The organism is Sphaerisporangium sp. NPDC049457, assembly GCF_055586705.1.
Genome location: NZ_JBVJHR010000024.1, coordinates 57,672 through 112,362, shown reverse-complemented (window position 1 = coordinate 112,362; position 54,691 = coordinate 57,672). Strand labels below are relative to the sequence as shown.

60 protein-coding genes, 1 tRNA gene and 1 pseudogene (2 of these 62 only partly in view) are annotated in these 54,691 nt (G+C 71.0%); 27 read left to right on the top strand and 35 right to left on the bottom strand.

The features are described from left to right. Positions 1-193, bottom strand: the 5' end (the start) of a protein-coding gene (gene ispF, locus ACZ6QO_RS32130; RefSeq protein WP_465856246.1) for a 2-C-methyl-D-erythritol 2,4-cyclodiphosphate synthase. Its footprint begins 272 nt before the window's first position; 193 of the gene's 465 nt are visible here — the first part of the coding sequence; the start codon lies at positions 191-193; the stop codon falls past the left edge of the window. Positions 194-210: 17 nt separating this feature from the next. Beyond that, entirely contained in the window at positions 211-693 is a 483-nt protein-coding gene (locus ACZ6QO_RS32125; protein WP_184978896.1) for a CarD family transcriptional regulator, read from the bottom strand. 263 nt (positions 694-956) lie between these two features. Between ACZ6QO_RS32125 and ACZ6QO_RS32120 the strand changes: the two genes are divergently transcribed. Then, on the top strand, positions 957-1,583 hold the full coding sequence (locus ACZ6QO_RS32120) for a copper chaperone PCu(A)C domain-containing protein (RefSeq protein WP_465856243.1): 627 nt from the start codon (positions 957-959) through the stop codon (positions 1,581-1,583). A gap of 102 nt (positions 1,584-1,685) precedes the next feature. On the opposite strand, the gene ACZ6QO_RS32115 is transcribed toward ACZ6QO_RS32120, so the two are convergent. Continuing rightward, the gene (locus ACZ6QO_RS32115) at positions 1,686-2,375 is read right to left on the bottom strand and encodes a response regulator (RefSeq protein WP_465856241.1); all 690 of its coding nucleotides are present in this window, start codon (positions 2,373-2,375) and stop codon (positions 1,686-1,688) included. Then, positions 2,372-3,535, bottom strand: coding sequence for a sensor histidine kinase (locus ACZ6QO_RS32110; RefSeq protein WP_465856316.1), 1,164 nt, complete (start codon positions 3,533-3,535; stop codon positions 2,372-2,374). Before ACZ6QO_RS32110 ends, ACZ6QO_RS32115 begins: the two co-directional genes overlap by 4 nt. A gap of 124 nt (positions 3,536-3,659) precedes the next feature. On the opposite strand from ACZ6QO_RS32110, the gene phoU reads away from it, so the two are divergent. Then, positions 3,660-4,319: a phosphate signaling complex protein PhoU gene (gene phoU / locus ACZ6QO_RS32105; protein ID WP_465856239.1), complete on the top strand. Its 660-nt coding sequence runs from the start codon at positions 3,660-3,662 to the stop codon at positions 4,317-4,319. Between the two features lie 108 nt (positions 4,320-4,427). Here the strand turns inward: phoU and ACZ6QO_RS32100 are convergent, their stop codons facing one another. The 3 genes from ACZ6QO_RS32100 to mshA all read right to left on the bottom strand — a co-directional run bounded on the left by ACZ6QO_RS32100 (position 4,428) and on the right by mshA (position 7,201). Next, positions 4,428-5,177, bottom strand: a complete 750-nt coding sequence (locus ACZ6QO_RS32100; RefSeq protein WP_465856237.1) for a phosphoglyceromutase — start codon at positions 5,175-5,177, stop codon at positions 4,428-4,430. A 112-nt stretch (positions 5,178-5,289) separates the two neighbouring features. Further along, positions 5,290-5,811 (bottom strand): type III secretion system chaperone family protein, encoded by a 522-nt coding sequence (locus tag ACZ6QO_RS32095; RefSeq protein ID WP_465856235.1) that lies wholly within the window; start codon positions 5,809-5,811, stop codon positions 5,290-5,292. 100 nt (positions 5,812-5,911) lie between these two features. Next, complete coding sequence (gene mshA / locus ACZ6QO_RS32090; RefSeq protein WP_465856233.1) at positions 5,912-7,201, bottom strand: D-inositol-3-phosphate glycosyltransferase; 1,290 nt, start codon at positions 7,199-7,201, stop codon at positions 5,912-5,914. A 233-nt stretch (positions 7,202-7,434) separates the two neighbouring features. Between mshA and ACZ6QO_RS32085 the strand changes: the two genes are divergently transcribed. Continuing rightward, entirely contained in the window at positions 7,435-8,175 is a 741-nt protein-coding gene (locus ACZ6QO_RS32085) for an SDR family oxidoreductase (protein ID WP_465856231.1), read from the top strand. Positions 8,176-8,562: 387 nt separating this feature from the next. After that, a complete protein-coding gene (locus ACZ6QO_RS32080) occupies positions 8,563-9,405 on the top strand; it encodes a class I SAM-dependent methyltransferase (protein WP_465856229.1) in 843 nt (280 codons plus the stop codon). Positions 9,406-9,434: 29 nt separating this feature from the next. On the opposite strand, the gene ACZ6QO_RS32075 is transcribed toward ACZ6QO_RS32080, so the two are convergent. Continuing rightward, entirely contained in the window at positions 9,435-9,953 is a 519-nt protein-coding gene (locus tag ACZ6QO_RS32075) for an O-acetyl-ADP-ribose deacetylase (RefSeq protein WP_465856227.1), read from the bottom strand. A gap of 144 nt (positions 9,954-10,097) precedes the next feature. On the opposite strand from ACZ6QO_RS32075, the gene ACZ6QO_RS32070 reads away from it, so the two are divergent. The 7 genes from ACZ6QO_RS32070 to ACZ6QO_RS32040 all read left to right on the top strand — a co-directional run bounded on the left by ACZ6QO_RS32070 (position 10,098) and on the right by ACZ6QO_RS32040 (position 17,024). After that, a complete protein-coding gene (locus tag ACZ6QO_RS32070; RefSeq protein WP_465856225.1) occupies positions 10,098-12,320 on the top strand; it encodes a transglycosylase domain-containing protein in 2,223 nt (740 codons plus the stop codon). Between the two features lie 75 nt (positions 12,321-12,395). Next, entirely contained in the window at positions 12,396-12,755 is a 360-nt protein-coding gene (locus tag ACZ6QO_RS32065; protein ID WP_465856223.1) for a BlaI/MecI/CopY family transcriptional regulator, read from the top strand. Next, positions 12,752-13,678: a M56 family metallopeptidase gene (locus tag ACZ6QO_RS32060; RefSeq protein WP_465856221.1), complete on the top strand. Its 927-nt coding sequence runs from the start codon at positions 12,752-12,754 to the stop codon at positions 13,676-13,678. The genes ACZ6QO_RS32065 and ACZ6QO_RS32060 overlap by 4 nt, the downstream gene beginning before the upstream one ends. A 70-nt stretch (positions 13,679-13,748) precedes the next feature. Next, a complete protein-coding gene (locus ACZ6QO_RS32055) occupies positions 13,749-14,234 on the top strand; it encodes a helix-turn-helix domain-containing protein (protein ID WP_465856219.1) in 486 nt (161 codons plus the stop codon). A gap of 3 nt (positions 14,235-14,237) precedes the next feature. After that, on the top strand, positions 14,238-14,681 hold the full coding sequence (locus ACZ6QO_RS32050; RefSeq protein WP_465856218.1) for a hypothetical protein: 444 nt from the start codon (positions 14,238-14,240) through the stop codon (positions 14,679-14,681). Between the two features lie 271 nt (positions 14,682-14,952). Next, positions 14,953-15,294: a DUF2516 family protein gene (locus ACZ6QO_RS32045; protein WP_465856216.1), complete on the top strand. Its 342-nt coding sequence runs from the start codon at positions 14,953-14,955 to the stop codon at positions 15,292-15,294. 101 nt (positions 15,295-15,395) lie between these two features. Then, the gene (locus tag ACZ6QO_RS32040) at positions 15,396-17,024 is read left to right on the top strand and encodes a DUF2207 domain-containing protein (protein ID WP_465856214.1); all 1,629 of its coding nucleotides are present in this window, start codon (positions 15,396-15,398) and stop codon (positions 17,022-17,024) included. Between the two features lie 95 nt (positions 17,025-17,119). Here the strand turns inward: ACZ6QO_RS32040 and ACZ6QO_RS32035 are convergent, their stop codons facing one another. Further along, the gene (locus tag ACZ6QO_RS32035) at positions 17,120-18,076 is read right to left on the bottom strand and encodes an asparaginase (protein ID WP_465856212.1); all 957 of its coding nucleotides are present in this window, start codon (positions 18,074-18,076) and stop codon (positions 17,120-17,122) included. Between the two features lie 105 nt (positions 18,077-18,181). Between ACZ6QO_RS32035 and dtd the strand changes: the two genes are divergently transcribed. Then, entirely contained in the window at positions 18,182-18,607 is a 426-nt protein-coding gene (gene dtd, locus ACZ6QO_RS32030; protein ID WP_465856210.1) for a D-aminoacyl-tRNA deacylase, read from the top strand. A 12-nt stretch (positions 18,608-18,619) separates the two neighbouring features. Here dtd and ygfZ read toward each other — a convergent pair whose 3' ends face one another. The 3 genes from ygfZ to ACZ6QO_RS32015 all read right to left on the bottom strand — a co-directional run bounded on the left by ygfZ (position 18,620) and on the right by ACZ6QO_RS32015 (position 21,032). Beyond that, positions 18,620-19,684, bottom strand: a complete 1,065-nt coding sequence (gene ygfZ, locus ACZ6QO_RS32025) for a CAF17-like 4Fe-4S cluster assembly/insertion protein YgfZ (RefSeq protein ID WP_465856208.1) — start codon at positions 19,682-19,684, stop codon at positions 18,620-18,622. Positions 19,685-19,734: 50 nt separating this feature from the next. Beyond that, positions 19,735-20,148, bottom strand: a complete 414-nt coding sequence (locus ACZ6QO_RS32020; RefSeq protein ID WP_465856206.1) for a Fur family transcriptional regulator — start codon at positions 20,146-20,148, stop codon at positions 19,735-19,737. 395 nt (positions 20,149-20,543) lie between these two features. After that, positions 20,544-21,032, bottom strand: coding sequence for a heme-binding beta-barrel domain-containing protein (locus ACZ6QO_RS32015; RefSeq protein WP_465856204.1), 489 nt, complete (start codon positions 21,030-21,032; stop codon positions 20,544-20,546). 99 nt (positions 21,033-21,131) lie between these two features. Between ACZ6QO_RS32015 and ACZ6QO_RS32010 the strand changes: the two genes are divergently transcribed. Further along, complete coding sequence (locus tag ACZ6QO_RS32010; protein ID WP_465856203.1) at positions 21,132-21,494, top strand: DsrE family protein; 363 nt, start codon at positions 21,132-21,134, stop codon at positions 21,492-21,494. A gap of 36 nt (positions 21,495-21,530) precedes the next feature. Here ACZ6QO_RS32010 and ACZ6QO_RS32005 read toward each other — a convergent pair whose 3' ends face one another. From ACZ6QO_RS32005 to ACZ6QO_RS31990, 4 genes are all read right to left on the bottom strand, one after another. Then, positions 21,531-22,244, bottom strand: a complete 714-nt coding sequence (locus ACZ6QO_RS32005) for a type 1 glutamine amidotransferase (RefSeq protein WP_465856201.1) — start codon at positions 22,242-22,244, stop codon at positions 21,531-21,533. After that, complete coding sequence (locus ACZ6QO_RS32000) at positions 22,234-23,463, bottom strand: DUF1727 domain-containing protein (protein ID WP_465856199.1); 1,230 nt, start codon at positions 23,461-23,463, stop codon at positions 22,234-22,236. Before ACZ6QO_RS32000 ends, ACZ6QO_RS32005 begins: the two co-directional genes overlap by 11 nt. A 72-nt stretch (positions 23,464-23,535) precedes the next feature. Next, a complete protein-coding gene (locus ACZ6QO_RS31995) occupies positions 23,536-26,679 on the bottom strand; it encodes an ATP-binding protein (RefSeq protein WP_465856197.1) in 3,144 nt (1,047 codons plus the stop codon). A gap of 205 nt (positions 26,680-26,884) precedes the next feature. Beyond that, positions 26,885-28,831, bottom strand: a complete 1,947-nt coding sequence (locus ACZ6QO_RS31990; RefSeq protein ID WP_465856195.1) for a hypothetical protein — start codon at positions 28,829-28,831, stop codon at positions 26,885-26,887. 206 nt (positions 28,832-29,037) lie between these two features. Between ACZ6QO_RS31990 and ACZ6QO_RS31985 the strand changes: the two genes are divergently transcribed. From ACZ6QO_RS31985 to ACZ6QO_RS31975, 3 genes are read left to right on the top strand one after another with little or no spacing between them, the layout of a single operon-like run. Continuing rightward, positions 29,038-29,706 carry a hypothetical protein gene (locus ACZ6QO_RS31985; RefSeq protein WP_465856193.1) on the top strand — a complete coding sequence of 223 codons (669 nt, stop codon included), beginning with the start codon at positions 29,038-29,040 and terminating at the stop codon, positions 29,704-29,706. Then, positions 29,706-30,494: a hypothetical protein gene (locus ACZ6QO_RS31980; RefSeq protein WP_465856191.1), complete on the top strand. Its 789-nt coding sequence runs from the start codon at positions 29,706-29,708 to the stop codon at positions 30,492-30,494. The genes ACZ6QO_RS31985 and ACZ6QO_RS31980 overlap by 1 nt, the downstream gene beginning before the upstream one ends. After that, a complete protein-coding gene (locus ACZ6QO_RS31975; protein ID WP_465856189.1) occupies positions 30,491-31,312 on the top strand; it encodes a hypothetical protein in 822 nt (273 codons plus the stop codon). Before ACZ6QO_RS31980 ends, ACZ6QO_RS31975 begins: the two co-directional genes overlap by 4 nt. Here ACZ6QO_RS31975 and ACZ6QO_RS31970 read toward each other — a convergent pair. Continuing rightward, on the bottom strand, positions 31,276-32,634 hold the full coding sequence (locus ACZ6QO_RS31970; protein ID WP_465856187.1) for a hypothetical protein: 1,359 nt from the start codon (positions 32,632-32,634) through the stop codon (positions 31,276-31,278). The two genes, ACZ6QO_RS31975 and ACZ6QO_RS31970, sit on opposite strands and share 37 nt — an antisense overlap. 218 nt (positions 32,635-32,852) lie before the next feature. Here ACZ6QO_RS31970 and ACZ6QO_RS31965 point away from each other — a divergent pair, with 218 nt between their 5' ends. The 3 genes from ACZ6QO_RS31965 to ACZ6QO_RS31955 all read left to right on the top strand — a co-directional run bounded on the left by ACZ6QO_RS31965 (position 32,853) and on the right by ACZ6QO_RS31955 (position 35,109). Then, positions 32,853-33,587 carry a hypothetical protein gene (locus tag ACZ6QO_RS31965; protein WP_465856185.1) on the top strand — a complete coding sequence of 245 codons (735 nt, stop codon included), beginning with the start codon at positions 32,853-32,855 and terminating at the stop codon, positions 33,585-33,587. Between the two features lie 95 nt (positions 33,588-33,682). Further along, positions 33,683-34,255 (top strand): hypothetical protein, encoded by a 573-nt coding sequence (locus ACZ6QO_RS31960; protein WP_465856183.1) that lies wholly within the window; start codon positions 33,683-33,685, stop codon positions 34,253-34,255. After that, entirely contained in the window at positions 34,252-35,109 is an 858-nt protein-coding gene (locus ACZ6QO_RS31955; RefSeq protein ID WP_465856181.1) for a hypothetical protein, read from the top strand. The genes ACZ6QO_RS31960 and ACZ6QO_RS31955 overlap by 4 nt, the downstream gene beginning before the upstream one ends. On the opposite strand, the gene ACZ6QO_RS31950 is transcribed toward ACZ6QO_RS31955, so the two are convergent. The 10 genes from ACZ6QO_RS31950 to ACZ6QO_RS31905 all read right to left on the bottom strand — a co-directional run bounded on the left by ACZ6QO_RS31950 (position 35,054) and on the right by ACZ6QO_RS31905 (position 41,782). After that, complete coding sequence (locus ACZ6QO_RS31950; RefSeq protein ID WP_465856179.1) at positions 35,054-36,457, bottom strand: hypothetical protein; 1,404 nt, start codon at positions 36,455-36,457, stop codon at positions 35,054-35,056. The genes ACZ6QO_RS31955 and ACZ6QO_RS31950 overlap by 56 nt on opposite strands. A 198-nt stretch (positions 36,458-36,655) precedes the next feature. Then, a complete protein-coding gene (locus ACZ6QO_RS31945; RefSeq protein WP_465856177.1) occupies positions 36,656-36,958 on the bottom strand; it encodes a DUF1416 domain-containing protein in 303 nt (100 codons plus the stop codon). Further along, a complete protein-coding gene (locus ACZ6QO_RS31940) occupies positions 36,955-37,794 on the bottom strand; it encodes a sulfurtransferase (protein WP_465856175.1) in 840 nt (279 codons plus the stop codon). The genes ACZ6QO_RS31945 and ACZ6QO_RS31940 overlap by 4 nt, the downstream gene beginning before the upstream one ends. Positions 37,795-37,809: 15 nt before the next feature. Then, complete coding sequence (locus ACZ6QO_RS31935) at positions 37,810-38,220, bottom strand: DUF4395 domain-containing protein (protein ID WP_465856173.1); 411 nt, start codon at positions 38,218-38,220, stop codon at positions 37,810-37,812. A gap of 85 nt (positions 38,221-38,305) precedes the next feature. Then, on the bottom strand, positions 38,306-38,389 hold the full coding sequence (locus ACZ6QO_RS31930; RefSeq protein WP_358546035.1) for a putative leader peptide: 84 nt from the start codon (positions 38,387-38,389) through the stop codon (positions 38,306-38,308). A 32-nt stretch (positions 38,390-38,421) separates the two neighbouring features. After that, positions 38,422-38,751: a thioredoxin family protein gene (locus ACZ6QO_RS31925; RefSeq protein WP_465856314.1), complete on the bottom strand. Its 330-nt coding sequence runs from the start codon at positions 38,749-38,751 to the stop codon at positions 38,422-38,424. A gap of 538 nt (positions 38,752-39,289) precedes the next feature. After that, entirely contained in the window at positions 39,290-40,129 is an 840-nt protein-coding gene (locus ACZ6QO_RS31920) for an anti-sigma factor family protein (RefSeq protein WP_465856171.1), read from the bottom strand. After that, a complete protein-coding gene (locus ACZ6QO_RS31915) occupies positions 40,126-40,638 on the bottom strand; it encodes a sigma-70 family RNA polymerase sigma factor (RefSeq protein ID WP_465856169.1) in 513 nt (170 codons plus the stop codon). Before ACZ6QO_RS31915 ends, ACZ6QO_RS31920 begins: the two co-directional genes overlap by 4 nt. A 31-nt stretch (positions 40,639-40,669) precedes the next feature. Continuing rightward, the gene (locus ACZ6QO_RS31910; protein ID WP_465856167.1) at positions 40,670-41,347 is read right to left on the bottom strand and encodes an LmeA family phospholipid-binding protein; all 678 of its coding nucleotides are present in this window, start codon (positions 41,345-41,347) and stop codon (positions 40,670-40,672) included. A 177-nt stretch (positions 41,348-41,524) separates the two neighbouring features. Continuing rightward, on the bottom strand, positions 41,525-41,782 hold the full coding sequence (locus ACZ6QO_RS31905; protein WP_465856165.1) for a MoaD/ThiS family protein: 258 nt from the start codon (positions 41,780-41,782) through the stop codon (positions 41,525-41,527). A gap of 294 nt (positions 41,783-42,076) precedes the next feature. Here ACZ6QO_RS31905 and ACZ6QO_RS31900 point away from each other — a divergent pair, with 294 nt between their 5' ends. Then, positions 42,077-42,796, top strand: a complete 720-nt coding sequence (locus tag ACZ6QO_RS31900; RefSeq protein WP_465856163.1) for a response regulator transcription factor — start codon at positions 42,077-42,079, stop codon at positions 42,794-42,796. 264 nt (positions 42,797-43,060) lie between these two features. On the opposite strand, the gene ACZ6QO_RS31895 is transcribed toward ACZ6QO_RS31900, so the two are convergent. Further along, positions 43,061-44,782: a bifunctional metallophosphatase/5'-nucleotidase gene (locus ACZ6QO_RS31895; protein WP_465856161.1), complete on the bottom strand. Its 1,722-nt coding sequence runs from the start codon at positions 44,780-44,782 to the stop codon at positions 43,061-43,063. A gap of 100 nt (positions 44,783-44,882) precedes the next feature. On the opposite strand from ACZ6QO_RS31895, the pseudogene mshD reads away from it, so the two are divergent. After that, positions 44,883-45,503: pseudogene (gene mshD / locus ACZ6QO_RS31890) on the top strand (mycothiol synthase); the annotation flags it as partial. Then, positions 45,498-45,908, top strand: a complete 411-nt coding sequence (locus ACZ6QO_RS31885; protein WP_465856312.1) for a GNAT family N-acetyltransferase — start codon at positions 45,498-45,500, stop codon at positions 45,906-45,908. The pseudogene mshD and the gene ACZ6QO_RS31885, both read left to right, overlap by 6 nt. A 111-nt stretch (positions 45,909-46,019) precedes the next feature. Here the strand turns inward: ACZ6QO_RS31885 and ACZ6QO_RS31880 are convergent, their stop codons facing one another. The 3 genes from ACZ6QO_RS31880 to dcd all read right to left on the bottom strand — a co-directional run bounded on the left by ACZ6QO_RS31880 (position 46,020) and on the right by dcd (position 48,807). Beyond that, complete coding sequence (locus ACZ6QO_RS31880) at positions 46,020-47,018, bottom strand: inorganic phosphate transporter (RefSeq protein WP_465856159.1); 999 nt, start codon at positions 47,016-47,018, stop codon at positions 46,020-46,022. Next, complete coding sequence (locus tag ACZ6QO_RS31875) at positions 47,019-47,636, bottom strand: DUF47 domain-containing protein (protein ID WP_465856158.1); 618 nt, start codon at positions 47,634-47,636, stop codon at positions 47,019-47,021. A gap of 595 nt (positions 47,637-48,231) precedes the next feature. Next, positions 48,232-48,807, bottom strand: coding sequence for a dCTP deaminase (dcd, locus tag ACZ6QO_RS31870; protein WP_465856156.1), 576 nt, complete (start codon positions 48,805-48,807; stop codon positions 48,232-48,234). A gap of 140 nt (positions 48,808-48,947) precedes the next feature. On the opposite strand from dcd, the gene ACZ6QO_RS31865 reads away from it, so the two are divergent. From ACZ6QO_RS31865 to ACZ6QO_RS31855, 3 genes are all read left to right on the top strand, one after another. Then, a tRNA-Gly gene (locus ACZ6QO_RS31865) sits at positions 48,948-49,021 on the top strand. A gap of 130 nt (positions 49,022-49,151) precedes the next feature. Then, positions 49,152-49,439 carry a DUF6247 family protein gene (locus ACZ6QO_RS31860; RefSeq protein WP_465856154.1) on the top strand — a complete coding sequence of 96 codons (288 nt, stop codon included), beginning with the start codon at positions 49,152-49,154 and terminating at the stop codon, positions 49,437-49,439. Next, the gene (locus tag ACZ6QO_RS31855; RefSeq protein ID WP_465856152.1) at positions 49,440-49,685 is read left to right on the top strand and encodes a hypothetical protein; all 246 of its coding nucleotides are present in this window, start codon (positions 49,440-49,442) and stop codon (positions 49,683-49,685) included. Between the two features lie 272 nt (positions 49,686-49,957). On the opposite strand, the gene ACZ6QO_RS31850 is transcribed toward ACZ6QO_RS31855, so the two are convergent. The 3 genes from ACZ6QO_RS31850 to ACZ6QO_RS31840 all read right to left on the bottom strand — a co-directional run bounded on the left by ACZ6QO_RS31850 (position 49,958) and on the right by ACZ6QO_RS31840 (position 52,556). Next, positions 49,958-50,875, bottom strand: a complete 918-nt coding sequence (locus ACZ6QO_RS31850) for a hypothetical protein (protein WP_465856150.1) — start codon at positions 50,873-50,875, stop codon at positions 49,958-49,960. Between the two features lie 3 nt (positions 50,876-50,878). Further along, the gene (locus tag ACZ6QO_RS31845; protein WP_465856148.1) at positions 50,879-51,685 is read right to left on the bottom strand and encodes a MerR family transcriptional regulator; all 807 of its coding nucleotides are present in this window, start codon (positions 51,683-51,685) and stop codon (positions 50,879-50,881) included. 427 nt (positions 51,686-52,112) lie between these two features. Continuing rightward, positions 52,113-52,556, bottom strand: coding sequence for an SCO4402 family protein (locus tag ACZ6QO_RS31840; RefSeq protein WP_465856146.1), 444 nt, complete (start codon positions 52,554-52,556; stop codon positions 52,113-52,115). A 44-nt stretch (positions 52,557-52,600) separates the two neighbouring features. On the opposite strand from ACZ6QO_RS31840, the gene ACZ6QO_RS31835 reads away from it, so the two are divergent. Then, on the top strand, positions 52,601-53,248 hold the full coding sequence (locus tag ACZ6QO_RS31835; protein ID WP_465856144.1) for an Imm21 family immunity protein: 648 nt from the start codon (positions 52,601-52,603) through the stop codon (positions 53,246-53,248). A gap of 668 nt (positions 53,249-53,916) precedes the next feature. After that, positions 53,917-54,462: a hypothetical protein gene (locus tag ACZ6QO_RS31830; protein WP_465856142.1), complete on the top strand. Its 546-nt coding sequence runs from the start codon at positions 53,917-53,919 to the stop codon at positions 54,460-54,462. 153 nt (positions 54,463-54,615) lie between these two features. On the opposite strand, the gene ACZ6QO_RS31825 is transcribed toward ACZ6QO_RS31830, so the two are convergent. Next, on the bottom strand, positions 54,616-54,691 hold the end of the coding sequence (locus ACZ6QO_RS31825) for a hypothetical protein (RefSeq protein ID WP_465856140.1). Its footprint extends 221 nt past the window's final position; only the last 76 of its 297 coding nucleotides appear in the window; the start codon falls outside the window, past its right edge; the stop codon is at positions 54,616-54,618.

The following is a 54,691-nucleotide window of genomic DNA, read 5'->3' as shown; positions in this document are numbered from 1 at the left end:
GTGGATCGGAGGTGCCGAACAGGCCGCCGAGATCACCGAGGCCCGCGGCGGACAGCAGTGCGTCGCAGCAGGCGTGCGCGGCGGCGTCGCCGTCGGAGTGACCCGCGAGACCGGTCTCGCCAGGCCAGTGAAGGCCGGCCAGATGCAGCTCGCGACCGGATGCGAAAGGGTGGACGTCGACTCCGACGCCCACCCTTGGCCGTGTCGTGTTCAGGAGTTGAGAACCTCGTCGAGAAGCGCCTCGGCCTTGTCCTCGTTGGTCTTCTCAGCGAGCGCGAGTTCGCTGACCAGTATCTGCCTGGCCTTCGCGAGCATGCGCTTCTCGCCTGCGGACAGACCACGCTCCTTGTCGCGCCGCCATAGGTCTCGCACCACTTCGGCGACCTTGTTGACGTCGCCGGACGCCAGCTTCTCAAGGTTGGCCTTGTAGCGGCGCGACCAGTTGGTGGGCTCTTCTGTGTGCGGCATGCGCAGGACGTCGAAGACACGCTCTAGGCCTTCTTGGCCCACGACGTCACGCACACCGACGAGCTCGGCGTTGTCCGCCGGCACCTGTACGGTAAGGTCGCCCTTGTCGACCTTCAGCACCAGATAGGTTCTGTCCTCGCCCTTAATCGTGCGGGTCGTGATGGCTTCGATCCGAGCAGCCCCGTGGTGGGGGTAGACGACAGTGTCGCCGACCTGGAAAGTCATGTGACAAGTACCCCTTCCGCTGTACTCCAGGATACCACGCGTCAGTCCCCTCCCGGAACAGTGAAATCAACATAACTGCAGGTCAAAGCCTCGATTTGGGACTTGACAACCGTTTCACCTTCTGAATTCGGCCTCTGTATATGCCCGGTGACCTGCGGTGCTGGCCGCCTCCGTGCCGCCACCGGCCCCCCTGAGCGAGGGGCACCCAGCACGGATAAGGTTGCCTCTGGCCCTACCCATGTGTATCAAGGAGACCTCGAACTGTGACCAGCACCAGCCGTCGCAGGTTGATGACGATCACCGCGCTGCTCGCGGCCGCTCCGGCGCTGGCCGCGTGTGGCGCGGGCATAGATGCCAACACCAGCGATGCCTACGCGCCGACCGAGGCGAACGTGCTCATCGACAACGACGGCTCGGCGAAGGCGTACGGCAGGAACGGCATCAAGATCGCCCAGGCGTTCCTGCTCGGTCCCGCGTCCGGCGCCCAGATCGCGGCGGGCGGCTCGCTCCCGCTCTACCTGTCCATGGCGAACTACGGCACGGCGGCCGACCGGCTCGAAGGCGTGTCCGTCGCCCCGCAGGTGGCCACGTCCGTCAAGGCGCCCGGGGCGATCTCGGTGCCTCCCGGCGAGCTGGTCAACACCGGCAAGCCCTCGCAGGTCATCCTGGAAGGCACCCAGAAGCCCCTGTACGGCGGCGAGACCCTCCAGCTGACCCTGAAGTTCGCCAATGCCGGCGACATCCAGATGAACGTCCCTGTGGTCACGCGCAGCCGCGAGTACGCCACCCTGCCGGCCGCGCCGAGCGCCGTGCCGTCGGTCGCCGCCACGCCGGCGCCCACGACCTCCGAGAGCGCCACGCCGGCCCCGGACGCGACGGCCGACAGCTGACACGGCTGATGGCCGACGGCTGACGGCCGCTCGGCGGCGCGGCTGAGGACATGCGGAAAGGCCCGGTGGCAGGCACGCCTGCCACCGGGCCTTTCGCGCGTCTCACCCCTCGGCGGGGTCGAACTTGTACCCCAGGCCGCGGACGGTGAGGATGCACCGTGGGTCGGACGGGTCGGTCTCGACCTTCGCCCGCAGGCGCTTGACGTGCACGTCGAGGGTCTTGGTGTCGCCCACGTAGTCGGCGCCCCACACCCGGTCGATGAGCTGGCCGCGGGTCAGCACCCGGCCGGCGTTGCGCAGCAGCACCTCGAGCAGCTCGAACTCCTTCAGCGGGAGCTGGACCTGCCGTCCCCGCACCGCGACGATGTGGCGGTCGACGTCCATGCGCACCGGCCCGGCGGCGAGGACGGCCTGCTCGATCTCCTCGCCGTCGCCCTGCCTGCGCAGCACGGCGCGGATGCGCGCGACCAGCTCTCGCGAGGAGAACGGCTTGGTGACGTAGTCGTCGGCGCCGAGCTCCAGGCCCACCACCTTGTCGATCTCGCTGTCCTTGGCCGTGAGCATGATCACCGGCACCTTGGAGCGCTGGCGCAGCGAGCGGCACACCTCGGTGCCCGGCAGGCCCGGGAGCATGAGGTCGAGCAGCACCAGGTCGGCGCCGTTCCGGTCGAAGGCGTCGAGCGCCTCGGGACCGGTGGCCGCGACCGCGACCTCGAACCCTTCTTTGCGCAGCATGTAGGACAGAGCGTCGGAGAACGACTCCTCGTCCTCGACGACGAGCACGCGGGTCACTTCGCGGCCTCCAGAGAGTTCGATGTGCTTGGTACGGCTATCGCCGTGCCGCCGAAGGCCGGCAGACGAAGCGTGAACGTGGAGCCCGAGCCTTCCTTGCTCCAGACCGTCACCTCGCCGCCATGGGCGACGGCGACGTGTTTGACGATGGCAAGGCCGAGCCCTGTGCCGCCGGTCGCCCGCGACCGGGCGGCGTCGACGCGGAAGAACCTCTCGAAGATGCGTTCTTGGGAGCTTTCCGGGATGCCGATGCCCTGGTCGCTGACGCTGACCTCAACGGTGTCGCCGGCGGGGCGGGCGCTGACGACGACGCGGGTGCTGTCGGGGCTGTAGGCGACGGCGTTGTCGATGAGGTTGCGCAGCGCGGTCACCAGGAGCTCGTCGTCCCCCCAGACGCGCAGGCCCTCGGTGCCTCCGGCGACCAGGGCGATGTCCTTGGCCGCCGCCTTGGTGTTGCACCGGTCGATGGCCTCGTGGAGGACCTCGTCGACCGGGACGCAGCCGGGCGTGGGGATCGGCTCGCCGCCCTGGATGCGGGAGAGGGTGATCAGATCTTGGACGAGGTAGGTGAGCCGGGCGGCCTCGTGCTGCATGCGCCCGGCGAAGCGGTTGACCGCGACGGGGTCGTCGGCGGCGTCCTGGATGGTCTCGGCCAGCAGGCTCAGGGCGCCCACCGGCGTCTTGAGCTCGTGGCTGACGTTGGCGACGAAGTCGCGGCGCACCGCCTCGACCCGCCGCCGCTCGGTCTGGTCCTCGGCGAGCACCAGCACCTGGCCGTGGGTGCCGAGCGGGGCGACCCGCACGGCGAAGGTGGTGACCTCCATGCCGAACTTGTGCCGGGCGACCTCGAACTCGCTCTCGCGGATCTCGCCGTCCCTGCGCACCTGCCGGGCCAGGGCCAGCAGCTCCGCGGCCATGAGGTGATCGCCCTTGACCAGGCCGAAGGCGCGTGCGGCCGAACTGGCGCGCAGCACGCGGTCGTCCCGGCCGAGCACGACGGCGGAGGACGGCAGCACGGCCAGCACTGACGCCACCCCCTGCGGCAGGACGTTGTCGGGGTTCTCGACGGGATCAGGGCGTTTCCTGTCACGGGAGCGCATCGCCATCACCGCGATCGCCCCGACGACAAAACCCGCCAAAGCGGCCAGGCTTGCCACGATCTCACTCACGCCTTCGATGGTAGGCGGCCGTTGTCGCTGGCCAGGCACCCTATCGCGGCTGTTTCCCGGAGAGTTCATCTTTTGGACGAGGTTCGTTCACGATCGCGCGCGTAGCGTGAGCCGCATGCGCGACGCCTTCCACCAAGAACTCAACGCTCTCACCGATCGGCTGGTGGAGATGACCCATCTGGTCCGGTCGGCCATTTCGAGGGCCACCACGGCTCTGCTGGACGCCGACCTGCAGCTCGCCGAGAGCGTGATCTCTCAGGACGCCGAGGTCAACCGTCTCTACAAGGAGGTCGAGACCTCCATCTTCGAGCTGATGGCCACCCAGCAGCCGGTGGCCGTGGACCTGCGCACGGCCATCACGGCCCTGCGGATGGGCGGCGACCTGGAGCGCATGGGCGACCTGGCCGAGCACGTGGCGAAGATCGCGCGCATGCGGCACCCGGAGTCGGCGATCCCGGTGGAGGTGCGCGACACCATCCTTGAGATGGGCCAGATCGCCGAGCGCCTGGTCACCAAGACCGGCAGCTGCATCGCCAACCAGGACGTCGAGCTGGCCAAGGAGCTGGACGCCGACGATGACGCGATGGACCGGCTGCACCGCCGCCTGTTCCGCGTGCTGCTGTCCAAGGACTGGTCGCACGGCATCGAGCCGGCGATCGACATCACGCTCACCGGCCGCTACTACGAGCGGTACGCCGACCACGCCGTGCGCGTCGCCCGGGACGTGGTCTACCTGGTGACCGGCGACCGGCCCGAGCGCTCCTCGGCGTCCTAGGCACGAGGACGCGCGGGCGCCGCGTCCTCGTGCGATGGCAGAGCCCCGGGCCCTCGCGGGTCCGGGGCTCGACCATGGACGGGGAAGGGCGGCCGCGCGGGCTTGAAGCTACTTGGCCTTGCCCTGGTTGGCCACGGCCTCGATGGCGGCCTTGGCGGCCTCGGGGTCGAGGTACTCGCCACCGGGCTTGACGGGCCGGAAGTCGTCGTCCAGCTCGTAGCGCAGCGGGATGCCGGTGGGGATGTTGAGGCCGGCGATCTCGTCGTCGCCGATGCCGTCGAGGTGCTTGACCAGGGCGCGCAGCGAGTTGCCGTGGGCGACCACCAGGGTGGTGCGCCCGGCCGCCAGGTCGGGCACGATGCTGTCGTACCAGTACGGCAGCATGCGGTGGACGACGTCCTTCAGGCACTCGGTGCGCGGCAGCAGCTCAGAGGGCAGCGTGCCGTAGCGCGCGTCGCCGGCCTGCGAGTACTCGTCGTCGTCGGCGATGGGCGGCGGCGGCACGTCGTAGGAGCGGCGCCAGAGCATGAACTGCTCGTCGCCGAACTCCTCACGGGTCTGCGCCTTGTTCTTGCCCTGCAGCGCGCCGTAGTGCCGCTCGTTGAGCCGCCACGAGCGCGTCACCGGCAGCCAGAGCAGGTCGGCCGCGCCGAGAGCCAGGTTGGCGGTGTGGATGGCGCGGGTGAGCACCGAGGTGTGCACCACGTCGGGACGCACCTGCGCCTCGACCAGCAGCCTGCCGCCGCGCCGCGCCTCTTCCTCGCCGGCGGGCGAGAGGGTGACGTCGACCCAGCCTGTGAACAGGCCCTTCGCGTTCCACTCGCTCTCACCATGCCGCAATAGCACCAAAGTAGCCATGCGCCCAAGCTTAGGCCGTGGCCGCTTTACCCTGCGCCGCGCCACCCCTTGGGCGACGTCCTCCCGAGCGGCCCGTTCTCCCAGGCCGGCGCGGTCCTCGCCGCCCGCGAGGTCAGTGCTGTCCGCCGGCCGGACCGAGTCCGTCTCGCTCGCGCTCGCGCTGGACGATGCCCTCGAAGGCCCGCAGGTTGGCGAGCGACTCGCCGCGCTTGACCCGCCAGTCCCACTCGCGGCGGATGGAGGAGGCGAACCCCAGCTCAAGGGCGCGGTCGAACCAGTCGTCGGCGTAGGTGAGCACGCAGCCGAGCAGGCGGTCGATCTCCTCGTCCGACACCGCCGCGAGCGGGAGCCGCCCGACGAGGTGGACGTCCCCGACCTGGTCCAGCGCGAAGTGCACCCCGTACATGGAGCCGTTCTTGCCGAGCAGCCAGCGGTAGAACTCCAGGTGGTTCTCGTCGGGGCGGCGGCAGAAGAACGCCTCGACGTGCAGGGCCTGGTCGGAGACGGTGAGCCAGGTCATGGTCGCCAGTTTGTGCCGGCCGGGCAGGCGCACCAGGAAGGCCCCCGGCTGGGGCCGCTCGTAGGAGACCTCGGCCGCCTTGAGCGCGGACTCGACGACCGCTTCGTGATCCATGACAGTGCACACTCCCGCGTTCGTCGTGTCGGACGCCGGCCTCGCCGGTCGCTTACGGTCGGCGTCGACAGTACTGCCCTGCCGGCCGGCGATCATGACACTAGAGGCGCGCGCAGACGGGGGTGCGTCCCATCCGGGCCAGCGTGCCCGAGTAGACCTCCAGCAGGCGCGAGGCCGTGGCCGACCAGCCGAAGGCCGCCGCGTGCTCCCTGGCCCCGCCGGCCAGCGTGTCGCGCCACAGCGGGCGTTCGACGAAAACGCGCAGCGCCTTGGCCCAGACGTGCGTGTCGTGCCCGTCGACCAGCAGCCCGGACACCCCGTCTCGCACCGCCGTGCGCAGGCCGCCGACCGACGCGGCGGCGACCGGGGTGCCGCACGCCTGCGACTCCAGCGCGACCAGGCCGAACGACTCGTTGTGGGAGGGGACGACGGTGACGTCGGCGGCGCGGTACCAGTCGGCCAGCTCGTGCTGCGGCGCGGGCGGCGCGAGCCGCAGAACGTCGGAGATGCCGAGCTCGGCGGCCAGGTCGGTGAGGTAGGAGGGGCGGGCGAGCCCGTTGCCGCTCGGCCCGCCAACGCAGGCGACGACCAGGCGGGAACGCAGGGAGGGATCCTCCGCGAGCATCCGCGCGGCGGCCCTGAGCAGGACGTCGGGGGCCTTGAGCGGCTGGATGCGGCCGACGAACAGCATGATGTGGGCGTCCTGCGGCAGGCCGAGCCGGCGCCGCGCCGCGTCCTTGGGGGCGGGGCGGAACACCTGGAGGTTGACGCCGGGGTTGACCACGGCGACGCGCTCTCGCGGCGCGTCGTAGAGGTCGATCAGCTCCCGCGCCTCGGCCTCGGTGTTGGCGATCAGGCGGTCGGCGACCTCGACGACCTGCTCCTCGCCGAGCACGCGCGCCGGGGGCTCGGGCTTGTCGTCGTTGGCGAGCAGGAGGTTCTTGACCTTGGCCATGGTGTGCATGGTGTGCACCAGCGGCACGCCCCAGCGTTCCTTGGCCAGCCAGCCGACCTGGCCGGACAGCCAGTAGTGGGAGTGGATGACGTCGTAGTGCCCCGGCTCGAACGTCGCCTCGGTGCGCAGGACGCCGGACAGGAAGGAGCAGAGCTGACCGGGGAGGTCGCCCTTGTCCAGCTCCTCGTAGGGCCCGGCGGTCACGTGCCGCACCGTCACGCCCGGCACCAGTTCGACGGCGGGAGGCAGGTCGCGGGCCGTCTGCCGCGTGAAGATCTCGACCTCGACTCCCAGGGCCGCCAGCCGTTTGGCCGCTTCGACGATGTAGACGTTCATGCCTCCCGCGTCGCCGGTGCCCGGCTGGTCGAGGGGGGACGTGTGCATGCTGATCGTCGCGACCCGGTTGATCCGGCGTGCGACCGGCACTCGCGGCACCGATACCACCTCCAGAATGTTGATAACTGTCGAAAACTTCCGGTGATTCCCAGCGGCCGTGGTCCCGCGCGCATCCGGCCTGGTGCACGCTGGCAAGATGACGGTCGGGCGGCGCGCGAGCGCGACGGGCCGGCGCGCGGGAGCCGCCGGGCGGCGCACGAGCCCGCCGGATGCGCTGGGTGCGCTGTAAGCGCCGGGTGCGCGACGACCGAATCCGACCATGAGGACTGCACATGAGGCGAACAGCTGTGGTGACGGGGGCGAGCAGCGGCATCGGCGAGGCGACCGCGCGCCGGCTCGCGGCCGAGGGCTACGACGTCGTGGCCGCCGCCCGGCGTCGTGACCGGCTGGACAAGCTCGCGGCGGAGGTCCCCGCCATCCGGCCGTTTCCGCTGGACGTGACCTCCGACGAGTCGGTGGCCGAGCTGGCCGCGTCGCTGGACCGCTGTGACGTGCTGGTCAACAACGCGGGCGGCGCCGTCGGCCTGGAGCCGGTCGCGGAGGGGCTGGTCGACGACTGGCGGCAGATGTACGAGGTCAACGTGCTCGGCTCGCTGCGCGTGACCAAGGCGCTGCTGCCCAGGCTCATCGAGTCGGGGGACGGCGTCCTGGTGATGCTGACCTCGACGGCCGGCTTCACCTCCTACGAGGGCGGCGGCGGATACACCGCGGCCAAGCACGGCCAGACCTCCATGACGGAGACGCTCCGCCTGGAGCTGTGCGGGGAGCCCGTGCGCGTCGTCGAGGTCGCCCCCGGCATGGTCAAGACCGAGGAGTTCGCGCTCACCCGCTTCCGCGGCGACGCGGACCGGGCCGAGAAGGTCTACCAGGGGGTGCCCGACCCTCTGACGGCGGACGACGTGGCCGACGCGATCGCGTGGTGCGTCACCAGGCCCGCGCACGTCAACGTCGACCGGCTGGTCATCCGCCCGCGCGCGCAGGCCGCGCAGCACAAGGTGCACCGGGTCTCCTGAACATGACGGTCCGCTGAGCATGGCGGCATCCGGTCGCGCGCGGCCTGCCGTGTACGGGCATGTCCAGACGCGGAGGCGTCCCGTGTCGTGGACGCCCGCCGCCACCCCCGCATTCCCTATTGTGCCCATGTCGCGTACTACATCCGCCTTGCCCGCCTTGCCCGCCTTGTCTACAAGATCGGTCGCATGCGGGTTGTACGGGCTCGTCACGACTCTCATGGTGGGCGGTACCCCCATCGCGCCGTTATCGTCCGGCTTCTCCGCGCCAGGGAACCCGCGGCGCCTGACGCCCGCACACCCGGCGTCCTCGCGTCCGGCGGCGTCACACCCGGTGACGTCGCGCCCCGTGGCCTCGCATCCGGCGTCCTCGCGCCCGGCGGGCGACCTGTGAACGCCGGCCGTCCGCGGGGCGGCGGGCCGGTGCCGGGCAGGCCGGTCGGCGAGATCACCCGGGGCACGACGGGGCACAACCGCCTGCGCCGGGCCGACCGCTGGACCGCCGCCGTCTACGGCCGGCTGCTGGTGTCGGCCGACCGCCCGCTCGTGGTCGACCTCGGGTACGGGGCCTCGCACGTCACCACCTTGGAGCTGTTCGCCCGCCTGCGCCGGGTCCGTCCCGACGTGGAGGTGGTGGGCATCGAGATCGACCCGGCGCGCGTGGCCGCCGCCAAGCCGTACGAGCGGCCGGGGCTGAGCTTCGTGCGGGGCGGGTTCGAGCTGCCGGTGGACCGCCGGCCGTTGATCGTGCGCGCGTTCAACGTGCTCAGGCAGTACGGGGAGGCGCAGGCATGGGATGCCTGGGACCTGCTCCGCTCAGGCCTGGCCTCCGGCGGAGTGATCGTCGAGGGCACCTGCTCGGAGGTCGGCCACCGGGCCGCGTGGGTGGCGCTCGACGCGGCGGGCCCGCGGACGGTCACGCTGTCCGCCCGCCTCGCGGGCTTCCAGCGGCCTTCCGACCTGGCCGAACGCCTGCCGAAGGCGCTCATCCACCGCAACGTGCCCGGCGAGCCCGTCCACGCGTTCCTGCGCGACTTCGACCACGCCTGGGCGCTGTCGGCGCCGTACGGGGCCTACGGCGCGCGCCCGCGGTGGATGGCCGCCGTGGAGCGGCTGGCCGCCACCTGGCCGGTCGCCACCACGCCGCCGCTCGGCGGCAGGCGCCGCTGGCGGCTCGGCGAGGTGACGCTGCCGTGGTCCGCCCTGGCCCCCGGCGCGCGTCCCTCCGGCTGACGGCTGACGATGGGGACCCGGCCGCCCGCCTACCCGCGAAGGCTGGCGAGCGCGGCCTCGAACGCCGCGTACGCCTCGGCGCCGAACAGCACGAACCGGGCCTCCACCACGCCGGTGGCGGCTCCCAGCACCGTGGACAGGGCGATGCGGGCGGCGTCGTCCAGCGGCCAGCCGTAGATGCCCGCCGACACGGCGGGGAAGGCGACGGTCTCGGCCTTCAGCTCGTCGGCGACCCGCAGCGACTCGGTGTAGCAGGAGGCGAGCAGGTGGGAGCGGTCCTCGGACCTGGCGTAGACCGGCCCGACCGTGTGGATCACCCACCTGGACGGCAGCCGGCCGGCCGTGGTGGCGACCGCCTGTCCCGTAGGCAGTCCCCCGCCGTAGTGGGACGCCCGCAGAGCGCGGCACTCGCGCAGGATCTCCGGGCCGCCGCGCCGGTGGATGGCGCCGTCCACCCCTCCGCCGCCGAGCAGCGAGGAGTTGGCGGCGTTCACGATCGCGTCCACCCGCTGCTCGGTGATGTCGCTCTGGACGAGGGTCAGCTCCATGCGTGCGCACCTTTCCCGGGGGCGTCGCCGCCCCGCGTGGAGGGACCGCGCCGCACGGCTGATCTTGACGGCGGCCGGACCGCGGGCACTCATTCTTTCCTATAAGGTTTAGGTTAAACCCTAATGTCAATAGGGGAGGGTTTGATGTTCAGCCTCGGGGAGCAGGGCCCGGACCAGGAGTTCCGGGAGCGCCACGACGCGCCGCCCGCGCGGCGCGCCTTGTCCGACATCGGGCGCCTGGCCGCCGCCGCCGTGGCGGCGGGAGTGCTGGTCGCCGGTCTGGCGCTGCCCGTGGTGGGCGGCGGGGGCGCGGCCGTGGTGCATGCGTCGGACGAGCTGAACCTCAAGCCGGCGGACCTGGTGGAGCCGCCGCTGGCGGAGAAGACCACCGTACTGGACGCCAGGGGGCGGCAGATCGCCCAGTTCTGGGACGTCTACCGCGAGGTCGTGCCGCTCACCCGGGTGGCCGACGTGATGAAGACCGCGATCATCTCCATCGAGGACTTCCGCTTCTACGAGCACGGCGCGATCGACCTGGAGGGCACGGCGCGGGCGCTGGCCCGCAACCTGCAGTCGGGCGGGGTGAGCCAGGGCGGCTCCAGCATCACCCAGCAGTACGTCAAGCAGGTCCTGCTCAACGCGGCCGTCACCGAGAAGGAGAAGAAGAAGGCGCTGGAGGCCAGCTACGCGCGCAAGCTGAACGAGCTGCGTTACGCGATGGCCGTCGAGCAGAAGTACACCAAGGACCAGATCCTCGAAAAGTACCTGAACATCGCCTATTTCGGGGCGGGCGCCAACGGGGTGGAGGCCGCGGCCAAGCGGTTCTTCGGGGTGCACGCCTCCCAGCTCGACCTGTCGCAGGCGGCGACCCTGGCCGCCGCGGTGCAGCTGCCCACCGCCACCGACCCCGAGAGCGGCAAGAAGAACCGCAGCCGCCTGCTGGAGCGCCGCAACCTCGTGCTCGACCGCATGGCCGAGCTCGGCAAGATCACGAAGGAGCAGGCCGCGGAGGCCAAGGCGAAGAAGCTCGGCTACCGGGGCACCCCGCTGCCCGGCAACTGCGGCGCCAGCACCTACCCGTACTTCTGCGTGTACCTGCGCGAGGAGTTCCTGCGCAACCCCGCCTTCGGCAAAACCGAGGAGGACCGCGCCCGGCTGCTGTACCGCGGCGGCCTGACGATCAGGTCGACGCTGGACCCCCGCATGCAGGCGGCCGCCGAGAAGGCCATCCGCGAGCACGTGCACGCCACCGACGCCCCGGTCGCCTCCGAGGCGCTGGTCCAGCCGGGCACCGGAGCGATCAAGGCGATGGCGGCCAGCCGTCCGTACGGCACCTCGGCGCGCCAGAACGAGATGTCGTACAACATCGTGGCCGACAAGGCGCACGGCGGCATCGGCGGCTTCCAGGCGGGCTCGACCTTCAAGACCTTCACGCTGATCACGGCGCTCAAGCAGGGCATGAAGATCAATGACGGCTTCACGGTCGGCAACGGCTACCGCTCCCCGGGGTACGCCGACTTCAAGAACTGCGCGGGCGGGAGGGTCGGCGACCCCACCCACACCATCACCAACGACGAGGGCGAGGGCGGGTTCCAGTCGCTGCAGACCGGCACCTGGCACTCGGTCAACACCTTCTTCCTGGAGCTGGAGCGCCGGGTCGGCCTGTGCGCCACCGTCCAGACCGCCAGGTCGCTGGGCATCAAGCGCGCCGACGGCGCCCCGCTGCAGGAGTTCGAGACCTTCACCCTCGGCATCAACGAGATGGACCCGGTGACCGTCGCCAACGCCTACGCCGCCATCGGCGCGAGCGGGAAGTACTGCGCGCCCATGGCGATCACGCAGATCACCGACCAGAACGGCAAGGTGACCCGCTACTCCCCGCGGTGCCGCCAGGCGCTGGAGCCCGCGGTCGCCGACGCCACGGCGCACATCCTGTCGGGGGTGCTGACCAAGGGGACGATGCGGGCCGTGGGCGGCATCGGCCGCGACGCCGCGGGCAAGACCGGCACCACCGACGACCAGGCGACCGCCTGGTTCGCCGGCTTCACCCCCGACCTCGCCGGCGCGGTCAGCATCGGCGACCCCCGCGGCGCGGTGGCACACAAGCTCAACGGCGTCACGATCGGCGGCAGGTACTACGGCTCGGTCTTCGGGGCCACCATCCCCGGGCCGATCTGGAAGGACACCTTCCTGGCCGCGCTGAAGGACGTGGCGCCGGCGCCGTTCCCGCCGCTGGACACCGCGCGCTTCGGCGGCTGCGGCGCCGAGTGCGCGCCCGACCGGCCGACCGGCGACGCCGACCGGCCCACCGACGAGCCCGGCGGCGACGCCGTGGTCGTCACGCCCGGCCTGACCGAGCGCCGCTGAACCGGCCGGAAGGCACGTCCGGCTCACCGCGGGGCCTCTACGCGACGTAGTACTACCCGAGGTAGGCTTACTCGTGTGAAGGGTCTGGGCGAGCTTGAACGCAGCATCATGGACATCCTGTGGGCTCAGAATGCCCCGTTGACCGCCAGGGAGGTCGGCCGTCTGATCGCCGACCGCGACCTCGCCCCCACGACGGTGATGACGGTCCTCGACCGGCTCACCCGCAAAGGCTTCCTCAACCGCACCCGCGACGGGCGCGCCTGGCGGTACGCGCCGGCGGCCGGCCGCGACGCGTACGTCGCTGAGCTTATGCTGGAAGCTCTCGACATGACCGGCGACCGTTCGGCGGCGCTCACGCGCTTCGCCCAGACGGTCTCGGGCTCGGAGGCCGACATCCTCCGCAGAGCACTCACGGAGCTGGAAGAGGAAGAGTGATCGCCGCCGCCGTCCTTGCCGCGCTCGCCACGGCGTGCGCGCTCGGGGCATGGCGGCTGACGTTCGCCCGGTGGCCGTGGCGCGCTCCCCGGTCCGCCATCCTGCTGTGGCAGTCGCTGGGCGTCACCTGGGGTCTGGCCAGCGTCGGCGCGCTGCTGGCGTACGCCCTTGAGCCCTACGGCGGCGGCGTGCTGTACGGGCTGCACACCTTCGCCGACTCGGCGGTCTCCTTCGGCATGGGCCACGGCCTGCTCGGCGCGTACGACCTGCCGCGCACGGCCGCGCTCGCCGCGGGGCTGACCCTGCTGGCCGTGCTCGTCGCCGTGCTCCTCGCGGCCGGGACGCAGACGCTGCGCGCCCGGCGGCGCCACCGCGCCCTGCTGAGCCTCATCGCCCACGACGACCCCGGCGTGCCGGGCGTGCGCATCCTCGACCACCCGGGCGCCGCCGCGTACTGCGTGCCGGGCCTGCGGTCGGAGGTCGTGGTCAGCGCGGGCACGCTGTCCCTGCTCAGCCGGGACGAGCTGACCGCCGTGCTGGCGCACGAGGCGGCCCACGTCCGCGAACGGCACGACCTGGTCCTGCTGCCGTTCACCGCGCTCAGGTGGGCGCTGCCGTGGCTGGGCGTGGTCCGCGACGCGCACTCCGCCGTCGCCCTGCTGGTCGAGATGGCCGCCGACGACCGCGCCCGCCGCTACTGCTCGCCGCGCCGCCTCGCCACGGCGCTGCTGCGCTTCGGCACGGCCGGGGCGGTGCCCGCGCCCGACGGCGCGCTCGGCGCGGGCAGCGACCACGTGATGGCGCGGGTGAACCGCCTGGTCAAGCCCGGCGCCGTGCTGCCCCGGCGGGTCCGCTACAGCCTGGTGACGTTCTCGGTGCTGCTGTCGGTGTCCGCGCCGCTGCTGTGGATGTATCCGGGCTGACGCCGCCCGGCGCTAGCTGGTGTTAACCAGGGTGTTTGCATTTGCAAGCACGGCGCCGCATACTGGAGTCATGGAACTACCGAAGGTCGGCTCGATCGGCGAGTACATCCGCGATCAGCGGAAGCAGGCGAAGATCTCGCTGCGCCAGCTCGCCACTCAGGCCGGGGTGTCCAACCCCTACCTGAGCCAGATCGAGCGCGGGCTCCGCAAGCCGAGCGCGGAGATTCTCAACCAGATCGCCAAAGGTCTGCGCATCTCGTCGCAGGCGCTCTATGTGCAGGCGGGTCTCATCGAAGACCGCGAGCCGGACAGCGACGTGCTCGCCGCCATCAGGGCCGACCGCACCCTCACCGAGCGGCAACGCCAGGTGCTGATCGACATCTACGAGTCGTTCCGCAAGGAGAACCGAGTAGCCGAGGCTCCGCCCGGAGCCGAGCGGACTGCCGAGAACGCCCGGTCCGAGCCGGAGCCCCGAGGGGTCGACGCGGTTCCCGTTGAGGAGGCTGCCACCTCCTCGTCGAACGGCCGCATTCAACCGGAACCCAAGGAAGGTTAACCCATGCCTCTCAACGACGAGGTCAAGAAGCTCGCCGAGTCCAAGCCGTTCTACGCCGTCGCCGGCGCCGGCGACTACGCGGTCGAGAAGCTCCGCGAGCTGCCCGAGCAGTTCCACCGCCTGCAGGCCCACCGGCCCGACGTGGGCGCCGTCGCGCGCGACCTGCCCACGATGGCCAAGAAGTACGCCGCCAACGTCCAGGTCAAGGCCGAGGCCGTGGCCAAGGACCTGCCCGAGAAGGCCAAGGAGTACGCCGACACCCTCGGCTCCAAGGCCGCGCTGCTCTACGACCAGTTCGCCGACCGGGGCCGCAAGGTCGTCAGCCGGGTCACCGGCGAGGCCGCCCTCGAACTGGAGGACGTCTCCACCTCCGCCGAGCCGGCGATCGCCTCCCGCACGACCGCGGCGCGCAGGACCCCCCGCACCACCGGCGCCACCAAGGCCTGAGCCGCCACGGCGCCCCGCCTGGCCCGTCCCGGAACTCCGGGGCGGGCCTCGCGCGTTGGAGGGGCGGGACGGCCGCCTGGCCGCCCCGCCGACCGTTCACCGCCGTTCGCCGATCTTCTCGCCGTTCGCGGCGCCGCCCGGTCCGCCGGCGGACGCGATCGGGCTCGCGAGCGCCAGAAAGGCCGCCTGGCCGGGCTCGGCCGCGGGGCCCGCGAGGCGCCCGACCGGGCTAGGCTGAAGCCGGCCGTTCACATGACCCTTGGGAGAGGCGATGTTCGAGATTCACAGTTTCCTGGATCTCATCTTCTTTGTGCTCGCCATCGCGGCCTTCGGCATGTGCGCGTGGGCCCTCTTCCACGCGATCAGGACCCCGGCCCGCGCGTTCCTCATGGCCCAGAAGCTCAGCAAGAAGCTCTGGCTGCTGTTCCTGAGCCTCGCGACCCTGTTCACCTTCGCCGCCGTGGTGGGGTACGCCGGGCTGACCGCCCTCAGCTTCTTCACGATCATCTCGGTCATCGCCTCGGGCGTCTACCTGGCGGACGTCAAGCCGGCCGTGGGCGAGATCGGCCGGGGCGGGCGCGGCGGCAACAGCGGCCCGTACGGCCCCTGGTAGACCGGCCGTCCCCCATCAGTCTTGTCCTGGTTTGTTGGGGCCTGATCAGCCGTGGGCGTTCCTGCGACGCCTGTCGGCGCCGACCGCTAGGCTGACGCCCCATGGTGGATCTCGTTCGTCGATGCGCGCTCGCGGTCGCGCTGGGCGTGCTCGTCTTCGCCCCGGCCGCCCACGCCGGAACAGCGGACGGTGTGAGCAAGGCCGACATCACCGTCGAGCTACGGCCCGGCGGCGTCCTGCACGTCAAAGAGCAGCTCGCCTACACCGGCCAGGTGCGGCGCACGCTGCTCACCCGCACCCGGTACGACGACGCCAACGACCGCGTCTACCGCGTCTCCGGTTTCAAGGGCGACGCCACCTTCGCCGACGACACCATCACGCTCGGCGGCAAGGGCACGGCCACCATCGAGTACGACGTGACCGGCGCGGTCACCCCGGTCGGCGGCGGCGAAGAGCTGCGCTGGTACGCCGTCAGCGGCTGGTCGGCGCCCGTCCAGCAGGCCCTGGTCAAGCTGGCCGGTCCCGCGCCTCTGCAGAGCCTCTCGTGCTTCGCCGGCGACCTCACCTCGGCGACCGGCTGCACCGCGGCCTCCATGGACGAAAGCGGCACGCGCGCCGAGTTCGAGCAGCAGGGCCTCGGCCCCGGGCAGGCGCTCACCGTGGTGGCGGGCTTCCCGCCGGGGGCCAGCGGCGGCAAGCCGATCCTCGAGCGGCGGTTCGAGCTCTCCAACGCCTTCACGCTCAGCCCGGTCACCGGCGGCGCGCTCGCCGGGCTGCTTCTGCTGCTGCTCGGCGGCGTCGCGCTGCTCTACTGGACCCGCGGCAGGGACGCCCGCGTCATCGACCACGAGGCCGGCGCCCCGGTCACCACGCTGCGCGACGGCCACTTCGCCCCGCCCGACGGCGTGCGCCCCGGCCAGATCGGCACGCTGATCGACGAGCAGGCCGACGTGATCGACGTGACGGCCACCATCGTCGACCTCGCCGTCCGCGGCTACGTCCACATCGAGGAGCAGCCGCGCGGCGCCTACGACGCGCCCGACTGGCGGCTGGTCAAGGTGCCCGGCGCGCCCATGGACGAGCTGCTCGACTACGAGCGGGCGCTGCACATGGCGATCTTCGACGGCCGCGAGGCGGTGCTGCTGTCGGAGCTGCACGGCTCCTTCGCGGCCCGGCTCGGCAGAGTGCGCGACGCGCTCTACCGCGACGTCGTCGCCCAGGGCTGGTTCACCCGGCGGCCCGACTCCGTGCGCACCCGCTGGACCACCATCGGAGTGATCATCACCGGGCTGGGCGTGCTGGCCACGGTGCTGCTGGCCTGGTTCACCACCTACGGGCTGCTCGGCCTGGCGCTGATCATCGCAGGGGCCGCCCTGTCGATGGGCGGGCAGTACATGCCGGCCAAGACCTCGCGGGGCTCGTCCGCGCTCGCCCACACCCTCGGCTTCCGCGACTACCTCGCCTCGGGCGAGATCGGCGAGGTGCCCCCGGCACAGCGCATCGAGCTGTTCTCCCGCTACCTGCCCTACGCCGTGGTCTTCGACAACGTCGACCGCTGGGCGCGCGTGGTGGCCTCGCTGAACGGCAACGGCGCGCAGGCCGACCATCTCTACTGGTACCACGGCCCGGCCGAGTGGGACCTTTCCAAGTTCGCCGACTCCATGCGCACGTTCACGCTGACCACCTCGGGCGCGATCTCGACCTCCCGCCAGTTCCGCCGCGCCATCTGAGCCCGCCACCCGGGCTCGGGCCCGCTACTTGGCCTGCCCGAGCCCGCCACCCGGCCGTCGTCGAGCCGGCCGCCCTGCCCGTTGACGGGGGCGGGTCACACCGGGCCGCGGACGCGGACCTCGCCGACGGGCCGGCCGCCGCCGAACTGCGGTGGGGAGGCCAGCGTGGTCAGCTCGGCGGCGTCCAGGCCGAGCCCGAGGGCGCGCAGCGTGGCGATCGTCACCGGCACGCGGGCGCGCGGGTTGCCGTCCTCGATCTTGACGGCGCCGGCGTGGCCGTCCTCGAAGGCGAACGCGTCGAACCCCTCCGCGCCCGACTTCACCATGAGGCCGGGGACGGCCCGCATCAGCGTGGCCTCCGGCCGGGTGGTGCCCGACGTCCACTCGGGGTAGGCGCGCATCGCGTCGGCGACGCGCCGCTCGTGGCTGCCCGGCTCGGCCAGCGCGAGCGCGCGGAAGGCGCGCGCGATGCCGGCCATGGAGGAGAAGAACAGCGGCGCGCCGCAGCCGTCCACGCCGGTCGCCGCGACCCGCTCGCCGGTGAGCTCCTCCGCCGTGGCGCGGATGGCCCGCTGCAACGGGTGCGCGGGGTGGAGGTAGTCGGAGGTCCGCCATCCGTTGACCACGCAGGTGGCCAGCATCGCGGCGTGCTTGCCCGAGCAGTTCATGGTGACGCGCGCGGGGCCGCCGCCCGCGCGCAGCACGCGGTGGGCCGTGGCGACGTCGAGCGGGAGGTCCTCGGGGCACTGGAGCGCGGTCTCGTCCAGCCCTGCGACCCCCAGGATCTTGGCGACCCCTTCCAGGTGGAAGCTTTCGCCCGAATGGCTGGCGCACGCGAGCGCGAGCAGCTCGCCGTCCAGTGCGAGGCCGGCGCGCAGCATGCCCAGCGCCTGGATGGGTTTCATCGACGAGCGCGGGGAGGCCGCGGCGGCGACATCGCCGTGGACCACGGCGGGCCTGCCCTCGGCGTCCAGGGCGAACACCCAGGCGCGGTGGACCGACTCGACGAACCCGGAACGGACTACTTCCACGATCAGTGGCGCAACGGACACTTCAGCTCCCTTCGCACATGAGTCTACGGACGGACGATCAGTGCCGTTCACCCCCCGGGCGCGCGCCGTTCGCGCGCGCCCACAGGCGGTGGAAGAATCGGCGCCATGCGTGCGGTGGTCCAGAGGGTGAGTTCGGCGTCCGTGGTCGTCGACGGGCGCGCCGTGGGAGCCATCGACGAGCCGGGCCTGCTCGTGCTGGTCGGCGTGACCCACGACGACGGCCCGGCGCAGGCCGCCAAGCTGGCCGCCAAGCTCTGGGGCCTGCGCATCCTGTCCGGTGAGAAGTCGTGCTCGGACATCGGCGCGCCTCTGCTGGTGGTCAGCCAGTTCACCCTCTACGGCGACGCGCGCAAGGGCCGCCGGCCGACCTGGCAGGCGGCGGCTCCCGGGCCGGTGGCCGAGCCGCTCGTCGACGCCGTGGTGGCCGAGCTGCGCGCGCTGGGCGCCCGCGTCGAGACCGGCGTGTTCGGCGCCGACATGAAGGTCGCGCTCGTCAACGACGGTCCCATCACCCTCGTCATCGACCTCTGACGCCGGCGGCGGTCAGCGGACGCGCCGGCGCAGCGCCGGGTCGATGGTCACGTTGCGTCCGGCGTCCGGCGGCACGATGACCTCCTGGGTGGCGGCCACTCCCCCGGCCAGCAGCTCGATGTCCACCGGCACGGTGCGCTTGACCACGGCGAGCGCGATCGGACCGAGCTCGTGGTGGCGCGCCGAGGTGCCGACGAAGCCCACCTGGCCCGGCTCGGCGGCGCCCTCGGCCGCGGCCTCCGGGTCGGCCTCGCGCGGCGAGCCGACGCCCAGCGTCACCGGCGTCCCGTGCGGCGGGAGGGTGTCGACGCTGCCGTCGAGGTGCAGGAAGACCAGGCGGCGCGGCGGGTGGCCGAGGTTGTGCACGCGGGCGACGGTCTCCTGCCCCCGGTAGCACCCCTTGGTCAGGTGGACGGCCGAGCCGATCCAGCCGACCTCGTGCGGGATCGTCTTGTGGTCGGTCTCGAAGCCCTCGCGGGGCAGGTGGGCCTCGACGCGCAGCGCCTCGTACGCCCACAGGCCGGCCGGACGCAGGCCCAGCTCGGCCGGGAGCCCGGCGAGCCGCTCACGCGGGACCAGCAGGTCGCCGCCGATGGCGATCGCCCCGTCGGGCACGGGCACGGGCACGTCGCCGCCGGCCGCGCCGGGAGCCCGCACGGTGACCACGGCGTACGCGGAGGTCAGGTCGGCGACCTCGACGCGCAGCATGAAGCGCATCTTCTCCAGGAAGGCGACCAGCGTGATGGCGGTGCCGGGCTCGACGTGGGCCCACACCGACTCGCCGTCGTCGACGAGGGTCAGGTGGTGCTCCAGCCTGCCCTGCGGGTCGAGGAGCAGCGTCTGGGCCGGCGTGCCGGGGGGCAGCGTGTCGAGCTTCTGCGAGCTGAGACTGTTGAGCCAGCCGAGCCGGTCGGGGCCCGAGACGCGGACGACCTCGCGGTTGCTCCGGTCGACGAGGGCCTGCCCCTCGATGAGCGCGCGTTGCTCGGCGTAGGGCTCGCCGTAGTGGGCGGCCACGGCGTGGTCGGGGGTCTCGGCGGCTACCGCTCCTGGCGTGTCAAGCAGAGGGCTACGCATGCCTCAAGGCTATTGCTCCGCCGGCGTCGCGACGACTTCGGCGGGCGGGGTCAGGAGTGGCAGTCGCGGCAGCGGCCGAAGACGGTCAGGTGGTGGACGTCGGTCTCGAAGCCGAGCTGCTCGCGCAGCGTGGTGACCAGGCCGTCGACCATCTCGGGGCTGACCTCGGTGACCTCGCCGCAGCCGCGGCAGACCAGGTGGACGTGGTCGGCCTTGCTCGCCAGGTGGTAGGTGGGGGCGCCGTGCCCCAGATGGGTGTGGGTGACCATGCCGAGCTCTTCCAGCAGCTCCAGCGTGCGGTAGACGGTGGAGATGTTGACGCCTCTGGCGGTCTCTTGCACCTGGCCGCAGATGTCCTCAGGTGTGGCGTGGCCGAGCCGGGTCACCGCCTCCAGCACCAGTTGCCGTTGCGGAGTCACCCGATAACCGCGCGCGCGCAACTCCTCGTGCCATGTCCCGGTCATGGAATGAGTCTACGAGCAGCGGGGCGACGCAAGGTCGGCCAGGCCCGCGGGGCCGCCGTGGATATTCGCTTGCCCCCGCCCCAGGGGCTCGCATAACTTACAAGCACGCAGAAGGGAGGTGGTCCAAACAATGGTTGATCATTATTGGGCTAGCGAGGTGGCTGTCCGCTAGGACATCGCCCATCGGGACCTTCGTCCAGATGTGTCGTGCCCTCCCGGGCACCGGCGACGTCCGGCGAATCCAAGCAGACACCGGAACCCCGGGCAGCCGGCGGGAGGAGCCTCTCCTCCCATGGTCCAGCCGGCCCGTCTCCCCAGGAGGCGGAGCGCGCCCGGGGTTCTTTTTGTCCCGCCCCGGCTCGCGGGAGCCGGGCGCCCTGCCGCGTCCGGCCGTCTCAGCCGACCTTCTTCAGCTCCGCCGACAGGTGCGAGGTCAGCGGCTGCCCTTCGGCGGCCATGTCGTAGGCGTACATCAGGTTGCCGTTGACCAGGCCGTAGATGCGCTGACCCGCGGTGTACTCCTTGGCGGTGGCCGTGCGCGCCACGACGTCCGTGTGCATCTCGATCTTGTGGAAGACGACCTCGCCGACGTAGATCTCGACGATGCCCGTCGGGTGCGAGAGCACGATCTCCAGTTGCCGCTCCGGGAGCGAGCGCCAGTACCCCGACTCGGTGGCGAGGGGCCGCACCATGGCGCCCTCGTCGTCCAGCAGCCAGGTCTTGCTCTGGTAGCTCAGGAACGGCTTGCCGTTGTGCTCGAAGACGATCTCCTGGCCGAACCGGAAGCTCTCGATGGTCGGATAGCCGCCCACCCCGGCCCCCTCCCACCTGCCCAGCAGGAAGGCGATCGGCTCGAGGTCAGGATGAATTGACTGGGAGTCCATGGCACATGAGCCTAAATGCCCGCCCGCGAGCCTGCGCCATGGCACCGGAAGCGGGAATCGCCTGGTGGAGCGCCGTCGTCCGCGAATAGGCTCGGAACCATGGCACGATCAATGGTGATAAAGGTGACGGCGGGTTCGGATGCCCCCGAAAGGTGCAATCAGGCGTTCACCGTCGCGGCCGCGGCCGTGGCGAGCGGCGTCCCGGTGTCGTTGTGGCTGACCGGGGAGTCCGCCTGGTACGGCCTGCCCGGCCGCGCCAAGGAGCTCGTCCTGCCACACGCGACGCCCCTGGCCGACCTGCTCGACGTCGTACTGGCCGGCGGCAGGGTCACCGTGTGCACGCAGTGCGCGGCGCGCCGGGACATCGGCACGGACGACCTGATCGAGGGCGTGCGCATCGCGGGCGCGCCGACCTTCGTGGAAGAGGTCCTCGCCGAGGGCGCCCAGGCGCTCGTCTACTGACGCGGGCGCGGAGAACCCGGAGCCGCCGGTGCGCGGCTACCGGGGCAGCACGGTGCGCAGGCGCTCGTCGCGCAGGCGGTCGTACCAGGTGTCGTCGATCGGCGCCAGCGGGCCGGCCGTCCAGCCCAGGAACACGTCGGCGAGCCAGGGGTTGCGCGCCAGCGCGGGACCGTGGAGGTAGGTGCCCACGACCTTGCCGGCGTGGCAGCCCTCGGTGCCGTCGCCGTTGCCGACGCCGACGACCGTGCGCGACAGCGGCCGCACCCCCGGGCCGAGCCGGGTGACGCCCATGTGGTTCTCGAAACCGGTCAGCATGTGGCCGCCGAGCCCGGTGTCGACCTCCGCGGCCAGCTCGCCCACCGCGCGGGCCGGCCCGCGGGAGCTCTCGATGTCGAGCAGCCCGATGCCGGCCACCGGCTGGCCCTCCTCGCCGCCGAACACCGTCCCCATGATCTGGTACCCGGCGCAGACGGCCAGCAGCGACGCGCCCCGGTCGACGGCCCGCTGGAGGCCCCCGTCCCGGCGCAGCCGCTCGGCCGCCAGGATCTGCGGACGGTCCTCGCCGCCGCCGATCAGGTAGATGTCCCCCGAGTCGGGCACGGGGTCGGCCGAGCGGACGTACACGGTCTCGACGGGAATGCCGCGCTTGCGGGCACGCTGCTCCAGGATCAGGGCGTTGCCCTGGTCACCGTAGGTGCTCAGCAGGTCGGGATAGATCCATACGATGCGCAGGGCGCTGTCAGACGGCACGGCCGAACTCCGCTCGAATTCGCTGGAAGGCTGTGTAGTTGGCGATCACGTCGACGCGGCCGGGCGCCTGCCGGGCCACGGCGTCGTCGAAGGTGTCGCAGAGCTGGAACGGCACCCCCGCCACGTCCAGGCGGAGCGCCAGGTCGAGCCGCCGCTCGCCGGTCACGTAGACCGGCCGGCCGCTCAGGACGCGGTAGTCGACGTCCCACAGCCAGGAGGTGTCGCGGCCGTCGGGGCCCTGGGCGTTCACCGACAGGATGATCGGCAGCCGCGGGTCGGACACCTCGAAGGCCTCCACCCACCCGGCGGGGTTCTTGGCGAGCAGCAGGCGCAGCGCCCGCCCGTCGCGCTCGACCATGGTGTAGCGGCCCGCGACCGAGGTGACCTCGCGCAGCCGCGGCAGCGCCCGCTCGACGGGCAGGCCGAACAGCCCGGCGACCGCCAGCGCGATGGCGGCGTTCGCGCGGTTGGCCCGGCCGGGGAGCCGCAGGTCGAGCACCCAGCGCTGCCGGTTCGGGTCGATCACCGCGTCGTCGTCGAGCACCCATGTCGGCTCGGGGCGGCGGAAGGTGCACTCGCGGCACGCCCAGTCGTCGCCCTTGCGGTCGAGCGGGCCGCCGCACTCGGGGCAGGACCAGGAGTCCTCCTTCCAGGGCTGCCCGCAGGACACCCAGGTCACCCGGGCGGCGGTCGAGGCGCCCCAGGTGACCAGCGGGTCGTCGCAGTTGGCCACGACGTGGACGTCCTTGCCGGCCAGGGCGCGCCGCCACTTCTGGGCCAGCAGCCAGATCTCGCCCGCGCGGTCCATCTGGTCGCGGCTGAGGTTCATCAGGCAGATCACGCCGGCGCCGGTCGTGTCGAGCACCTCGGGGAGGTACTTCTCGTCGACCTCCAGCACGCCGAACGGCGCCTGCTTGTTCGAGGCGAGGGCCGACACGTGGCCGGCCGGCATGTTGGCGCCGAAGGCGTTGGTGGCCACCTCGCCGAGCTCCTGCAGCTCGGAGGTGATCAGCCGGGTGGTGGTCGTCTTGCCGTTCGTGGCGCTGACGAGCACGAGCTTGCGGTCGGCGGCCAGCTTGCGCAGCAGGTCAGGCTCCAGGATCAGCCCGACGCGCCCGCCGATCACCGATCCGTCGCCGCGTCCGGTGACCCGCGAGAGGGTCGCGGCCGTACGCCCGAGGGCACTCGCGAGCTGAGCCCGCAGCGGTAGCTGGGTCATGCCCGAGATCCTAGTGCGGCCCGCGCGAAGAGTCCCTCACGAGCGCCCAAAGTGCCCCTCCCGAGCGCCCCGTCAGTCCATGAAGGACAGTTCGGCCTGGTGCTCGGCGCCGCCCTCGAACGGCAGGACGAAGCGCCGCGGCCAGGACAGGACGGTCTCCAGCCAGGCGGCCCCCATGGTCTGGGCGATGTGCCGCACGCGGTCGCGGGGCTCGACGCCGATGGCGACGGTGGCGAAGTCGCGCTCGACGCCCTCGTGCTCGTCGTCGCCGAGCAGCACCCGCCAGGCCAGGGCGCGGTTGCGGTCCATCTCCATGGACAGCGGGTGGTGGCGCAGCGCCTTGGCGCGGTGGCCGAGCAGCTCGGTGCGGGCCATGGCATCCCCCTTGCCGGACCCGTTCCCCGGCACGTTCCCCGGCCCGTTGCCCGGCCCGTTGCCAGGCCCGTTCAGGCCGGGGTGCGGGTAGGGACGCCCGGTGGGGTCGGTGCCGAACAGGGCGTACTCCATCGCGGGCGCGGGACTGCGCAGGTTGGGGGCCGGACGGCCGTACGGGAACAGCCTGTCGACCTCGTGCACCCAGCGGACCTGCGGGATCACCCACGCGGCGCCCGGCCGCTCGCCGGCCGCGGGCTTGGCGTCCCCGGACGGGCCGAGCAGGCCGGCCGCCACCTCGGCGGCCTTGACCGTGAGCAGGGCGGGGTCGTAGAAGGTGCGCAGCGACCACGCCCTGCGGGCGACGGCGCGTTCGACGAGCGTCGCGAGCAGGCACTCGCGGCGCCGGGCCGGCAGCTCGGCCCAGATGTCGGCCAGCACGCGCGGCACGCCCGGCAGCGACCGGTTGGTGCAGAAGGCGAGCACCACGGTGTCGGTCCAGATGCGCAGCCACGCCCACTCGGGCGCGTCGGCGAGCAGGTCGGCCTCGCGCAGCTCGAACAGCGTGCACGCCTTGCCGGTGGTGCACTCGTGCCCGCACGCGGCCGACCTGCGTCCGCGGATCGGCGGGATGGGGCCGAGGAGGGTGTGCTCGCGGTCCTCGCCCAGCGGCACCTGGATGCGCAGCGGGCGGTCCATGCCGTCGGCGAAGACGGCGGCGATGCCGGGCTGCAGCGAGACCACCTGGCGCGACTGCTCCTCGCTGAGGTTGATCGCGGCGCCGACCAGCCTGCGGTCGTCCTCGGCGGGCAGCCGGTGCACGACCTTCAGCGCGGTGTTCTTGACCACGTCGGCGATGAGCTTGGTGGGGATCTGCTCGGCCACGACGATGCCCTCGCCGTACGCGCGGATCTCGGCCAGCATGCCGGCGAGCAGTTCGACCGCGTGGGTGCTCGCCCGCTGGGAGCCGCGGTCGCGCAGCAGCCGGTGGGCCTCCTCGATGACGATGACGTGCTGGAGCCCCTTGGACTTCTCCTGGCGGGCGCGCATGCGCAGGTGCTCGACGATGCGGATGATCAGCGTGCCCATGAGGAACGCCTTGTCCTCGTCGTTGGCGACGTCCTCGATGGCGAACACCACGTTGCGCTGGAGCAGGCCGCCGATGTCGGCCGGGTGGCCGCCCTCGAAGAACCGGCCGGCCGAGCCGACGCGCAGGCTGCGCAGGCGCAGGCTGATGAAGCCTTCGACGTCGGCCTGCACCTCCCTGCCGTACCCGATCTCCTGGATGACCTCAAGGGCCTGCGCCTGTAACTGCTCCAGCGTCGGCACCGCCGGCTGGACGGCGGCGCCGGGGATGCCGCCGCCGGTGACGACGTCCCAGCCGTTGGCCTCGTACACCCGCTGCAACGCCAGCGACATGATCTGCGGGAACGGCTCCTCGGCGTCGAAGGCCGCCATGAACAGCGCGCGGACCATGTCGATGTGGGCCTGCACCGGGTAGCCGGGCTCGGGGGCGAGCGGGTTGACGCTGAACGGCACGTTGTCGGGCGCCGAGGGGTTGATCACGGTCAGCGGGGACAGGTGCTCGACGCGGCCGGCCATCGCGGCGTACTCGGACTTGGCCGGCTCGATGGCCAGCCACGGAATGCCGGCCTCGGTGAGCTGCTCCAGCAGGTGGCGGACGGTCTGCGACTTGCCCGACCCGGTGGCCCCGGTGACGAACGCGTGCCGGTTGAGCGTCGCCAGCGGCACCCGGAACGAGCCGACCGCGCGGTCCTGCCCGTCGATGATCGCACCCAGGTCGAGCACCGGCTCTCCGGTGCTGCGCACGTCGGCCTCGCTGGTGACGTCGAAGAATCCCGCGTCCAGCACGCGCACGCCCGGGACCTCGCGGCGCGGCAGCCCGGCCAGGGCGGCCAGCGCCCCGGCGGTGGCCGCGAACGGCGCCGCGGCGCCGTCGGCCGGATCCTGCAGGGTGACGCCGAGCGCCTCGGCGAACCCGTACAGCGGCTCGCCGGTGGTGGAGCGGCCGAACCCGGCCAGGATGGGCAGCGACAGGGCGCTGCGCAGCCGGTAGGGGTGGTGGCTCATCTCGACCGACCCGACGAGCACCGGGGCGATCTGGCGCAGCTCGTCGGGGCCGGCCGCGCCGGCCAGCACGCGGACGTTCCACAGGCCGGCCTCGCGGAAGGCGTCCAGCTCCTGCATGCGCCGTTCGGCCCGTTCGGCGTCGAAGCGGCTGCGCTCGGAGGCGTCGCCGTACTGGCGCAGCACGTTGAGCTGGGTGCGCAGGTGGGCCACCTCGGCGTCCAGCAGGTCGGTGGGCTCGGCCACCACCAGCCAGGCGAACGGGCGCGACATCAAGGTGACCAGCGTGGACTCGAACAGGGTGGGGCGCAGCAGGTCGTCGGGGCCGGGCTCCCTGCGGCCGGCGAGCGGCGGCGCCTGGCGGCCCGGACAGGGCGTCCAGGCGAGGTCGGCCAGGTCGGCGAGCCAGTCGTCGCCGATCTCGACGCCCCGGGCGCCGCCGGGGAACAGCAGCGGCTGCGGGCCGTGCGGCGGCTCCTCGACGGTGGCGCTGGACGCGCGGCGCGGCGGGCGCGGCGGGGTCAGCGGGCCGGCGTTGGTGATCAGTTCGAGGGGCGCGCCGGACCCGCGCGACAGCCAGCCGATGACGAACGGCCGGTTGCGCTGGGCGGCGGACAGCACGGCGGGCAGCACGGTGACGAAATCCCACTCTGCCGACGAGCTACGCGAGGGGGCGGTGATCGCCTGGATGCGATACCACGGACCACTCAGCGGGAACGGCGCGCTAGGCGCTGCGGAGGACACGCTTGCCTGCATATCAAGCTCGAATCCGTTCGGCCACCGGCGTTTGCCAGGGGATTACCTCTTCAATGCCTTCTTCTCCCGTGCGGCCCCTCCCGGACGGCTCCCGGGACGGGCGGGGTCACCGGCCGCGCGCCCGGACCGCCGCGCCGGCGGGGGTCACCGAGCGCGCGCCCGGGTCGCGTCCCCGGCGGGGGTCACCGGGCCCTCGCCGCCGGGCTCACGGGGTCCTCCTCCAGTCGAGCCGCTCCGGCGGAGGGCCGAGGTTGGGCGGGAAGGGGTCGGCCTCGGGGTCCGGTTCGGGCTCCGGCGGGGCGAGCATGACCCGGCGGACCTCCTCGAACTCCCCCAGAGTGGTCTTGGGGAAGGTGAGGATGGCCGGGTTGGCGTCGGCGAGCCGCACCTGCCGTCCCTCGGCCGTCGCGTGCGTGACGATGACCGAGGTCGTCGGCAGCTGCTGGAGCTGGTGCGGTTCCACCAGGAACTCCCGGCTGCGGTGCAGCACGCGCTCCTCCCCCATCGCCTTGCTGGCCTGGCGGCCCCACTCGGTCGACTCGGTGATGCTCTCTTTGAGGTCTCCCTCGTCGTCCTTGTCCGCCTCCTCGTGCCCGGCGCGGCCGGCGCCCTCGCCGACCGTCGAGGTGTAGGAGCCGTTCAGGCCGTCCACGGTGGGGCCGATGGTCTCGGTGAGCTGCGCCAGTTCGAGACGGTGCTCGGTGCCCATGTGCTCGCTGGCCACCCTGGCGTCCTCGGCGTTGCCCAGGCGCATGAACGCGACGGCGGCGTGGCCGCGGCCGAGGCGCTCTCTCACCGTCGGGGTGAGCGAGCGGTAGGTGAGCACCAGGCCGGTCTGGGAGGTCTCGCAGGCGTCCATCAGCCGGTCGAGCACGTCGCCGCGCAGCTTGTCCGCGCCCGCGACGATGATCGTGTGGTACCAGGGGCGCTCGGAGGCCGGTGACTGCCGCAGGATGTGCGTCAGCGCGGTGGCGACGTAGGTGCCGAGCACGCGGTTGCCGAACACGCCGGCCTGGCGGTCCATGGAGACCACCCGCAGCCGGGCCGGCGGCAGCCGCACGGCCTCGGAGCCGAGCGTCTCCAGCTTGCGCAGCTGGGACTCAAGGGCCCAGGCGCGCTCGATGACCACGCGGTCGGTGACGCCGCGGCCGAACAGGGTGCCGATGCGTTCGAGCTGGGTGGCGGTGAGCAGGCCGTACCGCAGGTCGTCGCGCGGGTCGCCCACCTGGGCCAGGGCGCGCAGCGCCGCGGTGACCTGGTTGATCGTGGCGTTCTCGCCGAGGACCTCCAGCACCCGTTCGAGGATCGCGTTGTCGAAGCTCAGGTCGCGGGTGGTGCGGTGCTCCTCGCTGACGCTCACGACGTGCGCGAGCACGTCGGCGAACGCCTCGGGGGGCAGCGTCGCGCCGAGGTCCAGCCGCGGCAGGTCGGTCGGCAGCACCCAGACCAGCGGGTCGTCGCCGCCGCGCCTGGCCAGCTCGATGAGGTCCTTGGCGATGGCGCCCTCGGACAGGTCGAGCACGGTGAGGTGGCCGCCGCTGTACAGGCGGGTGGCGCCGAGCAGGGTGATCAGCGCCGACCAGCCGGGCAGGGTGCCGCCGGCGACGTCGATGCGGTCGATCTCGTCGGGCACGGCCACGGCGTACCAGGTGAGCTGCTTGTCGTACTGGTCCTTCTTGGCGGCCCAGTCGCGGTAGCGGGCGGCGTGCTCCTCCTGGGCCAGGAACAGCTCGCGCTCGCGCTGCTCGCGCTGCCTGCCGGCCCGCGCCTCCTGCTCGCGGACGCGCGAGCGGAGGGCGCGCTCGCCCTGGTGGACGGCGTACCCGCAGATGGCGGCGATGCCCCCGGTGGCGACCAGCCCGATGACGACGAACGGCCAGCCCATGATCTCGCCGACGCCGAGACCGAGGATGAGCACCGCGAGCAGGGCCATGAAGATGCCGACGATCTTCACGGGACGGTTGAGCAGGTCTTCCTGAAGGCGTTCTCTGCGCACCCACGCGGGATCGACGGCGGCGGGCTCCGCGGGGGCCTCGGCCGGCGAAGGGCGCTTGGGGGGCGGCCCGGGGTCGGGGAACAGCATCGCGTACTGCCAGCCGAGGTAGATCCGGTCAGCCTGCAGCTGCGCATGCTCCGGGTGCACGTCCGCCACCGGACCTCCACCTGATCAAGGGTCGCGCCTGCCGGGAAGCTCACCGGTGTGCTCGCGCGGCCCGCTCTCCGACTGTGACAGCGTATGAGCTGGGCACCGCATTCGGGCACGGTTCTCGCCATTCGGACCAGATTCCTGCCCGCTTGACCATGCGATTGGGACGAACGAGGCGGACGGGACAGAGGTAGCGATTACGATCGTGTGGCATGACGTCGTCCACCGTTGGTCGCGGCCGCCGTCGTCGACGCCCGATCCTGGTGCCGGCCGTGGTCCTGCTCGCCGCCGCCGGCCTGGGAGCCACCGCCGCCCTGGGCGGCCTGCGGCAGGCCCCCGTCCAGCCGCCTCCGGGACGTGGAGCGGGCCAGGAGGTCGACCAGGACCTGTTCCGCACGAAGATCGAGCGGGCGGTCGTGCGGTCCGTGCCCACCGATCCGGACGATCGCGCCGCACCGAAGGAGTCCGTCCTGGAGCTGAGTCTGCGGGTCTACAACGAGGCGCGGACGAGCGTGCCGCTGGTGTGGCTGGAGGACTCCCTCCTGCGGATCGCGCCGCCGCAGGGGGACCCGTTGAAGAGCCCCGCCGGCGGCGAGGACGCGGGGAAGTGGCGGTTCGGCGACGTCGTCCCCGCGGAGGGCGTGCCCGGCAGGCTGCTCCCGCCCAAGCGGACCTCCACGGTGGTGATGCGCTTCCGGTCCAACGCCGGCGGCGACGAGCCGCCGCCTTCCTTCCCTGAGTCGCTGATCGTCGATCTCGGCCGCTACGAGAACCACGAGGACGCCTTCACCGGGCGCCACCGGGCCCGACTCGTGAGCGGCGAGGACGGCAGGCCCGTGGTCGCCGCGCGGGTCACCCTGCCCGTGCGCGAGGAGGCGTGATGATCCAGCGGACCACGGCGCCGCCGGACGGCACCGCGAAGGGCACGTCGGAGGGCACTGCGGAGGGCACGTCGGGCGCGGCGGCGGTCGCGGAACCGGAGAACGCCGGGCGACCGCGTCCCGGCTCGCGCGCCCGCCGGGCGGGGCGGCGGCTCGGCGGCGGCGTGGCGGCGCTGGCCTTCGCCGCCGCGGCCGTGTACGCGCACACCTACGTCATGGACAAGGACGCCCTGGACGCGCCGCTGACCACGCACGCGGCGGCCGGGGCGGTGGCCGAGACCGGATGGTTCAGCATGCGGCTGGAGCGCGTCGTCACCACCAGGACGATCCTGCTGGCGAGCCCGTCCGGCGACCCGGCCGCCGGGACGGAGACGATCGAGGAGACCGGCCGCGTGCACACCCCGGACGTCTTCGTGGTCGCCACCGTCCAGGCCACATCCGCCGACGAGCCGCGGTGGCTGAAGGACGCGACGCTGCTCACCCGCGACGGGCTCGCCTACGCCACCACCGACCGGGTGTACGACCTCTACACGCGGACCGGCCACGCCGTGCAGCACGGCTGGTGGTCCGAGCTCACCTATGTCTTCGAGGTGCCGAAGGAGGCGCTGCCCGGCGCCGCCATCACGGTCACCGCGCCGTCCGGCAACGGGATCCACGACGACATCCATCCCGGCCGGTACGACCAGCTGCTCCCGGAGGCCTCTCTGTCCCTCACCGCCGACGACGCCGCCACCGGGCGGCTGCTGGACGAGATGCAGGACTCGGTGCGGCTGGTGGCCGGGCTGTGAGCCGCGACCGCGGGCGCGACCAGGCGCCCGAGCCGGAGGAGGAGCCGTTCGACGCCTTCGCCCCCAACCCGCGCAACTCCCCCGCGGACGGCGGATCGGTCACCTCGACGGGTTCCTGGGAGGCGTTCCCGACCACGTTCCCGATCCCGGTGGTCAGGCCGGACGACCCGCCGCCCCCGTCGCTGTTCACGCCGGCGGCCGACCGCGAGCCGGAACCCGCCGCACCGAAACCTGCCGCACCGAAACCTGCCGAGCCGAAACCTGCCGAGCCGAAGTCCGCCGCCCACAGGTCCGCCGAGCCCGGGTCCGCCGAGCCGCCGGGGCGCGGCCGGCTCGTCCGGGCGCTGCGCGGGGCAGGCCTGCTGGCCGCGGCCGCCGGGCTGGTCGCGGGCACGGTGGGCGTGCAGTGGTGGGACAAGTCGGCCTGGGTGGCCGACCGGTACCCGTCCGCGGCCGTCACCGACGTACGGCGCGGCCAGGAGGCGACGATGCGCGGCGTGCGCTGGAAGGTCGGCGTGACCGCCGGCCCGCAGGCGCCCGGGCAGGACGCCGGCACCGCGTCCCTGGTCGCGGACGTGCGGGTGACGCCCATCTCGACGACGGAGATCCAGCGGTCCTTCCCGCCCCGGTTCACCATGCGCGACCGGGCCGGGCACGTGTGGCTGGCCGGCCCCGAGGAGACGCCGATCCGCTCGGAGCTCCAGGTCGGCCGGCCGGTGCGGATGAAGGTGGTCGCGGTCGTGCCCGAGCGGCTGCGGGACACGGCCGAGCTCGTGCTGAGCTACTCCGATGGGGAGACGCTGCGCTTCGCCCGCTGACGGGTCGCCGCGATGTCGAAGGCGGCGGCGCACAGGCACAGCGTCAGCGTGGTGAAGATCAGCTCACGCCCGAAATGCACCGGGATCTGGTAGACCTCCCAGTCGAGCTGGCGGTGCGCCGTGCCGATCAGGTGGTAGACGCCGCGCTCGGCGTAGTCCATGGCCACGCTGAGCAGCACGTGGCACAGGCACAGGAGGGTGAACAGCGGAGCGCCGCCCCGCAGGGTCAGCCGCAGGGCGTGCAGCAGCGGCGGCCAGCGGTCGAGGCCGGTCCGCGCGGCGAGCAGGCCCGCGCCGCTCCGGGTGAGCCGGTGGGCGCGCCGCCCGGCCCTCGTGCCGGCTCCCTCCAGCGCGGTGCCCCTGACCACGTCCCGCGCGCCGTCCGCGTACGCCCCGCACACCAGGATGGCGAGGGTCAGCAGGATGAGCGGCGTCAGCACCGCGCCGCCGAGGTGCGGGCGCAGCTCGGCGATGCGCTCCATCGCCGCCTGGAAGCCGGGCACCGCCTGTTCCAGCGCGGCCCAGCGCTCGTTCCACCAGGTCACGGCCACGCGCCGGCTCAGCCACTCCGACCGTTCGCCGATCCAGGTCACGACGAGCACCGCACCGTAGAAGGTGTACGCCAGTTCCAGGAACGCGACCGCGAGGGCGAGTCGCGGCCCGCCCCGGCGGTGGTGGAGAGCCGACACGACGTAGCGCAGCACCAGGGCGACGCCGGTGAAGACCAGGGCGATCTTCACGTCGAGGACGAGGCCGGTGCCGGCGTCGGGCGTCACCGGCGGGACCGGCGGCCGCCCGCTCGCCTCGCCGAGGGCGTTCTCGACGCCCGCGGCCCAGTAGCTGTCGTACTGCTCGGCGTAGCGGTCCAGATCGGCGTTCGCGAACCGGCGCCAGTCCGCCGTGTGCCATCCCCAGGCCAGGTAGACGGCGACGTAGGCGATGATGGCGCGGCCGAGCGCGGTGAACAGCGGCTCGGGGGCCCGGCCCTCCGCCCGCCCGGCGGCGGTCTCGGTCAGCGCCCCGCGCACGGTGTGCAGCATGCCGACGGTCACGATCATGCCGAGCATGACCATGACGATGAACAGGAACATGGCGCCGGCCTGCCGCCACTCGCGGTGCGCGCCGTGCGAGAGCTCCGACCCGGCCACCAGCAGGCCGAACCGCCCCAGCTCACCGGCGGTGAACCACAGCACCAGCGGCGCCAGGCACCGCAGCCACAGCGCCAGCGCGTGCGACGGCAGCCCGTACGGCGAGCGCCGCCACCATCGGACGGCGCCGGACACGGGCCGTGACCCAACCCCCAAGGTCAACGAATCGGACATCCTGCGCATGGTATCCATGGCGTCGCAACCCTCGCAGGGCATCACCGCAATGCGGTATCAGGGCACCGCGCGGTTAGCCCCGCCGCCGAACGCGCGGGGTGGTGACACGATCACCCTCCGGTGATTTGCCGTTTATGTGGCCGTCTACAGGTGTCTGGTGTGTATCTATGGGACTAAGGAGACGGAAGGGGATCACGTACCGGCTACCATCCTTTGCCATGATGTCCACCCCTCCTCGCGGCGTCCGGCGCAGGCGGCCGGTCCTGATTCCGGCCGTCGTCGTCCTGGCCGCCGCGACCGTGGGAGTGAGCGCCGCCTTCGGCGGCCTTGAGCAAGCCCCTCAGAAGCCGGTGGAGCGGCTGGGCAAGGGCGCCGAGTTCGACCAAGGGCAGATGCGCACCGTCTTCGAGGACGCCGTGGTCCGCTCCGGCGCCAAGTACGGGATGGGCGCCGCGAGCAAGCGCTACCTCCAGATCATCCTGAAGGTCACCAACCAGGCGGACCGCACGATCCTGGCGCAGACGATGGACAACGCGCTTCCCACCGTGCGCGCCGACGCCACGACGATCAAGCCGGCGGCGAAGCCGGGCGGCTCGGGGCCCTACATCAGGTCGATCTCCCAGGAGCGGCCGTACTCGCAGCTACACCCGGGCGTGCCGACGACCGTGGTCCTGTCCTTCGAGATGGAACCGGGCCGGCCCGTGCCCGAGAAGGTGCGCATCGACGTCGCCACCTTCGAGTGGCACGAGGACTTCTTCAACCAGACGCACAACTGGCAGAGGGTCGACGAGGAGCCTCCTGTGACGTCGGCGGCGCCGAAGACGACACCCACGCCGGCTCCGTCGTCCGCCGAGACGGGACCTCCGCGGCTCGGTCTCGCGGAGCCGCAGACCCGGCACAAACCTGTGGTGGCCGCGCAGGTCGATCTCCCGGTGAGAGTGGAGACCCCTTGATGGCCCTCTCGTCTGACTTCGTGCCTCCGCCCGCTTCGGCGCCGCCGCGGCGGCCGGAGCCGCGAGGTCCGCGTCCCCCCGCGTGGCGCCGCGTCGTGGCCGCCGTGATCGGCGTCGCGCTGGCGCTCGGCGCCGTCTACCTGCAGACCTTCGTGATGACCGTGGACGAGAAGATCGCGCCGGTGACCGTCTCGGGCGGCATGCGCGAGAACCTGGTGACCGGCCGCTTCTCCGCCCGGCTGGAGCAGGTCGAGTTCGCCCGCTCGGTCCGGGTGAAGAGGACCTACAGCACGGACGAGGCGACGACCGAACAGATCTTCCTCGTCGTCAAGGTCGGCGCCACCTCGCCGCGACGGCCGACCAAGCTGGTGCCCCACCTGATCACGGCGGACGGCCTGCGCTTCGAGGCGACCGACAAGGTCAACGAGACGGCGACGCTCAGCAACAAGTGGATTCAGCCGGGGTGGTGGCGCTCAGGGCTCTGCTTCTTCGAGATCCCGCCCGACGAGGTCGCCGGCGCCCGGGTGGTGGTGTCCGAACCGATCAACTCCATCTTCTACGGCGACCAGTACATGCCCGAAGTGTCCATGGACCTCGGCCTGGACCAGGCGAAGGCCCGCGAGGCGATGAACGCCGCCAAGGACGGCTACGAGGTGAGCGGCATATGAGCGGCCCCAATCCCAACGACACCGGCGTGTGGCGGCCGCCCGCCGCGGAGCCGTCGTGGTTCACCCCCGCCCCGCGCATGCCCCGGCCGGACACCCGGGTCTGGCCTCCTCCGGCGCCGGAACAGGAGGAGCCGCGAGGGTCCTCGACGGTGCCGATGCCGGCGGTGGAGAGCGGGCCGGTCGCTGGCCGGCGCCCATGGCCGCCGCCCGCCGCCCCGGCCGGCGCTCCCTCCGCCGATCCTGCCGCCGGGCCGTCCCCCGGCGCGGCGCCGACCGGCCCCGCGGCCCGTCCGGGGGCCGAGCACGCCGCCTCCGCGGCCTCTCCTCGGGGACGTGGCCGGCGGATGTCCAAGCCGGTGAAGATCGGCCTGCAGTTGCTCGGCGCCGCCGCGCTCACCGCCGCGCTTCTCGGTGTGCGGTACTTCGACGCGACGGCCCGGTTCGAGCGGGACAATCCGGTCGCGCAAATACGCGAGGTGCCCCCAGGCCGCACCGCGGACTTCGAGAACGCCCGCTGGCGCCTGCTGAAGATCGAGCCCCTCGCGAAGCAGCCGGAGAACACCACCCCCGGCACCGTCATGCTGCAGATCGACCTCGAAGGCACCCCGCTGAACGAGCGCGGCACCTTCTACACCACCACACCGCCGTACTACTACGTGGGTGACTCGTCGGGCCGCACCTGGATGGCGCTCACCTGGAAGGCGCCGGAGAAGCTCACCCAGGGCGTGCCCGCGCGCTTCACGCTGCTCAGCTCGGTGCCGAAGGACGTGGCCGGGCAGGTCGAGCTGCTGCTGTGGCCTAACTCCTACGTGGGAGAGCGGGAGTGGGGTCCTGCTCTGCGCTTCGCACGCTGAGCGCGGCGGCGGCCCGCCGCCGCCGCTCGGCGCCGGCCGCGATGTCGAACGTCGCCGCCAGCAGGCAGACCATCAGCACGGTGCGGGCGAGATCGACGACGAAGCCGACCGGAACGAACAAGACGTCCAGGTACAGCGTGGGGTGGTCGCCGCCGAGGAGGTAGACGGCGCCGCGCCAGGCGTAGTCCATCCCCACGTGCAGCCCGACGAAGCACAACGCGAAGTATCCGAACAGCGGGGCCCCGCCCCTGACCGTCAGCCGGACGGTGTGCAGCAGCGGCACCCAGTCGGCCCACCGGCCGAAGAGCCGGACCAGGGTGCGGCGGGTCAGCGAGTGCGTTCGCTCGTTCAGCGCCGTCCCGACCTGGGCGGCCACGCCCTCCAGCCGGGTGCCCCTGATCACGGCGCCGGCGTCCTCGGCGTAGGCGCCGTACATGAGGATGGCGACCGTCAGCCACACGGCGGGCAGCACCAGCGCGTCCCAGGCGTACGGCAGGGCGGCGCCCACCAGCTCACCGAGAGCGGCCAGGCCCGGAACGTGCACCCACAACTGGTCGAGGACGTCCTGCAACCAGATCCAGCCGACCCGGTGGTCCAGCCAGCCCCCCACCCATTCGCTGCGGGAGGCGACCACCTGCACGCCGTAGTAGAAGAAGGACAGCTCGCAGAACGCGACGGCCAGCGCCGCCACCCTGCTCTGGTCGCGCTCGTACCAGAGGGTGAACAGATAGCGGCCCAGGAAGGCCGCACCCATGATGGTCAGTGACGCGGTGAAGCTCAGGCTGGTGAGGATCCGCGCCGTGTCCGGGTTGGCTCCGCTCAACAGGTCATAGAAGGCGCCGCCCGCGCCCTTCTCGTCCACCTGGCGCTGGATGTCCATGCCGAGGAAGTCGCGCACGTCGTCGACGTGCCAGCCCCAGGCGAGGTAGAGCGCGACGAAGGGGATGATGACCCTGCTCAGGCTGTTGACGAACCCGTCGTCCGCGTCGTCGTCGGCCCGCCTGGCCCGCATCTCCCACAACGCGCCGCGCAGCGAGTAGAACATCCCCACGAAGACGACCAGGCCGGCCATGACCATCACGATGAAGACCAGCATGGTCAGCGCGTAGCGCAGGTCCTGCATGGAGCCCCGGGCGATCTCGGTGCCGCCGACCATCAGCCCGAACCGCACGAGCTGCCCGGCCGAGTACCACATGACCAGCGGCAGGACGCACCGCCCGGCCAGGCGCAGAGCGTGCAGCGGAAGCGCGTACAGCGACGGCGTCGACCTGCGCGCTTGCGGCGCTTGGGGCGCCACCGGGCCGGGCGCCGGGCGGGAGGGGGCCGCCACCGCCGAGAAATCAGACATCCGGCACATGTTATCGATCAGGCGGCGCCGCTCGCAGCGTTGTGCCCAACAGCGATGCGCGTCCGTGTCCCACCGTCGGACCTGGTGGCGGACGAGCGCGACGGCGGGCTTCCCGGCTCGCCGGAGGAGGCCCCGCATGCCGAAGGGCCGGCCATCCCGCGGTGGGATCGCCGGCCCTCAGGTCGGAGCGCGGATCGGTCAGACGGTGACCTGGAGCTGGGAGACCTCGCCGAGGCGGGCCTCCACGGCGACGTCCTTGGTGACGCCGCCGCCCGCGATGATGCGGACCGTCCAGGAGCCCGGCGCGGCGAAGAAGCGGAAGACGCCCTCGTCGGACACGACCACCTCGCCGGTGAACTCGCCGGAGTCGTCGAGCAGGCGGGCGTAGGCCGGCCCGCCGCCGGTGACGACGCCCTGGATGACGGCCTGCGTCGACAGGTCGATGCCCGCCGGCAGGGCGACGGTCTGTTCGGGTGCGGCGCACCCCTGGATGGTGGTCATCGGGCCTCCCCAAGCTCGATCGGCACGCCCACGAGCGAGCCGTATTCGGTCCACGAACCGTCGTAGTTCTTCACGTTCGGCTGGCCGAGGATCTCGTGCAGCACGAACCAGGTGTGGGCGGAGCGCTCGCCGATGCGGCAGTAGGCGATGGTGTCCTTGTCGAAGTCGACACCGGCCTCGGAGTAGAGCGTGCGCAGTTCGTCGTCGGAACGGAAGGTGCCGTCGTCGTTGGCGGCCTTGGACCACGGGATGTTGCGCGCGGTCGGGATGTGGCCACCCCGCTGCGCGGCCTCCTGCGGCAGGTGGGCCGGGGCGAGAAGCTTGCCGGTGAACTCGTCGGGCGAGCGGACGTCGACCAGGTTGAGCTTGCCGATCGCGGCGACGACGTCGTCGCGGAAGGCGCGCAGCGAGAGGTTCTGGTCGGCGGCGGCGTACTGCGTCTGGGGACGCGACGGCACGTCCTTGACCAGCTCGCGGGAGTCGAGCTCCCACTTCTTGCGGCCGCCGTCGAGCAGGCGGACGTTCTCGTGGCCGTAGAGCTTGAAGTACCAGTACGCGTACGCGGCGAACCAGTTGTTGTTGCCACCGTAGAGGACCACGGTGTCGTCGTTGCCGATGCCCCGAGCCGACAGAAGGGCCTGGAAGCCCTCACGGTCCACGAAGTCGCGGCGGACCGGGTCCTGCAGGTCGTTCTTCCAGTCGATCTTCACGGCGCCACGGATGTGGCCCTTGTCATAGGCGCTGGCGTCCTCGTCGACTTCGACGAGCACGACGCCAGGAGTGTCGAGGTTGGCCTCGACCCAGTCGGCGTCCACCAGTACGGCGGAGCGGCTCATTGGGGAACCTCCCGTTTATCGGGTTGCGGCGGGCATTAGACGGCGGATGATCAAGTACATTTCGCAGCCCAGGCAGAAGCCGAAGGCGGCGTTGAGGAGGGCGGCCAGCAGCGCCGCGGCCGTCGCGCCGAGCGCGAGCGCCGGGACCTGCGCGGCGAACCCCGCCACTCCGGCGAGCGCGAACACCAGCCCGACCCCCTGCGCGAAGCGGGGCGGGGCGGCGTCCTCGAGCTCCGCCGGCGGGCCGAGCCTCGGCCGCACCAACCGTCTGAAGATCAGCCCGTACGGCGACACCCCGGCGACGCCCAAGGCGAAGAACAGACCCTGCGCGAGGAGCAGCCAGGCGTTGCCTGTGAGCAGGACCAGCGCCAGGACGACCGTCGTGACGGCCGCGGAGAACCGCGTGCTTCTGGGATCGACCTGCATGGCAGATGCTCCTGAAGGATCGTGCCGGAGACGCTGAGATCGGGCACTGTTCAGATCGGTGCGGCGGAAGGCCGCGAGATCGCCCTCAGGCCATGCGACAGAGCGCGGTGGCTACGCGGCAGAAATCAACCGCGCGCCGCTTCGTCAGCAGCTCTGTCGAGGGTGTCATGTGCACGACAGTACCCGCCGTCTCGCCATCTGTCACGTCGCGTCCGGTTCATGAGACGCGGTGAAACCGAGGGCCGCGATCACGTCCGCCTTGCGGGGTTGACCCGACGCCTTCTTGACCACTCTGCCCGCGTGATCGAGGACGAGCACGGTCGGCGTGCGCAGGACGTCGTACCTGCGCACCAGATCAAGACGCGACTCGGCGTCGATCTCGACGTGCCGCACCCCGGGCACCATGCCGCAGACCTCCGACAGCACGCGCCGGGTGGCCCGGCAGGGCTGGCAGAAGGCACTGGAGAACTGCACGAGCGTGGCGCGTTCGCCCAGCTCGGAGCCGAGATCACCGGCCGCCACCACGTCCATGTCGCTCCTCGTGGCGCGCACGGCGCCATTGCGCCGCCGCACCGTCACTCCGACGACGACCCCGGCGGCGAGCGTCGCGCAAAGCACCAGCAGACCTGTCACCGACTCCGACAACATCGGCTCTCCGCCGGCCATTCCCCGTCGCCCGCGCGGCCGGCACCTGGAGTCCCCGCTTCTGCGCCCGACCGGCGGGGCGGTCAGGGCGACCGGCGGGGTCGGTCACGGCGGCGGACGGTCAGGGGTGGCGCGGCCAACGGGCAGCGGGGCCGAGGCGGTCCCGGCAGGGGTGCCGCGCCCGCGCGCAGGGGGCGGCACCCCGCCTCAGGGGGGCGTACGGGATGGACGGGGCGCCACGGCGAGGAGTAATGGACCGGACGTAACCGCCGGCCCCCGCACGCCGGAAAGACGGCCGCGGCCGTCGCGTCCGGGGACAGTCCTCCTCTGACGCCACGGTCCGGGAAAGACCCCCACTGCCACCACGTGCGGGAAAGCACCCCGCGTGGACACGACGTCCGCGCGCCCTCCCGCGGACGTCGCGTCAGGGAAGGGACAGCAGCCGCTTGCCGCTGGACTCGCGGATCTCGAAGCCCCGGATGCGGTCCATCGTCAGCTCGGTGTGCCCGGTGAACCTGGCCGGCCCGCCCTGGTAGTCGGCCTGGCCGATGGTCCAGCTGCCCGCCGGGGACACGGTGCCGTCGGACCCGAGAGCGCTGACCCGGCACGAGGTGCCGTCGGGCAGGCCGCTGATGGAGACCTCGACCGTCGTGCCCTCGCGTCCGGGAATCATGAAGATCTGCGCGTGCACGTTCCCCGCGCGGCCTTCCAAGGGCTCGCGTATCCGCAGGCCGGCCGAGGGCAGGGCGCTGGGCACGCCCGGGACGGTCTTCTCCATGGGCTGCGCGGACGAGGAGGGGGCGAGCGTGGCGGCGAACGGGTCGGCCGCGGAGTCCTGCTGCCCGCGCCTCGCTGCCTCGCCATGGGCGTCCAGCGCGCCCGCGGCCGACGAGCTCGCGGCCGGGGCGCCCGCGGCGGTCGACATGGCGGTCGGCGGCTGATTCACCACGAACCAGGCCGTTCCCCCCACGACGAGCGCCACCAGCGACGCCGCGAGGCCGAGCAGCAGGCGGTGCAGGCGGTGCCGGCGGGCGGAGGCGCTGATCAGGCGGTCCAGGACGGCCTGCGGCGGGCTGGCCGCCTGCTCGATGTCCTCCTCCGTGACGCGGGCCAGCATCGCGGTGACGCCGGCGAGTTCCGCCAGCTCGGCACGGCATTCCGGACATGTGGCCAGATGGGCCTCGACCATCACGGCCTCGTCCGGGTCCAGCGCGCCCAGCATGTGCGCGCCGAGCGACATCCTCACGTGCTCACAGGCGCTCATGGCGCGAGCCCCCGTTCCTCTAGCGCCAGCTTCAGCGCGCGCAGCGCGTAGTACGTGCGGGACTTGACCGTGCCGGGCGGGATGCCCAGCACCTCGGCGGCCTCCTTGACCGAACGTCCCCGGTAGTAGGTCTCCAGCAGCACCTCGCGGTGCTCGGGCCGCAGGGTCGCGATCGCGTCGGCGACGCCCCAGGACTCGACGGCCCGCTCAAGCTCGTCGTCGGCCGGCAGGACCGCGAGGGCCTCGTCCCCGGTCTCCTGGGGCCGGGACCGGCGGGCACGGGCGTGGTCGACGACAAGGTTGCGCGCGACCGTGAAGAGCCATGCGCGCACGGGGCGATCGGTCAGCACGTCTGGGTGCTTCCACGCCCGCAACAGCGTCTCCTGTACCACGTCCTCCGCCTTGCCCGGATCACCCGTGAGCCGCAACACGTAACCGTAGAGTGACCCGGCGTGCTCGTCGAAAAGTGTACGAATCAGTTGCTCGTCGGCGGTTCCGGCGGGACTCACACCCTCATGACGTACGGCGGATCGCTCTGGTTCAGGCACGCAGCGGCACGTCCGTCGCCGTGCCCTCGACCGCCAGGCCCTCGGGCGTCGAGCGCACCTTCTCGATCTTGAGGTTGAGCGGCAGGTTCTTGATCGGCACGGTGAAGCTCAGCATGCGGGTGGCGTTCGGCACCTGGATGCCGTTGACGTTCTCGGGCGTGAGCCGCACGCCGCCCTGCACGACCTCGATCTTCATCTTGGCCGTGACCGGGATGGCGATGCCGGCGACGGTGATCTTTCCGGTGACCTGGAGGCTGTCGTCCCCGTTGCCTGTGACGCGCAACCCGCGCGGCGCCCGGGCGTCCAAAGTCCGCCGGTCGATCACCACGGTGCCGGTGACCTCGTCGGCGGTCACCTTCGCCTCGGCCGTGTTCTGGATCAGGTCCGTCAGGGGCGCGCGGACGCCGTGCAGGACGGCGTCGATGCGCGCGATCTTCGCGCCGTCGGGCAGGGTCATCTCCCCGATCGAGACGGTGACCTCCTCGTACCGCCCGGCGACGGCCTGGGTGAGGAAGGGGATGCCGTGCACCTTGACCGCGGGCGGCCGGGCGAGGTCGTACTTGACCGCCACCTGGCGGGCGACCTCGCGCTCCACTCCGGCCACGGCGACGCGGTCGAGCACGGCCAGCAGGACGCCCAGGAGGATGAGGAAAACGATCAGCTTGCGCATCCGGCTCCTTCGCGGTCGGCCTGCACCACAGTATCCGCGCGCCGCCCTATTTCCCGCGCCCGGACCGGCGAAACGGGCGTACATCCCGGGCGGCTCACCTCCCCGAGCCCCGACGGTGACGCTACGTCACCGCGTCGGCGGCCACCCGCGCCAGAACCTCGGAAACGGCCGGGCGGGCTACCCGCCGGCGAAGGGCGGCAGGACCTCCACGGTGGCCTCGTCGGGCAGTTCGACCTTGTGCGGGTCGCGGGCGCCCGCGGGAGCGCCGTCGACGAGGAATGACGAGCGGCTCAGCACCCGCACCAAGTGTGGATTCTCATGTTTTGATGTGATTTGTGCCACTAGGTCGCCCAGCGTGATCGCGTCGAACGGCTCCTCCGCCACGCCCGCGGCCTCCTTGGCCGCGGCCCAATAGCGCACAGTTCCCCTTGCCATCACTGCCCTCTCTCCAGCTCACCGCTCGGCGGCGCCCAAGATTCGATCACTCACCGCGAGGGAATGGTTACGGTTATTTCCCGCGTGATGGATCGTTCACCAGATGGACCGCCCTATGGACGCCTCTTCCCTGTGGGCTATCCTCACGTACTGACGGGACCTGGGCGACGTAGCCCCCGGGTCCTTTACGTGTTTGTACGGCTGCCGCCGTCACAACACGGGGAGGAGGCGATGCGGTGAGTGAGCGAAACCGCGCCGCCTCTCCCCCGATCAGCCTCTGGACTAGGAGGTGCTGTGAGTAACCTGCTCCTGCTCACGAACGCTCTGGAGCCTTCAGCGGAGGTTCTGCCCGCACTAGGGTTGCTGCTCCACTCGGTGCGGGTCGCTCCCGCGGAGGCGTCGGCGCTGATCGACGCCCCTCCCGCCGACGCCGTGCTGGTCGACGCGCGGAGGGAGCTGGTGCACGCCAAGAGCCTCTGCCGCCTTCTCCGCACGACCGGCATCGACTGCCCCCTCATGGTGATCGTCACCGAGGGCGGCCTCGCCGCGATGACCGCCGAATGGGGAGCCGACGACGTCCTCCTCGACACGGCCGGCCCCGCGGAGGTCGAGGCCCGTCTCAGGCTGGCCGTCGGCCGGCTCTCGATCGCCGCCACCGACGAGGTGCCCGACGAGATCCGCAGCGGCGATCTGTCGATCGACGAGGCCACCTACACCGCCCGCCTGCGCAGCCGTGCCCTGGACCTGACGTTCAAGGAGTTCGAGCTGCTCAAGTACCTCGCCCAGCACCCCGGCCGGGTGTTCACCCGCGCCCAGCTGCTGCAGGAGGTCTGGGGGTACGACTACTTCGGCGGCACCCGCACGGTCGACGTCCACGTGCGGCGCCTGCGCGCCAAGCTCGGCGCCGAGTACGAGTCGCTGATCGGCACCGTCCGCAACGTCGGCTACCGCTTCGTACCCGACCGCGGCGGCGAGCAGGCCGACGATCGCGAGCACGCGCCCGCGCACCACTGACGGGCGCCGGGACGGGCTGAGACGGGCCGCCGATGACGCCGGCCCCACCGCGGTCCCGCACGCCCTGCGACCGTACGCGCCACCCGCGAGCCCGGGGGGGCACGCCCCCGCGGACGATGCCGCGGGAGCGTGCCATGTCACCTGGGTCACCTGGGTCACCTGGACCACCTGGACCACCTGGGGTCATCCAGGGGCACCAGGTCACCGAGGATCCGGGCTTCCGGTGACCGGGTCACCGGCCGCACCGAGGCGCCCGGCCGCCGGTCAGCCGGCGACCGCGATGCGGTTGAGCGCCGGCGGGGCGATCGGCGAGTGCGCGCCCAGGTAGGCGACGAACGCGTCGATGTCCAGCGGGCCGCTCCACAGGTCGGTGCCCTCCTTGAAGACGCTGAAGCCGTCCCCGCCGCCGACGAGGAAGTTGTTGGCCGCGACCCTGATCGTCTGGGCGTCCGTCACCGGCGTACCGTTGATCTTGATGTCCGAGACCCGCGAGCCGATCGGCTGCGAGAGGTTCATCGTGTACGTCAGCGACGCCGACGGCTGCAGGATGCGCACCGTCGCCCCGCCGTTCTGCCACTGCTGCTCCAGCAGCGCGTCCAGCTGCGCCCCGGTCAGCGTCACGACCTGCATGAGGTTGTTGAACGGCTGCACGGTGAACGCCTCGCCGTAGGTCACGACGCCGTTCCCCTCGGAACCGCTCTGCGCGTAGGTGAGGTCCGCGCGCACGCCGCCCGGGTTCATCAGCGCGATCTCGGCGTTGCCGCCGGTCCTGGTGGCCTCGAGCTGGCCGTCGGCGATCACGTCGCCGAGCGCCGTCTCACCGGACGGGCCCGCGGCGCGGGTGAGGTCGCCGGTGATGCTGCCGACCGCCTTGTTCGCCACCGTCGAGACCCGGTCCTTCCAGGTCTGGACGAACTGCGAGACCTCGGGGTCGGCGGTCACGTCGCGGCTGACGACGTGGTTGTCGGCGACGACCGAGGAGCGCACGACGTCACCGGTCTTCTTGTCGACGTTGAAGTCGATCGTGGTCAGCACGCGGCCGAACGACGAGCCCTGCGTGAAGACGCGGTCGTCGCCGGCCGGGTCCTTGGTCTTGCAGACGTACGCCTGGTGCGAGTGGCCCATGATCACCAGGTCGACGTCCGCGCTGAGGCCCTGGGCGATGCGCGTGCCTGCGCCCGGCGTGACCGGGCAGGCGTCCGGGCTCTGGTTCGGGGTGATCGAGTCGCCCTCGTGGACGAGCGCGACGATGGACTTCACGCCCGCGCGCTTGAGCAGGGCGGCGGCGCGGTTGCCCTGTTCGACCTCGTCGGCGAACTTCAGGCCCGCGATGCCCGAGGCGGTGACGATCGTCGGCGTCGTCTGGGTGACCAGGCCGATGAAGCCGACCTTGACGCCGTTGATCTTCTTGACGGCGACCGGCGGCAGGACGTACCGGTCGTCGTCCTCCTTCAGGACGTTGGCCGCGAGGTACTCGTACTTGGCGCCCTTCCACCTGCCGGCCGGGGAGCAGCCGTCGGTGGGGTGGCAGCCGCCGTTCTGGATGCGCTTGAGCTCGGTGATGCCCTCGTCGAACTCGTGGTTGCCGACGGAGGCGACCTTCAGGCCCAGCTTGCCGAGCACCTCCGCGGTCGGCTCGTCGTGGTAGGCGGCGGAGATCAGCGGCGAGGCGCCGATCAGGTCGCCGGCGGCCACCACCGTGGAGTTCTTGTTGACCAGCGACTTGAGGTGGGTCGCCAGGTAGGCGGCGCCGCCGGCCGGGACCGAGACCCCGCTCTCGTCGACGATGGCGCCGCCGGAGCCGGTCGGCGGCTCCAGGTTGCCGTGGAAGTCGTTGATCGAGATCAGCCGCACGGGGACCGTGACCGCGGGCTTGGGGGGCTTCGGAGGCTTGGGGTGCGCCGCGGCGGGGCCGGCGGCGAACGCGAGACCGGTGGCCGCGATGATGCCGGCGACCGCGATCCGCGTGAACGATCGTGAGGTCATAACTCTTGAGGTTAGAGAGGGAACCTAAGCACAAAACGACGCAGAGATAACGATTTACCCGGCTACATAGTGGCGTCTTCTGCCAGATTAGAGTCAGAACATGAACGCGCGCGTGGACATCCGTGAGCGGCTCACCGACCAGGAGGTGGCCGCCGTGGCCGCTCTCGTCGACGCCGCCACCGAGGCCGACTCCGTCCGTCCCCTCAACGAGCATGTCATGCTCCACCTGCGCTACGGCGGCGATCCGGGCGCCAGGGTCGTGCTCCTCTACGAGGGAGACGAGCTGGCCGGCTTCGCCCACGTCGACCCGACCGACCCTGTCGAGGGGCCGAGCGGCGAGCTCGTCGTCCACCCCGCCCACCGGCGGCGGGGCCTCGGACGGCGGCTGACCGAGCTGGCGCTGGCCGAGGGCGGCGGCCGGCTGCGCCTGTGGGCGCACGGCGACCGCCCGGAGGCCGGACGGCTCGCCGCCTCCCTCGGCTTCACCCGGGTGCGCTCCCTGTGGCAGATGCGCCGCTCGCTGTACGCCCCCCTGCCGAGCGCCGAGCTGCCCCCCGGCGTGCGCATGCGCACGTTCGAACCAGGTTCGGACGAGCAGGCGTGGCTCGCGGTCAACGCCCGCGCGTTCGCCCACCACCCCGAGCAGGGTGCGTGGACCCTCGACGACCTCATGCGCCGCGAACAGGAGCCCTGGTTCGACCCGGCCGGCTTCTTCCTGGCCGTACGCGACGCGCCCGCCCCGTCACGCGAAGCGCCGGCCCCGTCCGGCGCGGAGCCGAACGGCGCCGAACCGAACGGCGCCGGTCCGGCGGGCGAGGCGCCGCTGACGGCGAGCGGCTCGCGGCTCGTCGGGTTCCACTGGACCAAGGTGCACGGCGACGACGACCACGACACGCCGCACGGGCACAACGCGATCGGCGAGGTGTACGTGGTCGGGGTGGACCCCTCCGAGCAGGGCGGCGGCCTGGGCCGCACGCTCACCCTGGCCGGCCTCGCCCACCTGCGATCTCGCGGCCTCCCCCAGGTGATGCTCTACGTCGACGAGGACAACACCTGGGCCATCCGCCTGTACGAGTCGCTCGGCTTCACCCGGTGGGACGTCGACGTCATGTACCGCCACGTGTGACCCGCGCGGGCCCGGCAGGCGCCGGCCGGGCCCTCGGCAACGTACGCGAGTGCACGGGAGTGCGAACCGCGCTTCCAGAACCTGGAGCGCCGGCTCGGCATGACACCGGAGCTACTCGATGAACCAGTGCAGGACGAAGTACGACACGGCGGCCACGGCGGCCGCGGCGGGAATCGTCAGCACCCACGCCGTGATGATGTTGCCGGCGATGCCCCACCGGACCGCCGACAGCCGCTTGGTCGCGCCGACGCCCATGATGGCGCTGGTGATGGTGTGGGTGGTGGAGATCGGGGCCTTGGCCGCGATGGCCATCGTGTACAGGACGACCGAGGCGGCCGCCTCCGCCGCGAACCCCTGCGCGGGGCTGAGGTGGATGATCCGGCGGCCCAGGGTGCGCATGATGCGCCACCCGCCGGAGTAGGTGCCCAGCGAGATCGCGGCGGCCGCGGCGAGGATCACCCATTGCGGGATCGGGTCGTCGAGCGCGAGGAAGCCGCCGGTGTACAGCGCCAGGAAGATGACACCCATTGTCTTCTGCGCGTCCTGCAGTCCGTGGCCGAGCGCCATGGCGGCCGCGGAGACCGTCTGGGCGTAGCGGAATCCCTTGGTCGTCCTGTGCGGGTTGGCCCTGCGGAAGATCCACAGAATGGCGATCATGATGATGGCGCCGAGCAGGAAACCGACCAACGGCGACAGGATCATCGGGACGACGACCTTCTGCACCACACCGTCCCAGTGGACGGCGGTGGACGCCGCGAGGGCCGAGCCCACCAGCCCGCCGATCAGCCCATGGCTGCTGGACGAGGGCAGGCCGAAGTACCAGGTGATGAGGTTCCAGGTGATCGCGCCGATCAGGCCGGCGCCCACGATGACCAGTCCATGCGTGCCGGTCGGCGGCTCGATGATGCCGGTGCCGACGGTCCTGGCCACTTCGGTGCTGATATGGGCGCCGACGAAGTTCATGGCGGCGGCCATGAACAGGGCGGCCCGGGGGGTCAGAGCGCGCGTCGAGACCGAGGTCGCGATCGCGTTGGCGGCGTCGTGGAAACCGTTGGTGTAGTCGAACACCAGAGCGATGACGATGACGCCGATGACAAGTGCGAGCTCCACTTAGCTTTCCTTGACCGCGATCGACTCGATCGTGTTCGCCACGTGCTCGAAGGCGTCGGCGGCCATTTCCAGCTGATCGATGACCTCCTTCATCTTCATGACGGTGAGCGCGTCGTACTCACCGCCGAAGAGCTTGGCCAGCAGGCGCCGGTAGACCTGGTCCGCCTGGTTCTCCAGCCGGTTGATCTCGATCCAGTACTCGTTGAGGTTGTTCATGCCGCGCAGGCGGGGCATGGCCTCGGCGGTGAGCTCGGCCGCGCGTTCGAGCACCTCGACCTGGCGGACGACCTCTTTGGGGAGGTGATCGATCTGATACAGGACGATCAGATCGGCGGCGGCCTCCATGTAGTCCATCACGTCGTCGAGATTCGAGGCGAGACGATAAATGTCCTCGCGGTCGAACGGCGTGATGAAGCTCTCGTTGAGCCGATTCATGATCGCGTGAGTACGCTCGTCGCCCGCGTGCTCGCAGGCACGCATCTTCTCGGCCAGGGCTTCCCGGTCCGAGCCGTCGCTGATGATCTCTACCAGCAGACGGGATGCGGTGACGAGATTGTTCGCCGAGTCGGCGAACAAGTCGTAGTAGCTGTCCTCACGAGGCGTGAGACGCAGGCGCACGTCGTTCTCCAGATGTGCGGGGACGGTCCGCAGAGAAGAGTAAGGGGTACGGGCTGAAATGCGAAGTTCGTGACATGCACTCCTTGTTGTAACGCTCCCTTCCCCGTGGCGTTGCCCTCCGTTAGCCCGTTCACACCGGAGATCGCAACTTCACCTCCAGATGTTTCCGCGCCCCCCAAACTACGTCCCCCACGGGCCACCGCACCCCCGCCCTGAAGATCATCAATAACCCCACCGGGAACTCACCCCCCACCAACCCCACCCGCCACACGCGCCGTGCCCAGCACGCCCCCCCGCACCGACCCCAGGCAGACGTCACCCCCGCCCACAGCGCGAGACGCCCGCCCCCGCACCTGCCCATAGCGCGACACACTCGCCCCCGGGCCCGGCGGCAGCCCCAGACACTCACTCACGCCCGACAGCCGATCCAAACACCACCCCAGCGCCTGACAGCGTCGCTGAACACCCACCCCCACCTCCGGCGGCGGCGCTAGACACCCACCCAGCGCTCGGCAGCGTCGCTAGACACCCACCCCGACATCCAACGGCGGCGGCGCTGGACATCACCCATACATCGGCGGACACAACGAGCGGCTCACACCCGCGTCCGATGGAAGTTCAGGAACGATCTGCTCGGCGTCGGCCCCCGCTGCCCTTGATAACGCGACCCGTACTTTTCGCTGCCGTAAGGATGCTCCGCCGGCGAGCTGAGCCGGAACAGGCACAACTGACCTATCTTCATCCCCGGCCACAACTTGATCGGCAACGTGGCCACGTTCGACAACTCCAACGTGACGTGCCCTTCGAACCCGGGGTCGATGAACCCCGCCGTCGAGTGCGTCAACAGCCCCAGCCGCCCGAGACTCGACTTCCCCTCCAGCCTGCTGGCGATGTCGTCCGGCAGGCCGATCACCTCGTAGCTCGACGCCAGGACGAACTCGCCCGGGTGCAGGATGAACGGCTCATCGCCATCGGGCTCCACCAGCCGCGTCAGCTCCGGCTGCTCGACCGCGGGATCGATGTGGGGATAACGATGGTTCTCGAACACCCTGAAGTACCGATCCAGGCGCACGTCGATGCTCGACGGCTGGATCATCTCCATGTCGAGCGGGTCGATCTTGACCCTTCCCGACTCGATCTCGCCCCTGATGTCACGATCGGATAGCAGCACGTCAGCAACTTACCAACCCAACCCCCACCACCATCGCCCCTCGACGCCCCTCCCGCCCCATCCGAACTCGCCCCGCACCAAGGGGAGGTGGCACGCCCCAAGTTCCGCTAGAGTAGGTGCGTCGTCAGTAACTGATCGACGCGGGTGTAGTTCAATGGCAGAACATCAGCTTCCCAAGCTGACAGCGCGGGTTCGATTCCCGTCACCCGCTCCACACAGGTACCTCCTCTTCCTGCATGCTCCAACTCCCCAACCTTCTCAGCTGAGCTCTGTAGGCTCTGTGACAGAGAGGGGACATCAGCATGACAGCGGACCCACAGCACTACGCACCGACCAGCCCGTCTATGCCGGAGAAGAACCTGCGGGCCATCCGCGCCGCCCTGGTCGTGCCCCAGGACCGCGAAGCGTTCGACGCAGGGCTCAAGGCAGTCCTCGATGAGGTTCGAGTAAGTCTGGATCTCAGCGCACTGAACAACTTCGTTCACCGCTGGTGGATCTCCGCGTGCGACACGGTGAAAGATCCCGGAGGACGCCGACAGATGCATGTCAAGGCCGAGCAGATCCTTGCCGGTGAGCCTCACGGGGGAAGGCCATGGCGTGAGGTCCTCACCGCTCGCGGAGTCGAGCTGTAGGTGTACCAGCTCCTACTAGACCCGGTCGCCGAGGACCAGATCGCCATGGTTCCCGAGGAGGCCCTACGTCCGCTCGCCGAACTGTTCACGCTGCTGGAGACCGCGCCATGGAGCGGCCAACCGTACAACGTGGCCAATCCGAAGGCCAATATGCTCACCCACGCCTTCGGCGAGCGCGGTCTCGCGACCTACGTGGTCATGGAGGAACAACGCGAGGTGTATCACATCCGCGTCGAGTGGCCATGATCCCGTGCCAGATGCGTGCCAGAACAGGCGGGGAACCGCGGTCGCTCACAGGGACTCACGGTCAACCGACCCGCTCTCACCTGCTCCCCTCTCTCCCCAGCTCAGGACGTCGAGATCAGTAGCCGATTCCCAAGCTGACAGCGCGGGTTCGATTCCCGTCACCCGCTCCACATGCGAAACCCCAGGTAGACCGAGGGATTCGGTACCTGGGCTTTGATCGCAGGGCTTTCCCTACGTGGCCAGAGGATCCACCGCGCCCGCGTAGACCCCAGCTAGCAGAGCACGGTGGCCAACTCCTCGTATGTCGGGGCAAGCTGCCGCAGCGTCTCAGCAGCGGACGTCCTGAGCCCGGCTACGAGGTCGTACTGGAGGCTACCCACTAGCCGCGCCTGTCGGGCGGCCACGGCGGCGGCCTGGTCGTGGCCCAGGTTTGCGAAGGAGGTCGCGGCGTCCGTGAGCCGCCGAGCACCGACCCGGATCGCGAAGTGGACGAGGTGATCGTGCACCTTGGGATCCAGCCCGCCGGTAATCATGTCGGCGAGCCGGTTGACCCCGGCGGCGCCTCCCAGCGTGCCTGGTGGCACCGTGAGGTCATCGCGTCCGCGCAGCCAGGCGACCGCACCGGGCAAGGCCGTGTGTAGCGCCGCCTCGGCGGTGACCTCTCGGACCCGCTGGAATTCACTGCGCATGGTGTAGGGCGTGGTTCGGTAAGCGATGGTGTCGGCGCGCCACGCGGCGAGGAAATCCCCGGTTGGCAGGGTCGCGTAGGGGTGTCCATGTGGGTCGTGGAATCGGATGAGCTTGTCGTCGGCCTCCAGCACCGTGACGAAGTGGTCCGACTCGATCGGCCCACTCATCTCTGGCACGTGATACAGCAGGCCCATCTCCACGGGCCCCGCCAGGATCGGGCCGGCCTTGACCGCGTCGCGCAGCATCGCAAGGGCTTGCTCATCGTCGTCCGCATCCAGGCGTCGGCAGGTCCAACCCAGGAGCGAGATCGCGTCATCGAGGCCGCGATCAGGGTCCCAGCCGTACGGGTCGAACAGCGGCAGCCGCTCGGCCAGCAACTCGAAGCCGAACGGCGAACCGGTCAGCACCTCGATCACCGACGGCGAGGGCGCAGTGGAGCCGAGCACCATCGCCAGTGAGTTGGCGTAGCAGTAAGGTCCGGAACCGATGTAGGGATGCATCGCTCAACTTTCTTCACTAGGCACGACGGGATAGGTGACGTCGAGGACCGCGCCATCGCTGCCGGGCCAGACCTCGACCGGGCTGCCGACGCAGACCAGCCGATGCGCGTCGATCCAGCCTTCCAACACGCCGTAGACGTACAAGATCATGGGGAAGTCGGCCTCCGCCTTGGCGACCGGCAGTACGGCATCGGTGCCGGCTGGCGAAAGTCTGACCTGCAGATCATCGACGGGTTCCACCGAGCCGATAAACGGCACCGCGACCTCCACTGGCCCGTCGCTGTCCCGGGTCACGAATCCGTGGAAGTGCACCAACGTCGGTCCGTCGTCGGACAATCCGACAGCCCGCAACCGGGCACGGATGTGCTCCTGCGCGTCGGCTATGAAGGCCTCCAACTCGTCGATGCGGACACGTCGTTCCCGGCACAGCAGTTTGCGTTGCGGCCGACTTCGGAGCGTCGGGGTAGCGGCAGTTGCACAGCTCGTGCAATCGAGGGCCTCAACCAACTCACGCCGCTGCTGGAGCTTGATCTCCTGAGCGACCAGCCAGGCGCGCAGCTCGGCTTGGCGGGCTTGCGAGTTGAGTGGAAGCAGCGCGGCTATGCGGGCCAGCGGCAGGTCCAGCATGCGCAACCATCCGATCAGCCGACCGAGTGGGATCTGGTCGCGGTGATAACGGCGATACCCGCTGCTGGTGTCGGTGTAGACCGGCACCAGCAGGCCCTGCGCCGCGTAGAGCCGCAGCGCCTTCGGCGACAGCCGGGTGGCAGCACCGAACTCGCCAGGCAGCATGAGATCCGCGTCGTTCACCCGCCTAGCCTGGACCATGCCCCTGGGGCGAGGTCAAAGCCGCGCAGCCGCCGGCCTCCATACAGCCGGGACAGGGAAGCGTCGTGCCGTAGTGCATGCCAAGGGGGCCGATCACCAGCATGGTCATCTGGACTGACGTAACACCCGATACGATCCCCGCACTGAAGCCCGCATGATCCACGTGCCAGATCCGTGCCAGAACGGACGGGTAGCCGAGGTAATTCACGGATAATCACGGCCACTCGACCCGGCGCGACATGCACCTCCGTTTTCCCAGGTCAAAGAAGCGAGATCAGTAGCCGGTTCCCAAGCTGACAGCGCGGGTTCGATCCCCGTCACCCGCTCCAGGCCGCGATGGCACAGGCACAAGCCCGATCGCGACAGCATTTTCCTGCCCCGTCACCGAGTGAGCACTGGCCGCGGGCTGTTATTGCCCGTGCGTCGCCGAGTTATCTGGAGGCGGCCATCGATGCCCGGCATCATGCAGCTTGCTCAAAGCGGTGAGATCGTTCGCCACCAGGACCTGCGCTAGCCGCCCCGCAGCAGCCAGCACTGCCGACCATCCAGGCGAATCCAGATATACCTCGTCGCTGGCGGTCGCCCCTACTGACTCCTGCACCTCGGAGTAGGCAGCGCCGAGGGCAGCCATCAGCGATACCTCCTCATCTGTACGTAGGCTCTTTCCCAGCCAGGACCGCGGAGCCTCCGCATCGCAGAAATCGTCGAAAAGGACGTGCACCACATAGTCGAGATTCTCGACCTCGCCGGGGTCCAGCCACACCTCACGTTGCCAGGACGGACTCGCAAGTGCGACAACTGCCGGGACAACATGCAAGCGGTACTGGGGAAACTCGATGCCGTGATCGACCACTCTTCGGCCTCTTTCTGTCAGGTCGTCGCCCTACGCTGGCATTCATGATCCAACCGCAAGCACACGGGGCGGACATCGAAGATCCCGTCTGGGTGACAACGCTGGGCGGGCCGCACATCGTCGTTCCGGAGTCAGCCTGCCCACACTGGAACGGCACGCCGGAGGACTACCCGGACGATGAGGGAGACTACGGCCGTGCGTGCGAGGTGAGCGGCTACATAGGGCTCATCGATGTTGGGCCGGAAAAGGCCCTCGTCCTCGCCGACCACCCTGCGGACACAACATTTCTCCCCGGCCACAACCTCTTCGTCCGCTGGATCGCCGCAAACTCCCCCGCCGACATCCTCGAAACCGCTGTCAACGTGACCGGTTCCTCCTTCCCATGGGAGGAGGAACTGACGTGGGAGATCAGAGAGCCTGTGATCCTCTTCGACTCCGTGCACAGCCACCAGTACATCGCCACGGAGCAACACCTACGCGTAGACCTTCCTCCTGGGCGCTACACCGTCCGGGCCGCCTACTTCAAGACTGACGCCGTGTACATGACCCTCGTCCAACTCGTCCAACAAGCAGGCGAGCTCCGCGCAGACGACCATGCTGTCCAAGGGGCACGCCGAACAGCCAAGCGGCGCACGTGCCCGACTGAAGAACCAGTTCAGGAACTGATCGCCGGGCCATTCGCGGGCCATTAGCCAGGGTGACGAGGGGTCAACCACGGTCACTCAGGACCGGCCTCAGGCCCAGGTCAGCAGCCCTGCGTGCTGTGATCGATGTACTTCCCAAGCTGACAGCGCGGGTTCGATTCCCGTCACCCGCTCCCAAGCGTCAAGACCCAGGCAGAACGGAATCCCCGGCCCCTGGGCCGTGATTATTTTCACGGTCTTTTCGATCTTTCGTGTCCGTTAGCGTGCCCGATCCCGATGGATCTTCTTTCCTGAGAGCCGCTGTGGCGAGCTTCCCATGGAGTCGACTTCTTCCCCATACTCTCCATGATGGACATCCTTCCGGGGACGAACCCCTGATCTCGGATGTCCGTCAAACCGGATCAAGCCCAATCAGCTCCCGCAGCGTCGCACCCGACGGCGAGGCGAACGTGTTGCCCGTATGGCGAAGGTCGTGGAAGTGGACGCCAGAGAGGTTCGCTCCCTTCAGTGCCCTGACCCAGATCCGGCTGGACACCGACCCTTGTTCTTCGACCTTTCCGATCTCGGGGTTCGGTCATGCTGAAAGACACCGGCCGGACCCTCGCTGATGCGGAGACCGGCACGGCCCGCCGCTTCGTGCGGGTCGGTCGGCCCCTCGGCGTAGGCTCACGGGCGCAGCGTCGAGCGATGGCGAACCCGAGAGGAAGACACCGTACGTGCATGACTACGACGACCCGACCTGGGGGCCACTTCCGGTCCGCCCGGCGGCACTGCGCTGGCTGCTGCTTCTCCCCTTGACCCTGGTGTTCCTGCCGCTGTGGTGGATGGTGTGGGTCGTCCTCGCGATCTGCTTCTACTGCATAGCGCCGGTGGCCCAGATGATCGTCTACATGGTGCCGCGTGCCGAGAACGGCGCGATACGGATGCTGGACGCCACATTGGGCCAGATGCCGTTCGTCCCGCTCTGGTGTGTGACCCCGGTGGCGCTGGCGCGGGAGGGCGACACGGCGTACTACCAAGCGCGCGTGGACCGGCGCATCGAGAAGCAGAACCGACGCGTGGAGACCTCCCAGTACCGTCGCGAGTACCACCGCGACCTGGAACTCGGCGCACACTACTTCCGGGGCGCCGGCGCCGGTTACGCCCTGCGCGTCGCCTCGGAGCAGGGCTGGAACCTCCACCCGGTGCTGCGCTCGCACCCCCGGCGTCGGCTTCGGCTGCGTCACAACGGCCGGCCACGGCCGGACCTCAGGGCAGGATGACCTGCCCGCCTTCACCGATCGACTCTTCGAGCTGGTGAAGTATCGGTTCGGTATCTCCGCCGAGACGGTGACCGTCGATCGCCGGCGTGGCCACGACATCGTCAGGGCGGCCGGCCTGGAGCATGTCGCGGCGGGCTGTGTCCCGCCTCGACCTCAGCTGCGCGCGCGGATCAGCATGACCAGCCCGGCAATGAACGACCCGAGCAGGACCGGCGACAGGACCGCGAGG

Coding starts and splice junctions, on each gene's coding strand:
- ACZ6QO_RS31850 (WP_465856150.1), bottom strand. CDS start 50,875: ATGCATCCCTACATCGGTTCCGGACCTTACTGCTACGCCAACTCACTG.
- ACZ6QO_RS32085 (WP_465856231.1), top strand. CDS start 7,435: ATGAGGCGAACAGCTGTGGTGACGGGGGCGAGCAGCGGCATCGGCGAG.
- ACZ6QO_RS32100 (WP_465856237.1), bottom strand. CDS start 5,177: ATGGCTACTTTGGTGCTATTGCGGCATGGTGAGAGCGAGTGGAACGCG.
- ygfZ (WP_465856208.1), bottom strand. CDS start 19,684: ATGCGTAGCCCTCTGCTTGACACGCCAGGAGCGGTAGCCGCCGAGACC.
- dtd (WP_465856210.1), top strand. CDS start 18,182: ATGCGTGCGGTGGTCCAGAGGGTGAGTTCGGCGTCCGTGGTCGTCGAC.
- ACZ6QO_RS31940 (WP_465856175.1), bottom strand. CDS start 37,794: ATGAGCCGCTCCGCCGTACTGGTGGACGCCGACTGGGTCGAGGCCAAC.
- phoU (WP_465856239.1), top strand. CDS start 3,660: ATGCGCGACGCCTTCCACCAAGAACTCAACGCTCTCACCGATCGGCTG.
- ACZ6QO_RS31860 (WP_465856154.1), top strand. CDS start 49,152: ATGCCGGAGAAGAACCTGCGGGCCATCCGCGCCGCCCTGGTCGTGCCC.
- ACZ6QO_RS32055 (WP_465856219.1), top strand. CDS start 13,749: ATGGAACTACCGAAGGTCGGCTCGATCGGCGAGTACATCCGCGATCAG.
- ACZ6QO_RS31925 (WP_465856314.1), bottom strand. CDS start 38,751: ATGGACGTGGTGGCGGCCGGTGATCTCGGCTCCGAGCTGGGCGAACGC.
- ACZ6QO_RS32010 (WP_465856203.1), top strand. CDS start 21,132: ATGGCACGATCAATGGTGATAAAGGTGACGGCGGGTTCGGATGCCCCC.
- ACZ6QO_RS32000 (WP_465856199.1), bottom strand. CDS start 23,463: ATGACCCAGCTACCGCTGCGGGCTCAGCTCGCGAGTGCCCTCGGGCGT.
- ACZ6QO_RS32075 (WP_465856227.1), bottom strand. CDS start 9,953: ATGGAGCTGACCCTCGTCCAGAGCGACATCACCGAGCAGCGGGTGGAC.
- ACZ6QO_RS31910 (WP_465856167.1), bottom strand. CDS start 41,347: ATGCGCAAGCTGATCGTTTTCCTCATCCTCCTGGGCGTCCTGCTGGCC.
- ACZ6QO_RS31970 (WP_465856187.1), bottom strand. CDS start 32,634: ATGTCCGATTCGTTGACCTTGGGGGTTGGGTCACGGCCCGTGTCCGGC.
- ACZ6QO_RS32095 (WP_465856235.1), bottom strand. CDS start 5,811: ATGGATCACGAAGCGGTCGTCGAGTCCGCGCTCAAGGCGGCCGAGGTC.
- ACZ6QO_RS31955 (WP_465856181.1), top strand. CDS start 34,252: ATGAGCGGCCCCAATCCCAACGACACCGGCGTGTGGCGGCCGCCCGCC.
- ACZ6QO_RS31895 (WP_465856161.1), bottom strand. CDS start 44,782: ATGACCTCACGATCGTTCACGCGGATCGCGGTCGCCGGCATCATCGCG.
- ACZ6QO_RS31965 (WP_465856185.1), top strand. CDS start 32,853: ATGATGTCCACCCCTCCTCGCGGCGTCCGGCGCAGGCGGCCGGTCCTG.
- ACZ6QO_RS31950 (WP_465856179.1), bottom strand. CDS start 36,457: ATGTCTGATTTCTCGGCGGTGGCGGCCCCCTCCCGCCCGGCGCCCGGC.
- ACZ6QO_RS32015 (WP_465856204.1), bottom strand. CDS start 21,032: ATGGACTCCCAGTCAATTCATCCTGACCTCGAGCCGATCGCCTTCCTG.
- ACZ6QO_RS32070 (WP_465856225.1), top strand. CDS start 10,098: ATGTTCAGCCTCGGGGAGCAGGGCCCGGACCAGGAGTTCCGGGAGCGC.
- ACZ6QO_RS32125 (WP_184978896.1), bottom strand. CDS start 693: ATGACTTTCCAGGTCGGCGACACTGTCGTCTACCCCCACCACGGGGCT.
- ACZ6QO_RS31995 (WP_465856197.1), bottom strand. CDS start 26,679: ATGCAGGCAAGCGTGTCCTCCGCAGCGCCTAGCGCGCCGTTCCCGCTG.
- ACZ6QO_RS31935 (WP_465856173.1), bottom strand. CDS start 38,220: ATGCAGGTCGATCCCAGAAGCACGCGGTTCTCCGCGGCCGTCACGACG.
- ACZ6QO_RS31985 (WP_465856193.1), top strand. CDS start 29,038: ATGACGTCGTCCACCGTTGGTCGCGGCCGCCGTCGTCGACGCCCGATC.
- ACZ6QO_RS32020 (WP_465856206.1), bottom strand. CDS start 20,148: ATGACCGGGACATGGCACGAGGAGTTGCGCGCGCGCGGTTATCGGGTG.
- ACZ6QO_RS31945 (WP_465856177.1), bottom strand. CDS start 36,958: ATGACCACCATCCAGGGGTGCGCCGCACCCGAACAGACCGTCGCCCTG.
- ACZ6QO_RS32040 (WP_465856214.1), top strand. CDS start 15,396: ATGGTGGATCTCGTTCGTCGATGCGCGCTCGCGGTCGCGCTGGGCGTG.
- ACZ6QO_RS31920 (WP_465856171.1), bottom strand. CDS start 40,129: ATGAGCGCCTGTGAGCACGTGAGGATGTCGCTCGGCGCGCACATGCTG.
- ACZ6QO_RS31980 (WP_465856191.1), top strand. CDS start 29,706: ATGATCCAGCGGACCACGGCGCCGCCGGACGGCACCGCGAAGGGCACG.
- ACZ6QO_RS31835 (WP_465856144.1), top strand. CDS start 52,601: ATGATCCAACCGCAAGCACACGGGGCGGACATCGAAGATCCCGTCTGG.
- ACZ6QO_RS32045 (WP_465856216.1), top strand. CDS start 14,953: ATGTTCGAGATTCACAGTTTCCTGGATCTCATCTTCTTTGTGCTCGCC.
- ACZ6QO_RS31930 (WP_358546035.1), bottom strand. CDS start 38,389: ATGACACCCTCGACAGAGCTGCTGACGAAGCGGCGCGCGGTTGATTTC.
- ACZ6QO_RS32050 (WP_465856218.1), top strand. CDS start 14,238: ATGCCTCTCAACGACGAGGTCAAGAAGCTCGCCGAGTCCAAGCCGTTC.
- ACZ6QO_RS31905 (WP_465856165.1), bottom strand. CDS start 41,782: ATGGCAAGGGGAACTGTGCGCTATTGGGCCGCGGCCAAGGAGGCCGCG.